The following is a 57405-nucleotide window of genomic DNA, read 5'->3' as shown; positions in this document are numbered from 1 at the left end:
CGCGAGGCCTCTGGCGCAATCTCCGTCTATGAAGCCCGAGACGTGCAGCCTCACGACTTCAACGCAGCCAACCCCTCGGTCACTTACGAGAAAGACGGGCAAACCCACCGTATCGACTGCGATTTCATCGCAGGTTGCGACGGATTTCATGGCGTTTCGCGGCAAGCGGTTCCAAACAACGCGATCGAAACGTTCGAGCGAACCTACCCGTTTGGCTGGCTCGGCATTATCGCCGATGTGCCGCCTGTCGGCAGCGAGTTGATCTACGCCAACCATCCACGCGGTTTTGCGCTGTGCTCCATGCGCTCGACCACGCGCAGCCGCTATTATGTCCAGGTGGCGGCAGACGAGAACGTCGAGAAATGGTCGGACGAACGCTTCTGGGATGAGATCCGCCTCCGCTTGCCCCGACAGACCGCCGAAGCGATGACCACCGGTCCTTCAATCGAAAAATCGATCGCACCGTTGCGCTCCTTCGTCGCCGAGCCGATGCGGTTCGGGCGGCTTTTCCTTGCCGGTGATGCTGCCCATATCGTGCCCCCCACGGGCGCAAAGGGCTTGAATCTCGCTGCGAGCGACGTGCGCTATCTCTTTGATGCGTTTCGGGAATACTATCTTGAAAACGAGTCCAGCGGGCTCGACGCCTATTCGGCAAAAGCCCTGGCACGTGTGTGGAAAGCGGAACGCTTTTCCTGGTGGATGACGAGCACCATGCATCGCTTCCCCGATCAGGGCGCCTTTGGCCAGAAAATACAGCACGCCGAACTCGATTATCTGTTCCAATCGCGGGCGGCACTCACCATGCTGGCCGAGAATTATGTGGGTCTGCCCCTTTAAGGCCCGAGGGAGAAGACAATGTCAAACGACAAGAAGAGCCAACGCTACGAGCAGGGCATGAAAACCCGGCGCGCCATTCTCGGCGACGACTGGGTCGACGGAGCGGAAGCGCGGAAAACCGTCTTCGACGCGCCGTTTCAGGAGCTGATCACGGAGGCCGCGTGGGGTCATGTCTGGTCGCGCTCTCAATGGACACCGCGTGAACGCTCCATGGTGACCATCGCGCTTCTGGCCGCACTCGGTCAGGACGAGGAACTGGCCATGCATGTGCGAGCCACCGCCAATACGGGCGCCAGCGCCGAGGACTTGCGCGAAGCCATGCTGCACGTGGCGATCTATGCCGGCGTTCCGGCTGCCAATCACGCGATAAAGATCGTCAAGCAAACCCTCGCCGACATGGAAGGGAGCAAGGTATGAGGAACGTTCGGCCTGAAACCGGAGGCTTCTTTCAGCGTGACCGCACCTGGCAACCGCCCGCATTCACGCCCGGCTACAAAACCTCCGTCATGCGCTCTCCACAGCGCGCGCCGGTATCGTTTCCGCACACGCTCTCCGAGACGACGGGGCCCGTTTTCGGGCATCATATCCTCGGCGAACGCGACAACGATTTGACTTTGAACTTTGCAAAACCCGGCGAAAGCGCCATCGGCCCGCGCATCATCGTCTATGGTCGCGTCTTGGACGAACGCGGTGCCGGCGTTTCCAACGTGCTGCTGGAATTCTGGCAGGCCAATGCCGGTGGTCGCTACCGCCACAAAAAGGATGGCTACCTGGCGCCACTCGATCCCAATTTCGGCGGCTGCGGACGCACGATCACCGACGCCAACGGCAACTATTTCTTTCGTACCATCATGCCCGGCGCCTATCCTTGGCCCAACGGCATCAATGACTGGCGTCCGGCCCACATTCACTTTTCCCTATTCGGCCACGGCTTCGTCCAGCGTCTCATCACCCAGATGTATTTCGACGGCGATCCGATGATCTGGCAGTGCCCTATCGTCGCCACCATCCCCGAGCGCCGCGCCATCGAAGGCCTTATCGCCGCACTCGACATGCAGGCCACCGTGCCGATGGACGCACGCGCCTATAAATTCGACATCGTGCTGCGCGGCCGTCATTCGACGCTGTTCGAAAACCGCATGGAGGGAAACTGATGGTTCAGGAACTCAGACGGTTGAAGGAAAGCGCCTCGCAAACCGCAGGCCCCTATGTGCATATCGGTCTGACACCAAATTTCGGCGGTATCGAGGGCGTTTATCCGCACGATCTCGGCGCACAGCCGGTGAACGAAAAGACCAAGGGCGAACGCATCACGGTGAAGATGCGCATCGTCGATGGAGCCGGCACTCCATTGAAAGACGCACTCGTGGAAAGCTGGCAGGCGGATGCGGAGGGTCTCTACAATTCGCCCTCCGAAACGCGTGGCACGGCCGACCCGAATTTTCAGGGGTGGGGCCGGTACCCCTCGGAGATGGACACGGGCGAGATCGTTTTCGAGACGATCAAGCCCGGACGCGTGCCTTTCCCCGACGGGCGCATGATGGCGCCACATATCAGCCTCTGGATCGTCGCCCGCGGCATCAATCTGGGGTTGGCGACACGCATGTATTTCAGCGACGAGGAGACAGCCAATGCGGAAGATCCGGTTCTCACCCGCCTCGAACATCAGAACCGCGTCTCCACCCTGATCGCCCGCCGCGACGGCGGGGCCTATGTCTTCGACATTCACCTGCAAGGCGATAAGGAAACGGTGTTTTTCGACATCTGATCGGGCATAGTCGGTCCGTTGGACGCCAATCCGGGACGCAACCCACATGACCATTTCCGTCTTCGACCATCCCATTCTGTCGGGCCTTCTCGGCGACGAGGCGCTGGCGCAACACTTTTCGGCGCGCGCGGAAATCGACGCAATGATGCGCTTCGAGGCAGAACTTGCGATGGCGGAAGCGCAGGAAGGCGTGATCCCGCATAATGCGGCGAAGGAAATCGCCGCATTGGCCAACGCCTTCGGCCCCGAGATCGCCGGCTTGAAGGCCGGAGCGGCCCGGGACGGCGTGGCGGTCCCTGCGCTCGTTGCACAAATGCGCGCTGCCCTTCCCCAAATCGCGCGACCACACCTACACTTCGGCGCGACGAGCCAGGATGTGATCGACACGGGTTTTGCGCTGCGGGTGCGTGACGCTGTGTCAATTTTGTCCCAACGACTGGCCGAACTCGTCAAAACACTGAAATCGCTGGAAACACGGGAAGGGCAAATCGAGGTCATGGCGCACACGCGCATGCAGGCCGCCGTTCCCGTGCCGGCCGCCCGCAAGATCCGCTCATGGCACGAACCTCTCTCGCGCGGTGCAAAAAGGCTCGAAGTGGCGCTGGACGGCATCGCGGTGCTGCATTTCGCAGGTGCCGCCGGTACGCTCGACAAGCTTGGCGACAAGGGCGATGCCGTGGCCGAACGACTTGCCGCAAGTCTCAATCTCGCACTGCCCGGTCACCCGCGTCACAGCGAACGCGACGGGATCGCTGCATTCGCCGCTGCCCTCTCGCAAATCACAGGAAGCCTCGGCAAGATGGGCCAGGATATCGCACTCGGGGCGCAGAGCGAGCTCGGCGAGATCGAACTGGCGACGGGTGGCGGCTCTTCTGCCATGCCACACAAGAAGAACCCGGTCGCCGCCGAAGCACTGGTGACGTTCGCGCGTTTCAACGCGACGCTTGTAGGGGGCATGCATCAGGCGCTGGTGCACGAAAACGAGCGCTCCGGAGCGGCGTGGACGCTGGAATGGATGCTCCTTCCGCAAATGATCGTGGCAACGGGCGCGGCAACGCTTAAAAGCGCAGAGCTTATCGACGGGCTGACGTTCAGGCCTCTGAAAACATAGCACAGCGCGAGCGCTCGTCCCTCACCCTTACCCTCTCCCCGGCAGGAGGATGAGGGGCCGGCTCCATGCCGTCAAAGCGCCTCGCCTCGGAAGCTACATGGCGTTCATCGTCAGGAGTTCGTAGGCGGCAACCTGCTCGCCTTCCTGATTATAGACGCCGACATCCCAGCGCACTTCGCCATACTCGTCCTTGCGGCGCGTCTTCTGCTTCACCGTGAGGCGCACTTTCAGCGTGTCGCCGGGGGAAACCGGCTTCATGAAGCGCAGATTGTCGAGGCCGTAATTGGCAAGCACCGGGCCGGGGGCCGGCTCGACGAACATGCCCGCCGCAAAGGACAGGATGAGATAGCCGTGCGCGACGCGGCCGGGGAAGAACGGATTGGCGGCAGCCGCCTCCTCGTCCATATGCGCGTAGAAGGTGTCGCCGGTGAATTCGGCGAAATGTTCGATGTCCGCCAGCGTCACCGCGCGCGGACCGGCCCAGAGCGTGCGGCCGGGCTCCAGTTCGCCAAAGGTCAGGCGGAAGGGATGCGGCTCTTTCTCTTCGGTCGACGCGCCCGCCACATAGCGGTTTGTGATGCCGGCGATCAGGTCGGGGCTCGCCTGGATCGCGGTGCGCTGCATGTAATGCATCACGCCACGCACACCGCCAAGCTCCTCGCCGCCGCCCGCGCGACCCGGACCGCCATGCACCATGTGCGGCAACGGCGAACCGTGGCCGGTCGCCTCCTTGCCGGTGTCGCGGTTGGCGAAGTAAAGCCGGCCATGGAATGCGCCCGCCTCCAGAACCGCCTGCCGGGCGACCGCCGGATCCTGCGTGAAGACCGAGGCGACGAGCGAGCCGTCGCCGCGATTGGCGAGTTTCAGCGCATGGCCGAGATCCCGGTACGGCATGATGGTGGAAACCGGGCCGAACGCCTCGACGGAATGCAGCTTCCGGGCGCCATCGGGATCGTCGCAGGAAAACAGCATGGGCGGCACGAAGGCGCCCGCGTCGGCATCGGCATCGGTGACCGAGAAGGCATCCGGATCGCCGAACACGCGACGGGCCTCGGTGGCGAGAATGCCGGCCTTCTCAAGCACATCGTCGCGCTGGGCGAGGCTTGCGAGCGCGCCCATCCGCACGCCTTCGCTGCGGGGATTGCCGACGACGGTCTTCTCAAGCCGCGCGACCAGCGCTTCGGTGACCGCATTGCGGTGCGCGTCGGGCACGAAAATGCGGCGCACGGCGGTGCATTTCTGGCCGGCCTTGGCCGTCATCTCGCGATGCACTTCCTTGATGAAGGCATCGAATTCAGGCGTTCCGGGCGCTGCATCCGGCCCAAGCACCGAGGCGTTGAGCGAATCCTGCTCGGCCACGAAGCGCACGGAATTGCCGATGATCTTCGGGTTGGCGCGCAACATGGAGGCTGTGGAAGCGGAGCCGGTGAAGGACACCACGTCCTGACCGGTCAGACGGTCGAGCAGATCTCCGGTGGAGCCGGCGATGAACTGCACCGCGCCTTCCGGGAACAGGCCGGATTCCACGATCATGCGGAAACAGGCTTCGGCGAGCCACGCGGTCGAGGACGCTGGCTTGACGATGGCCGGAACACCGGCAATCAGCGTCGGCGCCAGTTTTTCAAGCATGCCCCAGACGGGAAAGTTGAAGGCGTTGATGTGGACGGCCACGCCCTGAAGCGGCGTCGCCACATGCTGGCCGACGAAGTTCCCGGAACGGGAAAGCTGCTCCAGCGCGCCATCCACATAGACCTGATCGTCGGGCAGCTCGCGCCTCGCCTTGGACGAATAAACGAACAGCGTGCCGATGCCGCCATCGATGTCGATCATCGAGTCAGGCTTGGTCGCGCCGGTCTCGTAGGAAAGCTCGTAGAGCGCGTCGCGGCGGTCGTTCAGATATTGCGCCAGCGCCTTGATGGCGAAGGCACGGTCGTAGAACGTCATCGCGCGTAGCGCCGGCCCGCCCACCTGGCAAGCATGGTCTGCCATACGGGCGAAGTCCAGCTTCTGCGAACCGAGTTCGGCGACGACATCACCGGTGACCGCACTCCGCAGAGGTTTGAGATCGCCGGAAGGCGCAACCCACGCCCCTGCCGCATAGCTTTCAAGCCGCATCACGCTCATGGAACACTCCTTTACTGGTCAGCGCACCCGCGCCGGCAGCCGGGAAAAGCCGCGAAAGCGCACGCGTCCGGTACGCTCCGGCTCTCCGGTCAGCCGATAGTCGGGGAAACGTTTGAGAAAATGCGAAATGCCGATGCGTCCCTCCATTCGCGCAAGCGAAAAGCCCGCGCAAAGATGGGGACCGCCCGCAAAGGCCAGATGCTTGTTGGGCTTGCGCCCGAGATCGAGCCTGTCCGGATCCGCGAACTGGCGCGGATCGCGGTTGGCGGCACCGATGCACAGATGGATCGGCGTGCCCGGATCCACGGTTTCTCCGTAAAACTCCACCGGCTCCACCGCCATGCGGTTGCCAAGCTGGTTGGGGCTCTGGAAGCGCAGGAATTCGTCCACGGCCGTCCCGATCAGGTCCGGATCGGCCTCGAGCCGCGCCTTCTCCTGCGGCCATTGTGCAAGCTCATAGAGCGCGTTGCCGATCAGGTTTGTCGTGGTCTCGTGCCCGGCGTTGAGGATGAAAATGCAGTTCTGCAAAAGCTCGACCTCGGAGAGCTCTTCCCCCTCATTGCCGTTGATGAGTCGGGTCAAAACGTCGGTCGCCGGGTCGCCGGGATTGCGGCGCCGATCGTCGGCGATCGCCTTGAGATAGGCCTTGAAATCGGTGACGGAGGTATTGCCCCATTGCTGTTGTTCGTCGGTGAGGACCGGCTCCAGCGCACCGAGAATGGCGAGCGACCAGTCGCGCAGCGGCTCGCGTTCCTCGTGAGGGATGTCGAACAGGTTACCGATGACTTCGACGGGGATCGCGGCGGCGAAATCCTCGATCAGATCGACCTCACCCTTTTCTTCCATGCGGTCGAGCAGGCCATCGACCAACGTGATCAGGCCCGGCTCGAGTGCTGCCAGCGCGCGCGGCGTGAGCGCGCCCATCATGATCTTGCGCACCCGCGTGTGGAGTGGCGGATCGTTGAAGACAAGGCTGGTCGTGTGATGCTCATAGAGCGGTGTGTCGCCGAATTTCGGCAGGAACTCGGCCTTCTTGTCCGACGAGAAGGTTTTGGTGTCGCGGTAAATGCGATCGAGATCCTCATAGCGCGACAGCATGACGGAGCCGTCGGCAAAACGCTTGAGGGGCGCGTGCTCCAGTAGCGCGTGATAGGTCGGAAACGGATCGTCCACGAAGCCTGACGGCAGCGCCGTCAATTCGAAACGCTCCGCCAGTTTCTCGCCATTCGCCGCAGCGTTGTCTGCCGTTTTGGTCATGCTCTCCTCCCGGAAGCGGTCGCACCGCCTCCTCACAACAGTATTATTGACCGACCGGTCGGTTTATGCAAGTCTGCTTTCGTGGACGGTCTCGGGAGGAGCCTAAATGTCACAAATGCAACTGTCTCCACAGGAGATCGCCGAGCGCAGCGCAGAAGCCATGTGGGCGCGCGACGACGCCTCTAAATGGCTAGGATGCAGCCTCGATGCCGTGGCACCCGGCGGCGCCACGCTGTCCATGACGGTGGAGAAGCATCACACCAACGGGCACGACATCTGCCATGGGGGCTACATCTTCACGCTGGCGGATTCCGCTTTCGCCTTTGCCTGCAACTCCTATAACCAAATCGCTGTCGCACAGCACAATTCCATCACCTTCATCGCGCCCGGCGCACTTGGTGACCGACTGACGGCGGTCGCGCGCGAGGTGGCGCGGTTCGGGCGCTCGGGCATCTATGACGTGCGGGTTGAAAACCAGGAGGGCAAGCGCATCGCGGAATTCCGAGGCAATTCCCGCGTGATCAGCGGAACGCATTTCGAGGTGGAGGCCTGAGAGCTTCGGGAGAGAGACATGAAAGACCTGACCCCAAGAAAAGAAGAACTGGATCCCATTGAAATCGCTTCACGCGATGAAATCCAGGCCCTGCAGCTGGTGCGCCTCAAATGGTCGCTGAACCATGCCTATGAGAACGTGCCGCACTACAGGAAGAGTTTTGACGCCGCTGGCGTCCATCCCGACGATCTGAAACAGCTCTCCGATCTCTCGAAATTCCCCTTCACCGTGAAGACGGATCTCCGCGACAATTATCCCTTCGGCATGTTTGCCGTGCCGCGCGAGAAAGTGGTGCGCATTCACGCCTCGTCCGGCACCACCGGCAAGCCGACCGTGGTGGGCTATACCGCAAAGGACATCGACACCTGGGCCGAAGTGATGGCGCGCTCCATCCGCGCATCCGGCACACGCCCCGGTGATGTCGTGCATGTGGCCTATGGTTACGGGCTCTTCACTGGCGGGCTTGGCGCGCATTACGGTGCGGAACGGTTGGGCGCAACGGTTGTGCCGGCCTCCGGCGGGATGACAGCGCGCCAGGTCACGCTGATCGAGGATTTTCAGGCGCAAGCCATCATGGTCACCCCCTCCTACATGCTGTCGATCCTGGATGAATACCGGGCGCAGGGTCTCGACCCGCGGAAAAGCCCGCTTCAGGTGGGCATATTCGGCGCAGAGCCCTGGACCAACGCCATGCGCGCCGAAATCGAAGACGCATTCGACATGCATGCGGTCGATATATATGGCCTGTCGGAGGTGATGGGGCCGGGCGTGGCGAACGAATGCGTGGAGACCAAGGACGGGCTGCACATATGGGAAGACCATTTTTATCCGGAGATCATAGACCCGGAGACGGGCGACGTTCTACCGGACGGTGAACTGGGCGAACTCGTTTTCACCTCACTGACCAAGGAAGCCTTCCCCATCGTGCGCTACCGCACCCGCGACCTGACGCGCCTCCTTCCCGGCACGGCACGGTCCATGCGCCGTATGGAAAAGATCACCGGCCGCTCGGACGACATGATGATCCTGCGCGGAGTGAACGTCTTCCCGACCCAGATCGAGGAACAGATCCTCACGGTGAAGGGCCTTGCGCCGCATTTCCAAATCGAACTCACGCAGGAAGGCCGCATGGATGCCATGACGATCCACGTGGAAATGGCTTCGCTTGAAGCCGGCGACGACGTGCGGCTTGCCGCCTGCCATCAACTCGGCGAGCGCATCAAGGATGTGGTCGGCGTGACGGTACGTGTCCACGCGGCCGATCCCGGCAGCGTGGCCCGTAGCCAGGGCAAGGCGGTGCGCATCGTCGACAAACGGGCCAAACAGTGAGCGGTCCGGACATGCATGCGTACCCGCCCTATGAGAGCTGCTGATGGCCCGCACCCGCGCCAAGGACTACGACGATAAGCGCGACGCCATATTGCATGGCGCGGCGCGCATTTTTGCGCGCGACGGCTACGACCGCGCCTCGATGAACCAGCTTGCGACCGAATTGGGTGTCTCTAAGGCTCTCCTCTATCACTACTATGCCTCCAAGGAAGCGCTGCTTTTCGACATTATCGAAACGCATCTTCAGGACCTGGTGGAGGCGGTGGAAGAGGCGGACTGCCGGGAGGCTGCACCCCGGGATCGCCTCGAAGGGCTGGTCACCGCCCTGCTTGAAGCCTACCGCGATGCCGACAACGAACACCGCGTCCAGCTTTCCGGTCTGCAACTCCTGCCTGATGCGCAACAGGAAGAGTTGAAAGCGCTGGAGCGGCGTCTGGTGGCGACCTTCGCCGAGGCTGTAAGGCAGGTGAATCCGAGCGCGTTCGACAACAGGCCCCTTCTGAAACCGGTCACAATGAGCCTGTTCGGCATGCTTAACTGGTTCTACATGTGGTTTCGGGAGGATCGCGGTATCTCACGGCACGACTATGCAAAACTCGCGACCCATCTGCTTGTGAGCGGTGTGAAGGAGATCTCCTGACAATCTTGCCCGTTCTGCGATCCCGTGGCATTTGGGAAAGATGGATGCGCCAACAGAACCTGTCGAAACGACCCTTTCCGAGCTGATCGACCGTCTGCACCGACGCGGCCGACTCAGGGTCTGGTCGCTGGTCATCACCCTTTTCGGCGACGCCATCGTGCCCCGTGGCGGCGAGGCACCGCTTGCGAGCCTTCAGGACGTGATGGCACGGCTCGGCATCGAGGCCGGCGCGCTGCGCACTGCCATGTCGCGGCTTGCCAGCGACGGCTGGGTGGTGCGTGAGCGGCGCGGACGAAACTCGTTCTTCTCCCTCGACAAGCACGGCCAGCATGCCTTCGATCTCGCGACGCGACGTATCTATGCGGCCGGTGCGCCTGGCTGGGATGGTTCCTGGACAGTCGCCATCGCACCGCCCGGCGGCCATCGCGCTCATGACGAAGCTTTGAAGGACAGCGGGTTCCTCAAGATCGCTGAAGGCGTGTATCTCCTGCCTCGCACCCTTGAGCCGAATTACGACGCCACGCTTGCCGATACGCTCATAATCCACGGCTCCAGTGCCGAACATCCGCAGATGTTGCGAAGCCTGTGGCCCTCGGACGAGATCGCCAACGCCTATGCGGGGCTGATCGCCGATTATGCGCCGCTGGCCGCACAGCTTGCCAGCACGCCCCTGCCCACCCCCATCGACGCCATGGCGGCGCGCACGCTGCTCATCCATGACTGGCGACGCATCGTGCTGCGCGACCCCGGCCTGCCAATCGCACTTCTTCCTCAGGACTGGCCCGGCGAGCATGCGCGCAAGCTGGTGGGCGGTATCTATGCCAGTCTGAGCGGGCCGAGCGAAGCATGGCTCGACGGGACGGGGTTGCCACCACTCATCGACGCAGACGCCTTCAAGCACCGTTTCGGTGCCTGATCAACCCTCAGGCGATAGCGCCAGAATGACAAGTCCGAGAATGGTCACCACCGCCCCGGCCATGACGGAAAAGCTCGCCCATCCATGGCCGAGCAGGCCTTCGAACACGATGATCAGCGTCGGCGTTAGATAATTGTACGCAAGCACCTTGGAGGCCGGTAGCCGCAGGGCCGCGAACTGAAGCAGGAAGAAGGTGCCGGCGGTCGTGAAGATCGCCAGATAAAAGATCGCGATCCAGGTGACCGAAGGAAGGGAAAGCCAGTCCGTCGCGGCGATCTCGCCCACACCGTAAACGCCGATGAGCAGACCGGTCGCCAAAAGCGTCCAGAAAGTGAAGGCAATAACCGGCTCGCCGCGATTGTAGAGCCGCACAAGCGAGGCGTAGGCCGCGTGTCCCACGACACCGGCAAAAAAGATCAGCTCGCCTTCGCCCATATCGAAGCGGCGCATCGCCTCGAGATCGCCATCGAAAATAACCCACACGGAGCCGAGCCCGGCCAGAACGAGACTTGGAACCACAAGCCCGCGCGGCACCTGCCGGAGGAAGAGAAAACCGAAAAATGCGCTCAACAGAGGCATCAACGTGAAGACCGCGCCGGTGGAAACCGGGCTTGTCATGCCAAGCGCCACAAACATGGTGACAAAGTAGAACGCCATCAGGCCGCCCAGCACCAGAAAGCGCCATGGCGCCTTGGGCAAGGGAAGCTGCTGGCGAAGCACGAAACGCACCACCAAACCCATGAAGAGAATGCCGATCAGGAAACGGGCGGCATTAAGCGCGACAGGCCCGATATGCGGCGCCGCGAGCGAACCCAGAGAGAAGGATCCGGCCACCAGTATGGCAAAGCCGAGCATGGCGAGGTGCCCGAGCTTTTTTTGTGCTCCCGTGGCGCTTTTTCGGTGCGCATCGCGCCGCGCCATCTTCGTATCCACGGTTTCCGTCAATGCGCCCTCCCGCTCTTGTCTCCCTGCCTAAAGGAACGGCCGGGAAATCGGAACCGATTTCCCGGCTGTTCGGCAAAAAGTCGGATCGTGGATCAGCTATTGGCAATGATCAGGAGAAATCCGCCGGCGAGTGCGACGTTGGAAACGACACCATTGATGCGTGCGACCCGATCAGGTCCGTCATGATCCCAGAAATTGTGAAAGATCAAGGTTGCAATGACGAGAAAGACGATCAACCCAGCCGCCGCATAGGCAGGGTAGATGCCCGCGATCAGCAACGTGCCCGCCACGCACTGGAGCGCGATCCCGGCAAAAAGCGCGGCCCGCGCCAGAGGCACGCCGCGGCCCGCAAGAACACCTGTCAGAAACGGAATGTTGCCGAGGTTGCGCAGTCCGGCGAACACGAACGCACCCCCCAGGAGCAAGCTTCCCAAAAACGGCAAAAACAGGATATCGGAATTGAACATGGGGTTTTCTTTCACGCTTGCCCCGCCCCTTTCGGGCGGGGTGGTTGTGCTTGTAAGGATCAGGCGGCGGCGATTTCCTGGTCGCCGACGATTGGATGAACCGAGCGGAACGGGATCACCACCCGGTTCCAGACATTGATCAGACCGATAAGCACCGACAGCTTTACCAGTTCCTCCTCGGAGAAATGCTCCAACATATGCGCATAGAGGGCATCCTCGACGGGGCCATCGGAGATCTTCGTCAGGCGTTCAGTCCAGGTGAAAGCCGCACGCTCACGGTCCGTATAAAGCGGCGATTCCCGCCAAGCCGACACCAGATGCACGCGCTGTTCGCTCTCGCCATCCCGCCGGGCTTCGCGGGTGTGCATATCGACGCAGTAACCGCACCCATTGATCTGCGAGGCGCGCAGATTCACCAGATGGGTGAGCCCGCGATCCAGGCCGGATTCGTCCACCGCCTTCTTGAGGTTCAGCACGGCACCGAGCAGCTTCGGGTCGGTTTTCATGTAGTTCAGACGTTCCTTCACGGTCATTTCCTTTCATTGCGGGAGGATAAGTTCAGCCTTGCGGACGCTGGTTGCGGTCCACAAAGGCACAACCGAACGCGATCGATCGGGGGTCGGCGGTCGCTTCGTAATTGGAGATCACATCCGAGAGCCGCGTTTTGCGCAGTTCGGCGCGATAGGCCTGTTCGGCGCGCAGCATGGCAATGTTGATGCCACATGGCTGCGCGTAGGCCTGCGGTTCCAGCGCACCCGGTCCGCGCTGGCGAATTTCAGCGCAGCGAAACGCCGGCTTCGGCCCCTCGATGGCGAGCACCACGTCAAGCAAGGTGACCGCCTCGGCAGAACGCGCGAGACGATAACCGCCATGCGGTCCGGAAACGGATTCCAGAATGCCCGCCGCCGCCAGCGTCTTCAGATGCTTCAGCAGATAGCTGGGCGAGAGGCCGTGATACTCGGCAAGCGCGCTGGCAGGCATGGTCCGCCCCTCTTCCAACTGTGCAAGCAGTGTAGCGCAATGGATCGCCGCTTCGACGCCTTCACTGAGTTTCATTTCGCTCTCCTAATCATGGATATTTAATATCCTGGATATTTTATAACTACAATAGGAGTGAGAATGGCTTCTGACTCATCCTGACAGGACCATGGCAGGAAGTCGGCCGGTTAAGATAATCGAGTTTTCGCATTGGATCCCTGAGGATCCGGGCCTCATCGCGACCGAGCCGGCCACCAACGGTTTCGGCCTCACCTCAAACGGACGACATGCGCTCGCACGTCCTTGCCCCTTCTGTTGATGAACAAAGCCTGTCCCCAACCGTCCCGGGAACATGCGCAGCGTTCCAGCAAATCTATATTCACCAACCGTTCCACCGGTCGCAAAAGCTTGTACTGCTCGAACAGCATCGCCCTTTCCAGCTCGAACGGATGCAGCCCCGCCTCACCCGCTTTCCCCAGTCCCCAAAGCGCTTCGTACCAGGCTATCAGCGGCAGACCGCCCGCCTTCCGCAATTTCGATGTCTTCGACGAGATCGCCGGCTCCGGTGTATCCGATGGTTTACGCGGTAGGCAGATATGGGGCCAGTGCCTCGCCCGACGTCCAGCGGGTGTGCAAATCCGTCATGCGACGACTATCCCGAGCGCCTGAAACGATTGCTGAAGAAGAATGACGGGGTGATCCTCACCCGACAGACGGTCTCAGGGTGGGCGAGATCGGGAACGGCGGCACTGCGCCGCCGCTCTCTACATCTATTCGGCTGCCACCTTGGACGGGTTGTTCGGGTGCGTCGTCCAGTTGGCATAGACCGGCTCGACCTTTTCGCCCGTGCGCTTGTCGAGCGCTCCGGCAGCCAGCGGCACCATGTCTATGCAGCCTTCGACCGGACAGACATTGACGCAAAGATTGCAGCCGACGCATTCTTCCTCGATCACTTCGAAATGGCGCTTGCCGTCGACCATGGCGGTGATCGCCTGATGCGAGGTGTCCTCGCAGGCAATATGGCAACGCCCGCACTTAATGCACTGATCCTGATCGATGCGAGCCTTTGTGACATAGTTGAGGTTCAGATACTGCCAATCGGTCACATTGGGCGTCGCCCGGCCTACCACCTCGTCCAACGACGCAAGCCCTTTGGCGTCCATCCAGTTTTCCAGCCCCTCGACCATTTCCTCGACGATCTTGAAACCGTAGGTCATGGCGGCAGTGCATACCTGTACGGTGCCAGCGCCCAGCGCCAAAAACTCGGCCGCGTCGCGCCAGGTGGTGACGCCGCCGATGCCGGAGATCGGCAGGCCGGCAAGCGCCGGATCGCGGGCGATTTCGGCAACCATGTTGAGCGCGATCGGCTTCACCGCCGGACCGCAATAGCCGCCATGCGACCCCTTGCCGTCGATGGTCGGCTCGGGCGCGAAACTGTCGAGATCGACCGCCGTAATCGAATTGATCGTGTTGATGAGCGAGACCGCATCCGTACCGCCGGCATGCGCCGCGCGCGCGGGCTTGCGCACATCGGTGATGTTCGGTGTCAGCTTGGTGATGACCGGCATGCGCGTGGTCTGCTTGCACCAACGCACAACCATCTCGACATACTCGGGCACCTGGCCGACGGCCGACCCCATACCGCGCTCGCTCATGCCATGCGGGCAGCCGAAATTGAGCTCGATACCATCGGCTTCGGTCTCCTCGACCAACGGCAGGATCGCCTTCCATGCCGCCTCCTCGCAGGGCACCATGAGCGAGACGATGAGCGCCCGGTCCGGCCAGTTCTTCTTGACCTGCTTGATCTCCCGCAGATTCAGATAGAGATCGCGGTCGGTGATCAATTCGATGTTGTTCAAGCCCAGAAGCCGGCGGTCCGCGCCCCAGATCGCGCCATAACGCGGCCCGTTGACATTGACGACGGGCGGTCCCTCTTCGCCGAGTGTTTTCCACACGACGCCGCCCCAGCCCGCCTTGAAGGCGCGCTCGACATTGTAAGCCTTGTCCGTGGGCGGTGCGGATGCAAGCCAGAAGGGATTGGGAGACTTGATACCAACGAAATTGCTGCGAATGTCTGCCATGGTTTTCCGCTCCTCAGCCGGCCAATGCGCGATGAATGCTCTCGGCCGCGTCGCGCCCCTGCGCGACCGCCGAGACGGTGAGATCGTCACCGCCGGCGATGCAGTCGCCTCCGGCCCAGACCTTCGGCATGGAGGTGCGTCCTTCCGCATCCACCTTGATGCGGCGTCCCTCCAGCGCAACCGACGCGGTGCTGCCATTGAGCACGCCCGCCTCGAACGACTGACCGATCGCCTTGAAGACCTGATCGGCGCGCAGGGTCAACGTCTCACCCGTGCCTGAAAGCCTGCCGTCCTTCAGCGCCGTGTATTCAAGCTCGATCCCGCTCACCGTGCCGTTTTCGGCGACGATGCGCACAGGCTGTAACCAGTGCCGGATGATGACACCCTTCGAGGCCGCCAGATCCTGCTCGAACTCCGACGCGTTCATGTGTTCCTGGCCGCGCCGGTAGCAGATCGTGACCTCTTCCGCGCCCAGAAGCCGTGCCTGAACTGCGGCATCGATGGCGGTCATGCCACCGCCAATGACGACGACGCGCCGACCGACCGGCAGGGTCGCGAGATCCTTTGCCTGACGCAGATGGGCAATGTAATCGACGGCACTCTCGACGCCCTCGGCTTCCTCGCCACGCGCACCGAGCGCATTGACGCCGGCAAGCCCCATGCCGAGAAAGACGGCGTCATGGTCGCGGGTCAGGTCACCGAGCGAGAAATCCCGCCCCAGCGCCTTTCCTTGCTCGAGCACGATACCGCCGATGGCCGTCACATAGTCCACTTCGGCCTGGGCGAAGCCGTCCGGGGTCTTGTAGGCGGCGATGCCGAATTCGTTCAGTCCGCCAGGCTTGGGCCGCGCCTCGAAAACGGTCACATCGTGGCCGTGCACGGCCAGACGGTGCGCGCAGGCCAGTCCCGCAGGCCCGGCCCCGACAATGGCGATACGTTTGCCGGTGGGAGCCGCACGCTCATAGAATTGCGCGTCGGCCTGCATGGCCGCGTCGGTGGCATAACGCTGAAGCCTGCCGATCTGAACCGGCTTGCCCTCCGCCTCCTCGCGTACGCAGGCCTCTTCGCAAAGCGTCTCCGTGGGGCAGACACGGGCGCACATGCCACCCAGGATGTTCTGATCGAAGATCGTCTTGGCCGAGCCCAACGGATTGTCCGTCGCGATCTGCCGGATGAACATGGGGATGTCTATCGATGTCGGGCACGCCGTTGTGCACGGCGCGTCGTAGCAGAAGTAACAGCGATCCGCTTCAACGGCCGCTTCATGGCGATCGAGCGGCGGATGCAGGTCGGCGAAGTTCTTTTCGTAATCCTTATCGGAAAGGCGGCCGGCGGCGATGCCGTCCGCGTAGAGACCATCAGCCATTCCGTATTCCCCTTATATTATTGGGAACAGGCTAACGCAGTTTCATTTTTTTATCAATCGGTCAAATTTCCAAACTGCGCACATCTCATTGAATTAAAAGATGATTTTAAAACTCATATTTACGAGTAACCGGCATTCAAACGACAACGCCGACCAGACAGCCGGCGCTCGCGACGTTGGAGAAGGGAAACCGCTGTCAGTAGACCTCGATAGAACCGATCGCATCGTCGAAATAGCCGCGCAATCTGCGAAGATCGCGCGTGATCGTTTCGCACCGGCCGCCGAAATTGCGTCGACCGCAAATGCGCGCCTCCGCACCCCCCTCCACCTTTATCGAGGAGATGCGATCGTACCACTGGCGCGGCAACCGCGCTGCACCGTCGCCGGCATCGAAGCAGAGCCGTGCGCCGCGGAACTCGCTGTGTTCATAGAAACAGGCGCGGCGGATGCGTTCGAAATCGTCCTCATCGCCGGCGCGCCGGCGATGAACTCGGTAGGAAGCCACCGCGCTGCGACCACGCAGGAGGCGCACATCGCGCGTCAACAGGTCACAGCGGCCGCGATGGTTTCGCCGCGAGCAGATTTCGAGCGAAGTGCGTTTGCCGACCCGAATGGATGCCACCCGGCCATCCCAGCGGTCGGCAATCGCCCGTGCATCGTCGCCAATGCCCGCACAGAAGGGACGGCCCCGATAGTCCGGCCGATCGTAGAAACAGACATTGCGCGGCGTAGGCCGGCGGACCCCTTCGAAACGGTCGTCGTCGAACCCTTCATCCTCGCTGCGGCCTTCATCCAGCTCACGCAACACGAAGTCGAACAGTTCGATCCCCAGCGCCGCACCGATATCGGAGACCGGGCGGTCCTGAAATCGCCGGCGCGTGTCGCGCAGATGGCGCGCCGATACCCAGCCCGACCGCGCCGCATATCCCACCTCGCACCATTCATAGCGGTCCGTGCAGCGCAGGATCCCCACCCGCGCACCGCGCGGTATCGTGAGGACGGCGCGGTAATCCGTGCCCGGTCCCTGATGCATGTCGAGATTGGTCGTCACAACGGCCTGGACGCGTTGCTGCGCCCTTGCCGGTGGCGAAATGCCAACGCCAAGGGAAGCGACAAGCGCCAGAACGAGGAAACGAAGAACCCGGGACGGCATGCGAATCTCCTTTCACAGACCTTTCAGTCAGCGCAAAGTGATTCAAAAACAGCACGATATCCAGACATCGATCGCCCTGAACGCCTCCGCGAAGATCGTGTCGCTGCGGCGGGCCGGCTCAGCGCGGTTTCTTGCCGAACACGCGGACGTATTCTTCGAAGCCACCCCTGGCGAGCGCCTTGGCCTGTTTCACCCAGTCGTCACGTTCGATGCGTCCCTTGAAACGCAGATGCGCGTCCACCCACTGGCGCTCCGCTTTCTTCCAGGCGGCGATCTGCGCATATGTGTAGATGCCGAGATCGTTGAGACGCTCTTCAAGCTTGGGGCCGACTCCCGAAATCAGCTTAAGGTCGTCGGGTTTCCCGGGTTTACGCATGCCTGCAGGCTGGATGCCAGCCGATTTTCTCGCGGTTGCCGGTTTCACGCGCGTGGACGCGGCCTGGCGTCCCGCTCCGGCTTCTCCCAGGACACGCTTGGGCGACGAGCTGCCAGGCACCGCTGAGCGTCCAGCCGCCGCTGCCCTTACGGACTTGCGGCGACCGGCAACGGGACGGATATCGCCCTTGGCGCGTTCCTTCCGGCTCGCTGCCTTCGCCTTGCCTTTCTTCCGAGCAGGCTCGTCATTTTTTTTGGCCGGCTCGTCGAAACTGATCACCGGCTCCATCGTTTCGAGCGCCGCGTCATCCAGCCAACACAGGCTGAAATGACCGTCGCCCAGATCTTTCAAAGGCGGAACTTCGCGTTCGCACTTGCCGCCCGGCACCTGGTCCTTGTAGCGACAACGCGTCTGGAACGGGCAGCCGGATGGCGGATTCATCGCCGAGGGAATATCCCCTTCCAGAACAATGTGCTTCTTGCGTACCGACGTGTCGGCAATCGGGATCGCCGAAAGAAGCGCCTCTGTATAGGGATGATAAGGCGGCGCGAAAATCTGGTCGGTCGTGCCCTGTTCGACAATATGCCCGAGATACATGACCACCACGCGGTCGGCCAGGTAGCGCACGACGGATAGATCGTGGCTGATGAACAGCATGGTGGTCTTGTTCTTGCGCTGGATGTCCATCAGCAGCTCGGTCACCGCCGCCTGCACGGAGACATCGAGCGCGGAAACGGGCTCGTCGGCCACCACGACCTTGGCGTTGCCTGCAAAAGCGCGGGCCACGCCGATGCGCTGTTTCTGACCGCCGGAAAGCTGACGCGGCATACGCTCCGCGAAGGCGCGCGGCAATTTCACCAGATCGAGAAGTTCCAGCATGCGCTGCTTGCGGTCGGCCAGCGTGCGTCCGATGTTGAACTTCTCCAGCGTGCGAACGATCTGCGAACCGACGGAATGGCTCGGATTGAGCGTGTCGAACGGGTTCTGGAACACCATCTGAACGCCAGCAACCGTCCCCGTGTCGCGTTCTTCCACCGGCGTCGCCTGGATCGGCTCGTTTCCCAGCACCACTTCACCGTCCGTCGCCGTCTCCAATCCCAGTAGAACTTTGGCGAGCGTCGACTTGCCACAACCGGATTCGCCGACGATGGCGACCGTTTCGGATTCGCGCGCCTCGAAGCTGATCTGCTCGTTGGCCTTCACTGTCTTGGTATCGCCGCCGCCGAAAATGCTGTTCGCGGCAACGTGGTAGTATTTTTTGAGATTGTCGATCTTCAGCATCGGCGCGCCGGGCTCGATCGGTTCCTTCTCGTCGAGCGCGCCTTCCGGCAGGGCGTTCCAGTCAATCTCGTCGAAGCGCAGGCAGCGCGAATGGTGCCGCTTATGGCCCTTGATCGGCAGCATCGGCACCTCGCCTGAATCGCACAATCCCGCTTTGAAATGCTGACAACGCGGGCCGAAATTGCAGCCCTTCGGCCGTTCGTGCGGCAACGGCAACTGACCGGGAATGGCGATCAGCGGGCGAGCGTTCTTGTCGGCGCCGGGCAGCGGTATGGAGCGGAAAAGTCCTTGTGTATAGGGATGGCGCATGCGGTCGAATACATCCTCGACCCTGCCAGTCTCCACCGCCTCGCCGGAATACATCACGGTAACCCGGTCGCAGGTTTCCAGGATCAGCCCGAGATTGTGCGACACGAAGATCATCGACGTGCCGTACTCCTTGCCCAGTCCCTTGACCAGTTCGACGATGCCGGCCTCGACCGTCACATCCAGGGCGGTCGTCGGTTCGTCGAGCAGCAACAATGCCGGTTTGGACAGAAGCGCCATGGCGATCACGATGCGCTGCTGCTGGCCTCCGGACAGCTGATGCGGGAAAGAACGCATCATCCGCTCAGGGTCCGGTAGACGCACCGCGCGCACCATCTCCAGTGCCCGATTCCAGGCCTCTTCCTTGGATACCTTGTCGTGGATCAGCGGCACTTCCATGAGTTGCCTGCCGACCTTCATGGCCGGGTTCAAGCTCGCCATCGGCTCCTGATAAATCATCGCGATTTCGTTGCCGCGAACCTGACGCAGTTCTTCCTCGCTCATGTCGGCCATGTCGCGGCCCTTGAACCGGATACGCCCCCCAACGATCTGCCCGACATTGGAAAGGTCCCGCATGATCCCCAAAGAGACCGTCGATTTGCCGCAACCGGATTCACCGACAATGCCCATAGCCTCGCCGGGCATGACCTCGCAGGAAAAGTCCATTACAGCCGGGATCTCGCCGGCGCGCGTGAAGAACGAGATGGACAAGTTCTCGATTTCGAGGATCGGCTTGCCCGCCTTCCCGGCTCGCGTGATGCTGATGGCTTCGTTCATGGCGTCGCTCTCAGTGTTTATCCTCAATCCTTCAGCGATTGCTCACGCAATGCGTCGGCAAGCAGATTCAGCCCCAGCACAAAGGACATGAGCGCAAAGACCGGTGGCAGCGCCGGATGCACATAAGCGCGCAGAAGGCGGCTTGATTCCTTGATACCCGTACCCCAGTCGGGGCTTTCCGGCGCCAGACCAAGGCCGAAATAGCCGAGCGTGCCAAGCAGGATCGTCGTGTAGCCGATGCGCAGACACACATCGACGATGAGCGGCCCGCGCGCGTTGGGCAGAACTTCCCAAAGCATGATGTACCAAGGGCTTTCGCCGCGTGTTTGGGCGGCCGCCACATAGTCCCGCGTCTTGATGTCCATCACCAGTCCGCGCACTATGCGGAAAACGCCGGGTGAAGAGGCGAACACCACCGCCACGAAGATGTTGAGCTGGTTCGAACTGATCGAGATGATGCCGAGCGGATCGGCATTGAACACCAGCCCGACATAAACCCAGCCCCCGATCAGAAGCGTCAGCGCCAGTTGTATCGCCAGCAATTGCGGACGGCTGCGGTAGCGCGTCCAGAACAGCGTCACGAAAAACACGATCGGGAAGATGAAGAAAGTGCCCGCCATCCATTGCGGAATCGGCGTCTCACGAATGCCCGGCGTGACCAAAAGATAAAACAGCAGGATGACCGGGAAGGCCAGAACCAGATTGGCGAGGAACGACAGGAAGCTGTCTATGCGGCCGCCGTAATAGCCGGCAGGCAGGCCGAGCGTGGTTCCGACCATCAGCGCGAACAGTGTGGCAGCAGGAGCGATGATGAGCACAATCTGACTGCCAAAGACCATGCGCGAAAAGACGTCGCGCGCAAGCCGATCGCCACCGAAAAGGAATGCCTGTCCCGTCTCCGGTTCCAGGGCGCCTGGCACGACATTTTTCATGATGGGGAACTGCGCCAGCGGATCGAAGGGGGCGACCGTGCCCGCGAAGATGGCCGTAAACAGCCAAAAACAACAGATCATCACACCGGCGACTCCGACGCCGGTATCGAACAGGTGTCCGTAGAGCCCCAGTTGCTTGCGGAAGCGCAAACTGAAGAAGAGAATGATCACGAGCGCCACCCAGACCGGCCAGAAGCGCGCAAGAACACCGAGGATGATGCCGAAGGTTCCGATATAATCCACTTGCATCGCGTGTCCTCCCTACTGCACGCGAATGCGCGGATTGAGATAGGCATAGCCGACGTCGGAAATAAGCTGCGTCGACAGCACAACGAAGACCGACACAAGCGAACAACCGAGCAAAAGGTCGATATCGTTGTTGCTCGCCGCCTCCACGAGCGTGAAACCGAACCCCTGATAGCGGAACATCACTTCCACGATGACAACGCCCGTCAGAAGCCATGGAAACTGCAGCATGATGACCGTAAACGGCGCAATCAGCGCGTTGCGCAGGGCATGCTTGATAACCACGGCCTTAAAGCCGAGCCCCTTCAGGCGGGCGGTGCGGATATATTGCTGCGTCATCACCTCGACCATCGAGGCCCGCGTCATGCGCGCAATATAACCGATGCCGTATATGGCCATGGTCATGACCGGCAAAGTGAAATTGTAGAAGGAAATGCCCTGCCTGGTGGCCGTGGCGGCCGAGCCGTTGAGCCAGCCGAGCCACGAAGCGAAAATGACCGCGAAGATCACGCCCGAGACATATTCGGGCGTCGCCGTGGTGGCGATCGAGGCAACGGACAGGGTGCGGTCGGTCCGGCTGCCCTCGCGCATCCCCGCCAGGACGCCGATCAGAAGCGCCACGGGCACCATCACCACCATCACCCAGAACATGAGAATGCCGGTGGCCCCGAGCGCGGGAAAAAGCTTTTCGGAAACCGGCACCTTGAACTTGGTGGAGCACCCGAAATCGCCCTGCAGAATGCCGCCGTAATAGGGTTCGGCGGGTTCGTCGCAATAGGAAAAACGCGGGCTGGCAACACCGGTCTCGGGGTCGATATTCGGCTGCTTCTGCACCACGCCGAGCCACTGGCCGTAACGCACGAAGAAATTCTGCCGGTAGCCGTTCTTCTGAAGCCAGCTTTCCAACTCCTCAGCCGACGACCGCATGTCGAGCTGACTGATGGCAAGCTTCTTCAGATTCGGTTCCAGATTGACCAGAAAGAAAACGACAAGGGTGAGGCACAACATGGTCAATGCCATGACACCCAGACGTCTCACGATAAAGCCAAACACGGTTTCCCCTCCCCCGTATGCGGAGGTTGTTATTGATCTCCAGTGCAAAAGGGGCCCGTTCGGGCCCCTTCCTGCTTAACCGGTCTCACCCTTCGTCGAGCCAGACCTTTTCCAGATCGATCTCGAAGGTCTGGTGCATGCCGTGGTTCTTCACGGTCTCCACCGAGTGATTGTAGAGCTTGCGCCAGTAGGGCTGGATGATGATTCCCGAATTCTGGATGATCTCCTCGATCTTCTTCATCACCTCGCGGCGGCTGTCGGGATCGGGAATGGCCAGCGCCTCTTCGATCAGCTTGTCGAGCTCCGGATTGGAATAGGCCGACTCGTTCCACGCTTCACCGGTGCGGTAGGCAAGCGCCACCACCTGTATGCCAAGCGGGCGCATGTTCCAGTTGGTCATGGAGAAAGGATATTTCGTCCAGTCGTTCCAAAAGGTAGAGCCTGGCAGAACGGTGCGTTTGACCTTGAATCCGGCCTCGCGAAGCTGGGCGGCGATCGCATCGCCGGTGTTCTTGTGCCAGTCCTCATCCACCGTGATGAGCTCGTGCTCGTAGTCCATCTGGCCGGCCTCTTCCATGAGCGCCTTGGCCTCTTCCACATTGCGCTCGCGCTTGGGAAGCTCGGCATACTCGGGATGGATCGGGCAGACATGGTGGTTCTCGGCAACGTCGCCGGCATTGTCGTAGCCCAGCGCCAGAACCGTGGGGTTGTCGACTGCGCGCTGCAGCGCCTGACGCACCTTCTCGTCGTCATAGGGCTTGTTGTTGACATTGCTGCGCGCCACCAGGGTCGTCGCCGTGGTGACTTCGGATTTCACCAGCCCGATCGCGTCGAGAATATCGACGAAATCCGCCGTGGTCTCGTAGTTTGTATGAATTTCGCCGGACTCGAAAGCGCTGACAGTGGCCGAGGGATCCGTGCCGTAATCGATGAATTCAATGCCGTCGAGATAGGCCTCGCCGCCCCACCACTGGCCGTCTTCGCGCTTCTTCAGCTCGACGCGGTTGCCGACCTCATAGGACACCAGTTCGAAAGGACCGGTGCCGATCGGATTTGCAACGAAGTCACGGCCCGTTTCGTCGAAGGTCGGGTGCACGATCAGGCCCGGATAGTCGGCCATGCCCGGAATGATCGAAATATCGGGAGCCGACAGGTTGAGCTTGACCGTCATGTCGTCGACCTTCTCGACGGCACCTTCGCGAACCTTCTTGGTTTCCGGGTCGATGAGAGCGGACATGCGCGCCGGCATGGAGTTGCCTTCCACCGTCTGGTCGCACCAGCGGTTGATGTTGTAGATCACATCGTCCGCGGTGAAGGCGTCGCCATTGTTCCAGGTCACGTCCGGCCGCACGTGAAGAATGTATTCCGTGGCGTCCTCATTCACCTCCCAGCTTTCCAGAAGCTTGCCCTCGAAGGTGAAGTCGCGGGTGTATTTCACCAGCGGTTCAAGTGTCTGGCGCATGGCGTTTGCAATTTCCGACCAGTCGGCCGTGCGCGGATCCTTGGGATCCTTGATGAACATGGCAACGCGCAGCGTGCCGCCCGTCTTCGGCTCCTGTGCGACAGCGTGCGTGGGCGCGGCCATCCCCAACATGCCATAGGCGGCCGCGGTAGAGGCGCCGAGCGCACTTGCAAGCGCGAGAAACTCACGCCGGTCCATTCTGCCGGCACGTGCCTCGTCCGCCATTTCGGCGACGCGGGCCGGCACCTTCTCGCCATTGCTCTTGAAAAACGTCATCGACGCACTCCCATTTTTTGCCGTTCTCGGTTTACGATCAGCATTTCCCATCCCGTCCCCGATGTCAAAAAATCCCAGGGTTCGGAGACCGAATTCTGCAATTTTCTCGACAATTCCAATGACGGATTTGCGACAGGATTGCCGCAAAAGCGATATGAAAAGCCGATTCTTCTACAATAGCAAAGCACCCTGCTGACAATGCTTGACTTAGGCCAGTGAAGACGAAGGTCCAGAATGCACCATTCGATTGACGTTGCCTGGGTCGCTTGATAATCGATTTCGGTTCGCTTGAGGTGCTCCGACGGGTGTTCGCCTGCCGGGGAAAAGGGAACACGGAACGGTCTTTCTCGAAAAGGCCGCAGCCGTGGCTGCTCCCGCAACTGTAAGCGCAGAGGCGCCTCCAAAGCCACTGGGTGCAAGCCCCGGGAAGGCGAGGCAGCCGACGAAGCGCGAGCCAGGAAACCTGCCTCGAGCCGTCACCGACCGGATGCGGGACGCTTCCGGGGCTGTGGATCCCGCAGTGGTGACGAAAGTCACCGCTGGCGGGGGAACGAACGATGACGGCAATCGCTCTCCAGCAAACGAAGAATGTTTTTCAAGGGAGGGCGCGCATGCTTTCAACGCGACATCGGACCCGGCTTCTACTCGGCGTATCGGCACTGCTGTCCGGCTTCGGCACCGCAGTGGTGCAGGCGCAGGCGCAAGACTATCCACTCGACACGCTGGTCATCAGCCCCAACCGTATACCGGCGAACGCCTCCAAGGTCGGATCGACGGTGGACATCGTCGAGCGGGAGGAAATCGAGCAGCAATCGCTTCCGCTGGCGCTCGATTATCTCGGCCTTCTGCCCGGTATAAGTCTCTCATCGCCGGGCGGCGCGGGCGCGGAGGGCAGCCTGTCGATCCGTGGTGCCCCCCGCCGCTATGTGAAGACGCTCTATAACGGCATCGACATTTCCGATCCCACCAACACGCAGGTTCAGACTTCTTATCAGTACCTTTTGTCCGGCGGCCTGCAGAGTATTGAAGTGCTCAAGGGGTCGCAAAGCACGCTTTATGGCTCGGACGCCATAGCCGGCGTGATCAGCCTTTCGACACTGAGCGACATCGAACCCGGCATCGCTCATATCGTCCAAGGTGAAGGAGGCTCGAATGGCACGTTCGGCGGCTCCTACGGTTTCCGGGCGGCCAGCGAGCAATCCAAATTGTCCATCAATGCCACCGGATTCCGCACCGACGGCATCTCGGCTGCCGCCTCGGGCACCGAGCGCGACGGCTATGAGAACCTCACCTTCGACGCGAACGCCGAGCACGCGTTTTCCGACGTCTTCTCCGTATTCGGGTCGGCGCTTTACATCGACGCGCAAGCCGATTTCGACAACCAGGGCTTCGGCACCTTTTTGCCGAGCGACAATCCGACAGCCACCAACCATAGCAAGCAACTCGCCGGTCGCGCCGGTTTCAATCTCAACCTGATGGATGGCCGGTTCCGCAACACGGTATCCGTGCAGGCTTTCGACCTGGAACGCGCCATAACCGGCACCGCCTTCGACGGTTCCTATGACGGTCGCCGCTACAAGGCCGATTATCAGGGCACGTTCGACGTCAATGACTGGCTGACGGTTCAGGGCGGTGCGGATTACGAGCGACAGAGCGCCGTCTTTCCCGCCGGCGCGTTCAATCCCGAGATCGATTCCAGTTTCTGGATTGCCGGCGTCTGGGGCGAAGCCATCGCCACGCCGCTTGAAAACCTGACGCTGACTGCCGGTCTCAGACAAGACGAGCACAGTGAATTCGGCGGGCATACCACCTACCGTGCAACCGCCTCCTATCTGTTTGAGCAGACAGGGACGCGTCTGCACGGTTCGGTGGGAACCGGCTTCCGCGCGCCCAGCCTAAACGAGCTCTTCGGCCCCTTCGGCGCCAACCCCGATCTGCGGCCCGAAACGAGCTTCGGCTTCGACATTGGCGTGGAACAACGTTTCTGGAACGGTGCGGTCATCGCCGACCTCACCTATTTCCAGCTCGAGATCGACGATCTGATCGGATACACGTCGCAGTATGAACAGATCCCCGGCACATCGCGCCAGCGCGGCGTCGAGGCCTCGCTTCGCTATGCCGCGACCGAATGGCTCGACCTGACCGGGGCCTACACCTACACGCATTCGGTGGATCAGAACGATGCGCGGCTACCGCGCGTGCCGCGCCATGAGATCGGCCTGATCGCCAGCGTGCGACCGGCTGAGAAATGGACCGTTTCGGCCTCGGCAAAGGCTGCCATCGATACAGTGGATACCGGCGGGTTCAAGCTGGATGATTACCTGCTGGTCAACGCCAAGGTCGCTTACAAGCCGACCGAGGACACCGAACTCTATGTGCGGGCGGAAAACCTGCTCGATCAGGATTATCAGACCGTGCGCGGCTACAACACGCCCGGCTTCGGCGTCTTTGCCGGGTTCCGGGCGAAGTTTGCGCCCTGATGTCCGGGGGCCGGAAACGTTCGCTTCGCCTTTCCGGCCTGATATTTCTGGCTGGCGCGCTTTTTGCCGCGCCGGTGTCGGCCGCGCCCAAGCGGGTCATGTCCCTCAATCTGTGCACCGATCAACTCGCCATGTCGCTTGCACAGCCGGAGCAGCTCGTTTCCGTCTCGTTTCTGGCCCGCGAACCCACCCTTTCCACGCTGCACGAAAAAGCGCAGGCGTATCCGGTCAATCGCGGGCTTGCCGAAGAAGTGTTTCTGGAAAAGCCGGATCTGGTCGTCACCGGCACCTATTCGCTGCACAACACGACTGCGCTGCTGAAGCGGCTCGGCTTTAGGGTCGAAGAGTTTTCCTTCGTGCAGACGCTCGACACCATACCCGATGAGATACGCCGCATGGGCGCGCTTCTCGGCCAGGAAGAAAAGGCCGAAAAGCTGGCCGACGATTTCTCGCAAGAGCTCGATCAGATCGCCTCGCGGCAATGCGGCATCCGCCCCACGATCATCGCCTATGACCAGAACGGCATCGCTTCCGGGAACGGCACGCTCGCCGATTCCGTCATGCAAGCCGCCGGCTTTGACAATCTGGCCGCCGACCTCGGTGTCAACGGCATGGCTCCGTTTCCGCTCGAACAGGTCGTCGCCGCCCGACCCGACGTCATCGTCACCAGCGCCTCGGAGGGTGCCCCCACCCTTGGCGAATATGTGCCGCGCCATCCCGCGATTGCCGCCCTGCCGGATACGCACATCGGCCCATTCGTGCCCGCCGGCGCATGGTCGTGCGGCTCGCCCGCAGTGATCGATGCCGTGCGCGCACTGGCAAGCCTGCGCGCCGAAATCGCGCCCTGCCCGCAGGACGCCACGCAATGAAGCTTTCCGTCTCGCTTACACTTCTCACCCTTGCGCTCTTCGTCCTGTCGCTGCTGGTCGGGCCGGCCGAGCTTGGGATCGGAAACAGCATTGCCGGACTTCTCGCCGGCGGTGGCGAAGCGGCCTCCATCATCATGCGCGAAATTCGCCTGCCGCGCGCCGTTCTCGGTCTCGCAATCGGCGTTTCGCTCGGTCTCTCCGGCGCGGTGCTGCAGGGATTTCTGCGCAACCCGCTCGCCGAACCCGGCGTGATCGGCGTGTCATCCATGGCCGCCCTCGGCGCCGTTGTCATGTTTTACTCCGGACTTGCCGGAAGCTCGCTCTATGCCCTGCCCGCCGGTGCGCTGATCGGCGCATTTTTGGCCGTGCTCATCCTGCTTGCAATCGCGTCGCGGCAAGGCTCCACGCTGACGCTCATCCTTGCCGGCATTGCCCTGTCGAGCCTTGCCGGCGCGCTAACCTCTCTGGTCCTCAACCTCTCTCCCAACCCTTTTGCCGCTTACGAAATCGTCTTTTGGTTGCTCGGCTCCCTAAAGGACCGCTCCATCGAGCATGTGATGCTCGCCCTGCCCCTCATGGTCGCGGGATGGTTGCTTATTGCCGTTTCGGCCCGCGCCATCGATGCGCTGTCGCTCGGCGAGGAAGCCGCCGCCAATCTCGGCATTCATATGGGCCGCGCACGCGTTTTGATCGTCGCCGGCGTCGCACTTTCGGTGGGCGCAGCAACCGCCGTTTCCGGCACCATCGGCTTTATCGGACTGGTGGTGCCGCACCTGGTCCGTCCGCTCACCAACCGCATGCCGAGCAGCCTTTTGCTGCCGGCGGGTCTTGGCGGCGCGGCGCTGCTTCTGGCTGCCGACATCGCCGCGCGCGTGGTTCTTCCGGCCGGCGAATTGAATGTCGGGGTTCTGACGGCATTGATCGGCGCACCCTTCTTCTTGTGGCTTGTCATGCGCGCCCGCCGGGAGATGTTGTGATGAGGCTCCAGGTCGACAATCTCGGCGTAACGCTCGGCGGCAGACGCGTGATCGATGGCATCGGTTTCGATATAGAGGCCGGTCACGTGATCGGCCTGCTCGGCCCGAACGGCGCGGGCAAGTCCACGCTGATGCGCGCGCTCACCGGGCATCTGGCCGCTCACGGCACCATGCGGCTCGGCGAGCACGATCTCGCCTCTGTCGGCCCGGCCGAACGAGCCCGCCTTATCGCCTATCTGCCGCAGCAGCGCATCATCGGCTGGCGTCTCACCGTGCGCGATCTCGTGGCGCTGGGCCGCTTGCCATGGCGTGCCTTCGGTCGCCGCGCCGGCGACGAAGACGAAAGCGCCATCGCCCGCGCAATGGAGATGACCGATGTCACTCCGCTCGCCCACCGGATTGCCACCGAGCTTTCCGGCGGCGAACAGGCGCGTGTGCTGATGGCACGCGCCGTTGCGCAGGCAACCCCTCTCCTCATCGCCGACGAACCGGCCTCCGGCCTCGACCCGGCGCACCAGATCACACTTATGCAATCGCTGAACCGGCTTGCAGCCGAAGGGCGCACAACACTGGTCTCACTGCACGACCTGACGCTCGCCGCCCGCTGGTGTGATCGGGTCTTGCTCTTGAACCAAGGAAAACTTGCAGCGTTCGGCGCGCCGGAAACGGTGCTTTCGGACCGGTATCTGGCGGAGATCTACGGGGTGGCGGCCCATCGCACACGCGACAAGAAGGGCCCAATCATCGCGCCCGTCGATCTCGCCCGATAAAACGAGAAAACCTAATCTTCGACACGTGCCTCCATGGCCGCCTTGGCATTCAGCAACCCATCTCCGAAATCCTCATCCCGGCCCGGCACACCGAGATCCACGGCGGTGGTCCGCAGCAGTTCGGCCAGCGCTTCCGGCGTTGCGTCCTCACCGGCATGCATGAGATTGGCAATCGCACCGGAAACGACGGCGGCCGCAAAAGAGGTGCCCGTCACAACATCGATGCCGCCGGAAATGGGCGCAACCACGTTTACGCCCGGCGCCGATAGATCGATGTAGCGGCCGCGATTGGCCTTGCCCATAAGCTTGTCGCGAACGTCGGTCGCCGTCACGGCGATGACACTCTCATAGGCGGCAGGATAACCGAACGGCGCATTCGGCCCGTTGTTCCCGGCTGCCGCAACAAGCACCACGCCGCGCGCAACCGCATTGCGACAGGCTGCGGAAAAGAGCGGGTTCTCCGGCCCGACAAAGCTCATATTCACGATCTGCGCGCCCTCTTCCACTGCCCAATCGAGGGCGGCAAGAAGGACGTCGGTGCTCGACACACCGCTCTCGAAAGCCCGTGCATGGAGCAGGCGAACGCCCGGCGCGATTCCCCGAAACGGTCCATCGCCAGCGATTAGGCCGGAAATGGACGTGCCATGATCACGGTCGTTCACAGCCATATTCGGGAGCGCATCGAACGTGCCTGCGATGCGTCCCTTGAGAGCGGGATGCTCCTCGTCGAAGCTGGTGTCGATCACCGCGACGCTTACATTCTCTCCACTCACGACACCGGCATCGAGTGCGATGCGTTCGAAGGCGTAATTCACCACGCCCGCCGCCTGCTGTAGTTCGAACAGATGATTTGGCACACGATCGGCCAGCCGACCGTCGCCGGCAAGCTGAGCGAGCACGAACCCCACAGGACGCCCATCGGGGATGCCAAGGCGTGCAACGGTGCGGCCAAGAAGTGTCGAAGCGCGGGCGGAACGCACCTCCAGTCCGAATTGCGCGGCGACCGCGTTGACCACCCCCTCGTCACCAGCCAGGGTGACCAGCACTTCGTCCGGCACGATGGCGCCCGAAATGGCCCGCTGCGGCTCAACCGGCCGCGCAAACGACCCTGCGCTGGCAGATACGGATACCGACGCGGCCGCTCCGTCGCTGTTCGGATTTGCCGGATCCCCGTTTGTCGCAGCGGCATCGGCAGCCGGGGGCGCAGAAGAGCGCGCGGAGGCGTCGCTGCCAATTCCGGGCCCGAATAGCTCGGCCAGCATTTCGGGCAGATAGATCACATGGCGCTCGCCCGCTGCCGCATCCTCACGCACTCCGTTCGCCACGAGCGTCCGCGCCGATCCGTTTGGCGACGCGGTTTGGGCGAACACGGGGCCCTCCAGAAAAACGGCAAGCACGACACCGCTCAATATACGCGTGAAAGCCCTATTCATCACCAGGTTTACGCCCCGTCACAACGGTTTCCACCACACCGGCCCGCTCCAGCCCGGCAACGATCTCATCGTATTGTGCGGCCGTTTCGGCCGGGATAAGCACCCGGTAGAGTCCGTCCGGCAGCGGCCCGGCAGCAATCTCGACTTCGCTTTCGTCCAGCAACGCCGAGACATCGGCCATCGAGGCTTCCGCTGTAAAGGTCACGAAGGCGAAGGGTGCATCATCATCCTCCGCGCCGGCGACGGAGTATTGCTCCGTCTGCGATAGACCGAGCCACACGGTCTGCCCCACCAAAATGGCGAGCGCCAGACCCGCAGCCACCCAGGCAGCCTGAACCGGAAACGCGGGCAGAATGCGGGCAAGCCGCTCCCTAAATGCGGGCTTTGCCATCTTTTCCGGCCCAGCCTCTTCAGCCAACGCTTCTGAAAAGCGCGCCAATGCATCGTCCGTCGGGCGGATCGCCTCATTGTCGGCAAGGGTTGCGGAATACTCGCCTTCGGCTTCGGCCAGCGAGGCCATTGCCTGTGGATCAGAGGCGAGCCATTCCTCCACTTCGCGCAGTTCCGCCCCGGAGAGTGTGCCATTCAGAAAGAACGGCAACAGCGCCTCCAGCCGGTCGCGGCGGTTCGATTGTGGGTTCTCGCTCATGGCCAGCCTCGATCGTATCCTGCCGCCTGCAAGGCTTCTCCAAGCTTCTTGCGTGCGTAAAACATCCTGGTTTTCACGGTGGCGATGGGCACGGAAAGGATCTCGCCAATCTCGGTCACCGACTTGCCATGGTAATAGGCAAGGTCGACCACCGTGCGGTGCTCTTCCGACAAATGGTTGACGAAACCGCGCAGCGCCGTCGCCTTGTCCTCCTTCATCGCCGAGACTTCCGGCGTATCCGCGCTGTCGGCGACGGCCTCGGCCTGCCCCTCTTCCAGAGCCTTCTCTTTGCGTTTGCGCAACGCCGAAAGCGCCTTGAACCGCGCAATGCCGAGAAGCCAGGTGGAAACCTGCGAGCGTGCCTCGAAGCGTGGCGCCTGGCGCCACACCTCCAGAAACACTTCATTCGCGATTTCTTCCGCCATGGTCTCCGATCCCGTCTGGCGCACCACGAAGCGGTAGACGCGCGTGTGATGCCGCATGAACAAGAGCCTCAGCGCAGTCCGTTCGCCGCGCGCCGTTCTGGCCACAAGTTCTGCGTCGGACATCTGGTCCGCAGCACCGCTCATAACCGGCCCTTCGAGACTGTGTCGCGCGACGGGACGTTCCGGTTCATCGCTTTTCCCCCAATCCTTCGAAAGCTAGTCCATTTGCCGACCCGTGGGAACAGGTCTCAGAATACAGATCCCGGGAATGCGCCCGAGGGACGGATTTGCCTTCGTCTACCGGCATTCGGCCGGTTTCCAGTGTGAACCTTTTCACAGCCTCGTCCGACAAACCCTGCAGGGTACGCATGGTGCGCACCCGGAAAGGAGTGTTGTGATGACACGGCATATCGAATGCAAACGGTCGCTGGAGCCGCCACGGCTTATGGCCGGGGCGGTTTTGTTGACCTTGGGTAAGCCGAGGCGTAGGTTCAACGGCGACGGGGTTGAAAAGAACCTCGCTTCGGGGGGATACACCGGAACAACAGGGACCGGGCGCGAAAATGACGCCCATCCGGCAGCCTTCCGAAACGGTTTCGGGAGGCAAGGCATGGGGCAAAACCGGCAGTTCCCGACACGGTGCGGCAGAAACGCACCACGTCACTCTGGCACAATCGCCAGACATTTTCTTGAAAGCACCGCGGCCATAGCGCTCGCCGTGATGGCGGGAATTTCATCGAACGCGCCGGCAAGCGCGCAGGAAAACGCAATCATCCAACCGGGCTTCATGGCCGTGACCGGTTTCCCGGGCACACATATTCCCGGCTTCGAGGAGGGACTGCTCCCCGGCGTCGACCCGGTGGACGAAACCTTCATCGACACCGAGCGCGCTTCGCTGCGCATCTTCGACATGACCTGGCTCGGCGCCCCGCCCAGCGGACAGGTGGTTTTTACGCCGCCGCCCTTCGAAGTGCCGGCCGCCGAAATCGGCCAGGTGTTCGGCCTTGCATACGATGACGGCAAGCGTGAAGAGACAACGGCCATCGTGCCGAACCTTTACGCCGCCGCCACGTCCCTGCACGGCCTCCAGATCGTCACGGAAGACGCCGACGAGGACGGGCGGCCCGAACGGCAGCGCCGCGGCGAAGCCGGCGCGCGCTTCATGGACGGGCAGTTCGGCGAGAAGAATGGCGGCGGTCCCGGTTCGATCTGGAAGATTGACGGCATCACCGGCGCCGTGACCCTGTTTGCCAATATCGACACGAACAGCGGCCCCGGCATCGGCAACATCGCCTTCGACCGGTCGCATCGCCAGTTCTTCGCTTCCGATCTCGACAGCGGCCTCATTCACCGCATCGACATCGACGGCAATCTCATCGACACGTTCGATCATGGCGTGGACGGAAGGGCGGCACGCGGGCTCGATCCCGTGGCCGACGATGGCGCCGTGATGGACATTCAGGGCGCTGCCTTCGACGCGGAAGAGCCGAAAAGCTGGGGCTACACGCAGGAAGAGCGCCGCGTTCATGGCCTCTCCATGCACGGTGGACGCCTCTACTACGCCGTTGGCGAGGAAGCGGAAATCTGGTCCGTGGGCATCGCTCGCGACGGCACGTTCGCCGGCGACCCGCGCTGGGAGCTGACGGTGGAGGCGGAGGAAGACCTCCCCGTCACCGACATTGCTTTCGACACGCGCGGTTTCATGTATCTCGCCCAGCGCGGCGAAGTTGAAAACCGCTACGACTATTCGAGCTTTGCCGACAGCGGAGAGGCATCGGTGCTGCGCTACTGGCGCGAAAGCCCCGACGATCCCGAAACCGAAAGCGTCTGGGTGCCGGCACCGCAGGAATATGCGGTCGGTTTTCCCGAACCATACCGACAGGGAGCCGGCGGCATCGACCTGCAATATGGTTATGACGCCGAAGGCTTCTTCAACCGCAATGCCTGCGCGGCCACGCTGGTGAAAACCGGCGACAGGCTGCGCGACAACCCTGCCCTTGAAGAGCAGCTCATCGAGGGCGGGCCGCTCGCCGTTCATGGTGTGCAGCTTACGAGAAGCACGCTCGTGCGGCCAAAAAACGAACCGCCCTTCGGCTCGTGGTTTGCCGATTACGACGGCTTCTTCGAAGACCCCGAGGTCAAGGGGCATGTCGGCGACGTGGAGGTCTGGCGTCCCTGCGAGGGCCGCGCCGGCTACTACGAGCCTATCCCCTATCCGGGTGACATTCCCGTCCCCGGCTGGCCGCCCGGCTTCCCGCCGCCCAACGATATCCCGCCCTGTATCGAGCTGGAGACGGCGGCGTATTTCTGTACGCCCGCAGGGCTTGAAGCCGATCTCTACATCCATGACCGCGCCGGCATCGGTGGCGATTCGCTTTCCGCGAAATCGCTGACGCCCGGCGTCGGCGTTTCCCCGTCCAAGCAGACGGTCCCCGGTCTGGCCACGCCGTTCACACTCGGCATCAATGGCCACATTCCCGGCGAAACCGTCGATCTCGGCCTGTGCTTCTACAGAAAGTCCGATGCCGAGGCGGGTGGCTACTTCCCCTGTTGCAAGGTGACGTTGCCGCTTGAAACGCCGCTTGAATCCTGTGCGCCGTGAGGGAGGGAGAGATGAACATGTTCACAATTCCCGCCGACCGGCTGACGGTCAACAATGTCATGGAGACGATCATGAAACCCCTTGCAGAAAAAGCGCGCTCGCCGCGCTGGCTGCTGGTGGCGGGCATGGCGCTCTCCACCGCGTTCATACCGCTTTCCGGCATCAATCAGGCCAGAGCACAGGACCGGACGATCGAGGAGCTTGAGGTTCTCGAAACGCCGGGCGACGCCGAAGGCCCACGCATCGAGCTTGAACCGTTGGAGCCGGAAACCGAGCCCGACCTGACGCCTTTCCTCGAAAAGCGCGGAACGCAGCTCAACTGCGATTATGTGGAATATCGCCTGCGCCTCGGCGTGCGCGGCACGCCCGACATGATCGCGCACCCAGGCCTCGACGCATTCCTCACCAATGTAACCTTCGAGTTTACCGATCAGCTTCCCGCCAATCTGGCGATTGTCGACGCCACGTTCAGCGGCGATATCATCGGTGCTGGCGGCGGAGCCGTTCCACCCCATGTGGTCAGCACGACCGGTACCCTGGACGACACGCTCACCCAGTCGGATTTTCACCTGTCCGCCGCCGATCTCGACGGCGACGGCAGCCTGACCGAGCGCGCCATCGATATCACCATCAAGGCAAAGATCGACCAGGCGGCCTTCCCTGCCGCCACCAATGTCGACAATCAGGCCAATGTGGCCGTGATCCGCACCGCAACCGGCGGGCTCGTCGCCACCATTCCGTCCCATGACCCGGCCCTGCCGGACGATGGCGACTGGAAGACCGGCGATCCCACCGCTATCATCATCGATGTAACGGATTGCGATCCGCCACCGCCTCCCCCGCCGCCCGGCGACGGGCCGGAAGAGGCCTGTTTCTCGGTCGAGACCGGTGAAGTGGACTGCCTTCCCGGTGGCGGTGCCTATATCTATCGCATGGATGTCGGCCCGGAGATGGCAGGCAATGTCGTCACCGTGACATCCACCACGCCCGGCATCACCATCGATCCGCCGAGCCAGGCCGTTCCCGCCGGCGGCGGCACGCTCGAATGGGAAATCACCGGCGCACTGCCCGGCGATACGGTGCATCTGATCGTCACCAGCATCGAGACCTATGCGGGTCCCGCTGAAGGCGTCGGCCTGTGTTGCTCGCAGGTGGTCGACATTGAAATCCCCGAAGACCTCGAATGCCCGCCCGACGACGAGGGCGAGCCCGACATCAAGGTCGAGAAGCGCGCCGATGAGGCCGAATGCGAGATCGACGGTTCGTGCGATTTCACCATTCGCGTCTCCAATGCGGGCGATGCGCCTTACACCAGCAAGATCGTGTTGGATGAGGTGACGACGCCCGGAAACGCAGCGGTGGTCTCGGGGCCAAATGCGCCGTGGACCTGCGTGCCGATGATGAGCCCCATGTCGTGCGAACACCCCGAAACCACGCTCAACCCGGGCGAATTCGTGGAGCTGAAGCTCGGCTTCCAGCCGGGACCGGCATGGAGCTGGAGCGCGATCCGCAATTGCGCCGCATATGACTACACGGCCAGCGGCAAGGATCCGTTCGGCGATCCGACCAACGACAAGGCCTGCGCCACCATCGCGATCTGCCTGCCGGGCGATCCGGCCTGCACGCCGCCGGAGAACGACATTCCGGACATCGCCGTGCGCAAGCGGGCCGAACCCACGGTCTGTACGCCAGACGGTCTCTGCACCTATGTCGTGACAATCATCAATGCGGGTGCGGCGCCGATCAACGGTCCTGTCAGCTTCGTGGACACGTTCCCGGCCGGTGATGTCGCCTCGGCATCGTTCAGCCCCTCGCCGCCCTGGTCGTGCGCGCCGCTCGCCGGCAACACGTTCCAGTGCGACCATCCGGGCCTGAATCTCGTGCCAGGCGCATCGACGGACATTCTCGTGACCACAATCGTCGGCGATTATCCGACAAACGAGGTCGAGAACTGTGCGAAAGTGACCGCGCTTGAAGGCGAAACCAATCTCGCCAACAACGAGGCCTGTGCGACGGCGACCATACCGGGCATCCCGGGCGGCCAGCCGCAAATGCGCATCCAGAAGACCTGTGAGCCCACCGTGTCGCTCGCCGAAGGTGTGGCCTGCCGGATCACTGTCAGCAATGCCGGAACGGCAGCACCCGTCGGACCGGTTCGCGTCAACGACGCGGCCGAAATCATCGGCAGCGGTGCGCCGGTCGACATCCAGACTGTCACGCCTGACGGTCCGGAATGGTCCTGCGGCGCGGTGCCTGCGGCCAATCTCACCTGCGAGATCCCCGGCGCCGTCATGACACCCGGAACCGCGCGGCACTTCGATGTGACGGTCAATGTGTCACCCAATGAGCGGTTCGAGAACTGCGCACGCGGTTCCTTCGGCCCGGCTCCGGGGGACGACATCGTCTATCCCATCGGCGAGGCCTGTGCTCAGGGCGGCACCCGGATCACGGTCGAAAAGACCGGCGATGCGGAGTGCCTGCTTGGTCAGCCCTGCACGTTCCAGATCACCATCCGCAATGAAGGTCCGTCATCGATCTCCGGTCCGGTTCGCATCGGCGATGCGCTTCGGGTAGAAGGTTTCGGCGGCGTTCCGGCCCGGATCGTTTCGGTGAACCCGCCCTTCGGCTGTTCGCCCGAACCGACCGAGCTTCCCTTCGCCTGCGAAGCCGACCTCACCCTTGCCAGTGGCGAAAGCCGCACGCATGAGGTCGTTGTCGAGCTGCCGGAAGATGGCGGCCTCGCCAACGCGGTGGGCAATGGTGCATCGGGACGCAACTGCGCTGCGGTGATCGACCGTGGAGCGGATGTGCGCACCGCGCCCTCCCTCTCCGGTGCGCCGGATGGGACCGGAGACGGCCGCGCCTATGACTGCCATGACTTCACGGTTCTGGCGGATGAGGATGAGGACCAGCAATGTTCGCCGGGTCTTGTTCTCAACAATGACGGGCGCTGTGTCTGTCCGGAAGGCACCACCTTCCGCAACGGCCAGTGCGTCGGCACGCAAACCGCTCCGGTTCCGCTGCCCACGCCCCGGCCAACGCCGCCGCGCGAGCCCGATCCGAAGCCGCAGGCAGATCCCCGGCCGCAGTGCCGGCTTCTGCCGGGTCAGATCCGCACGCGCGACGGACGCTGTGTTTGCCCGCGTGGAACACGGCTCCAGAACGGCCGCTGCGTCAAGCCGCAGATCGAGCGCGAGTGCCCGCGCGGCACGACGGGCACGCCGCCCAACTGCCGGCCGATCCGCCAGCAGTGCCGTCTGCTTCCGGGCATGATCCGCACCCAGGACGGACGCTGTGTCTGCCCGCGCGGAACCCGTCTGGTGGCCGGGGCCTGCCGCAAGCCGGAGGTGCAGCGTCAATGCCCGCCGGGAACGACGGGGCGCTATCCCAATTGCGCACCCATCGTACGGCCGCGTTGTCCGCGGGGCACAACGGGCACGTTCCCGAATTGCCGCCCGGTCGTACAGCGCCGCTGCCCGCAGGGCACAACGGGTAGGTATCCGAACTGCCGCCCGATTGTGCAGCGCCGTTGTCCGCCCGGCACGACGGGCAAGTACCCCAACTGTCGGCAGATCCGCGTGGCGCCGCCGACCAACCGGGTGCCCCGACAGCAGCTCGATCGCCCGTTGCGCATCAATCCGCAAATCCTGCGGCCGCGCGACAGGAGCAATCAGCTTCAGTAAAACGGAGCACACCAAGCAAGAGGCCCCGCCGGTAACCGCCGGCGGGGTTTTCACACACCCTGGAAACGACACCCTGTTTCCGCAGGCCGATTTTTCAGAAAGCCCAATGTGCGGCGCAGCCGCCAGTAACAAAAGGGATTAGGACACCATCACATGATGGTTGCTTTCCCAATGGACAATGCCATGACAGGAAATACACAAGGGATGAAAGATCGGGTTCTTGAGACGAATACCGTTCCGGGAGGTGCATTCTGACACTCCCGGAACGGCGTTTCTGGTGGGCCCGGAGGGACTCGAACCCCCAACCAAGCGGTTATGAGCCGCCGGCTCTAACCAATTGAGCTACAGGCCCGGTGGGCGATGGAGTAGTTGCTTTTTCATCGCTGCACAAGTCACCTTGCCGCAATCGATACACAATCGCTCGCTAGTTGCCGTATCCGGACATCGCAAAAGGAGATTTCCATGACCAAATCCATCTTTCCTGCCGCTTTTGCAGCCCCCATGCTTGCCGCTTCGCTTCTCGCCGCAGCGCCGGCTCATGCCGATGACGACCGCGCGCGAATCATCGTGACCGGCGAGGGAGAAGCCGCGATCAGCCCGGATATGGCGATCCTTACAATCGCCGTCGTACGTGAAGCCGAAACCGCGCGCGCCGCACTCGACGCCAACAATGACGCAATGACCTCGGTCATCGACGCCATGAAAGAAGACGGGATCGAATCGCGCGACCTGCAGACCGGCGGCTTGTCGATCAATCCGCGCTACGTCTATCCGAACGACAAGAACGAGGAAGAGTCACCGCGCATCGTCGGTTACGAGGTCGGCAACACGCTGACCGTGCGCATCCGCGATCTCGACAAGGTCGGCGCGGTTCTCGATCGCTCCGTCACGCTGGGCGTCAATCAGGGCGGCGGCCTTAGCTTCACCAATGACGACCCCTCGACCACTGTCTCCGAGGCACGCAAACGTGCCGTCCAGAACGCCATGGACAAGGCCAGAACACTGGCGGAGGCCGCTGGCGTCAAACTCGGCGATATCATCGAGATTTCCGAGCAGGCGCAACAGCGTCCGCCCATGCCCTATGCCGGCAAGGCGGTGCGGATGCAGGCCTCCGCTGAAGCCGTTCCGGTCGAAGCCGGCGAGAACACCTATCAGGTGCAGGTCAATGTGACCTTCGAGCTCGACAAGTAAGCCGAGGCTCACCGCCCAAAAAAGCCGCCGGCATTTACCGGCGGCTTTTTTGTGCTTGTCAGCGGTCGGCTAACGGTTAGCGGATCACCGGGCAGCGCGGCGCGCGCGCGAAAACCATATGCTGACGTCCCCGGTGGGTGCGGCCAACGACGCGGATGACATTGCGGTTGGCCCGCACGACCCGGGCGCGACGAATTCCGAAACGTTCCGCCTTGCGAACGGCCTGACGCGGCGTGCAGGCACGGTGATGACGGCGGGGACGCTCGGCCCGATGGCTACGGCCGCTATTGCCATGAATATAACCGCCCGACGGGCCGCCGATGCCGAAGCCAAAATACAGGCTGTCGGCCTGAGCCGTGGCCGGAGCCGCTGCCAATGTGCCCAATCCGATCAGCGTCGAAAGGGTTGCGATCTTCAGTTTCTGAAACATGGTGCTCTCCTTGTTTGATCAGGACCCTCACGCGCCCCGTCATGGAGATCACAATGTCAAACTGCGTCTGAACGATTTGGGAATGAGCCGTTCATACTGCGTTCAGCGATCCGCAGACAGTGCGGCACGCCATTGCACCGGGTTTCGCTGCTCGCTGATGCGGGTGATTTCATTTCCGTCGACCTCGAAAAACATACCACCTGGCAAGACATAGGATTGACCATTTGCTTCCGGCAGGCCATCCGCGCTTTTGCGATAGGTGCCGCGAACCGTGAACTCGGCGGCAGCCCGCACACCGCCCGAGGCGCTCATCACGGCAATGTCGGCGAAACGCTCATCGAAATGCCGCGCCTCGAGCCCCAAACGCCAGCGCAGCTTTTCGCGACCGATCTCCCGCTCACCGTCGAAGGGGTCGTGCGCCACGTCCTCGCTCACCAGCGCCAGCGCCGCATCGTGGTCATTGGCGTTCAATGCATCCAGATAAGATTGTACCAGGCGGCGCGTCTTTTCCTCGGGCATCGTCATCCTCCTCGTTGATTGCTCGTCCCGGACGAAAAGCCGCATACGCGGACTATGGTTCCTCATCCAGGATAAAAGAGAAATAGTCTTCCGCTTGCGTCAGCTCGTCTTCGCTTGCCTTCACGCGGCCGCGCATGGAAATGCCGGCCTCGTGCACGGTGTTGGGATCGCCGGAAACGAGCGGATGCCACCAGGCCAAGTCCTTTCCTTCCGCCATGAGCCGATAACCGCAAGTGCTCGGCAGCCAGGGGATGTCCCCCACATTCTCCGGCGTCAGGCGAACGCAATCGGGCACGCGCGTGAGCCGGTTCTCATAATCGTTGCACCGGCAGGTCCCGCCATCGAACAGACGACAGCCAACGCTCGTCCAATAGATCTCGCCGGTCTCCTCATCCTCGAGCTTGGCGAGGCAGCATTTGCCGCAGCCATCGCACAGTGCCTCCCACTCCCGATCGCTCAGTTCGGCCAGCGTCTTGGTTTTCCAGAATTCGGTCGTCGTCATGATCGAGGTTTGGACCGCCATCCACCCCGCGTCAAGCGCCCCGTCAACCGCAATTCCGTCACCCTCTCGCCACCCCGGCGCCATGGTTCCACACGCTCCGGTATCAATCGAACGGAATTGGGAACCGAACGCCATCGAGGGGGTTAAGGCGGCGATGGGACGCCCTCATACAGGAGAGATTTTATGACAACGCGAAAGCGGATCATGACCACAACCGCCCTCGGCCTGCTTATCGCCGCGGCGCCGCTCGCGGTTCAGCCTGGATTTGCTTCGGATCGGTCCGCCGGCACGGTGCTCGCTCAGGCCCAAAAGCCTGAGGGCATGACGGAAGAAGCCTGGCGCGCGCTCCTGAAGAAACGTGGCGGCGAGGGACAGGAACAGGACAGGAAAACCGAGGAACCGGAAAACGCCCCGGCGAACGACAATGGCGGCGGCGAAGTGCGTGAGCTCGACCAGAAAGCGCCGACCGAAACCCCTGCTCCGGCAGAAGACGAGGCTGCCCCTCAGGTCGAACCTGAGGTGACGCCGGAGGTTGAGGTCGAACCGCAGACTGCCGAACCGGAATCCGAGCAAGCGCCCGTCGAAGAGCCGCCGTCACAGGAAAACGCGCAACCTCCGGCAACGGAACAAACCGCTCCTCCCGCAGAGGAACCGGCCGAAGCCGAGGGTGAAACGGCGCCGGAAGACGCGCCCGTGGAACTGGAAGCGGAAGAAGACGAACAACCTGCCGGATCTGGCGAGCAGCAAGCGCCCGAACTGCAGGAAGATGAGGCCGACGAAGTAACTCCGCCGGCAGAAAACGCTCCCACGGAGGAAACACCGCCGGTGGAGGCCGAAGAAGGCGCACCGAACACCGAAGGGCAGACCGAAGTGGGCGGAGATGAGCCGGAGCAAGCGCCCGAAACCTCTGAGCCGGCCGTCGACGAGCCCGTCATAGAGGAAGGCCAGACGGAAGAGGAGGCGACGACCGGTTCGGACTCCGCGCAGCCGGAAACCGAGGTCCTTCCCGAAAACGCCGCGCCCGTTCTGGACAGCCAGAAGGAACCTGAAGCCGAGGGCGAGGCACAGCCTCGATCCGACGCGGAGGCGAATGGCGATCGCGATGCCGAAACGCCGTCAGACCCGCAGACTGCGGCGCCTGCGGATGAAGCAGGACAATCCGCCCCTCCCCCTGAAAGCGACGCCGAGGCCCAGGCCGGAACCATCGATGCGGAGACTCTGCGCAGCGAAATCCGCACTCTGATGGAAGAACGGGGTGAGCGCATCGAAATGGGCGCGACACGCGAGGAACGCCGCGAACGCCGGCGCGAGCTGCGCCAGCGCCGCGAGGACGCTGAGGTGGTGCGCGAATTCAACGACAACCGCACGATCATCCAGATCAACAATCAGGTTTTCGTCGAAAGCCAGGACAGCGACCGTCTCATCCGCGACGACGACGAGGTCTACTACGAGGAACTGCCGCGCGGCCGGGTCCGCGAGGTTGTTACGCGTCCCAACGGCGTTCGTCTGGTGACCGTTCGCAACCGTTACGGTGATGTGATCCGCCGGGTGCGGGTCGCGCCTGACGGCCGCGAGCAGGTGCTTGTGTTCGTGCCCGAGGAGCGGTTGGAAACGGTCGATCGCTGGCGCGATCCGGCTCGCGACCTGCCGCCGCTGCGGTTGACCATCCCGGTCAGCGATTACATTCTCGAGGCCGAGCGGGTGGAAGATCCCGACCGCTATTACGCCTTTCTCGAGAAGCCGCCGGTTGAGCCGGTGCAGCGCATGTATTCGCTTGAAGAGGTGAAGCGCTCGGCACGCGTTCGCGACATGGTACGCCGCGTCGATCTGGACACGATCGAATTCGCCTTCGGTTCCGCGGATATCGACGAGAGCGAGATCGATGAGCTCGAGGCGATCGCCACTGCAATCGAACGCATGCTCGACGAAAATCCGGGCGAAACCTTCCTGATCGAAGGCCATACGGATGCGGTGGGTTCGGATCTTGCCAATCTGGCGCTCTCGGATCGTCGAGCCGAATCCGTTGCACGCGCCCTGACGGACGTCTTCGGCATACCGCCGGAAAACCTGGTCACGCAGGGGTATGGCGAGCGCTACCTCAAAATCGATACCGGAGAGCGCGAACGTGAAAACCGCCGCGTGGCCTTGCGACGGATTACCCCGCTTGTCGCGCCGGTGGCCAGCGCTAACTAAGCTGTAGCAGCTTTCCGCCCCGCGCCCGGTCACCGGGCCGGCGAAAGGAGCCCGGCCGGACGTTCCCTCCTCCGGCCGGGTTTTGCTTTGGCATTATGCGTGGGAAGCTGAGTGTTTCCAGCCAAAGGAAAATTGCTTTAGAGAGCGAGCGATATGTTCAAAGGAGTTCTTTCGTGCCCCCTAAACGCTTGAGCGGTGTGATCGCCGCCGTTCCCACCCCCGTGACAGATATTGGCGACCCGGACACGGCCCGTTTTCTGCGCCATGCAGAATGGGCGCTCGACAATGGGTGCGACGCGCTGAACGTGCTTGGCACCACGGGAGAGGCCAATTCGTTCTCGCAGGGCCAGCGGATTGCGCTTATGGAAGCGGCCGCCGGCTCCCTCGATCGCACCCGGCTGATGGTCGGCACTGGCACGCCCGACCTTAAGACGACCGTTGCACTTACCATGCAGGCGCACACGCTGGGCTTTGCCGCAGCGCTTGTCTTGCCGCCCTATTACTACAAAGGCGTGAGCGACGATGGGCTGTTCGCCTGGTTCGAACGCCTCGCACATGCGACGAACGACGCATCCATCCCCCTCTATCTCTACAATTTTCCGCAGATGACGGGGCTGACCTTTTCGCCCGCGCTGGCCCGCCGGCTAAAAGAGACGTTCCCCGACCGCTTTGCCGGCGCGAAGGACAGTTCCGGCGACCTCGAATACGCATCGGAACTTGCAAAGATCGAAGATTTCGACGTTTTTCCGAGCAATGAGGCGGCACTCTCGAAGGCCGAAGCGGAAGGCTATGCCGGCTGCATATCGGCTACAGCGAGCGTTACAGCACCGCTTGTCGCGAAACTTCGGTCGGAGCCTGCCAATGATCATGCACTCGAAGCCGCCTCGAGTGCCCGCACCGCGATTTCGGCTCATCCGCTCATTCCCGCCGTCAAATATCTGACGGCCAGATTGCATGACGACCGGAGTTTCGAGGCATCGCTGCCACCGCATATGCCGCTGACCGATGCGCAGAAAGCGGCGCTCGGCGAGATCCCGCTTTAAATGCAAACGGCGGTTCGAATAGCCGAACCGCCGCGTCTCATTCCAGTCGGTCTCACGATTATCCCGGGCCGCAGAATTCGCGGTCAGCCGGCTTTTTCTCCGAGTTCGGAAATGCCGCCATTGGCGGCCGACCATTCGAGCGGCTTGTTGAGGAACTTCTCCACCTCGTCGAGTGTCTTATCGTCGAACAGTTTTTCCGCGCGCGCCACCTGCAGTACATCCCACCAGGTTGTGAGATAATGCAGCCGCATTCCGGCGTCTTCGAGGCGCTTCGGTGTGTCTGGAAAGATGCCGTAGTAAAACACGGCGAACGTATCGGTCACCTCCGCGCCGGCCTTGCGAACGGCTTCGGCGAATTTCAGCTTGCTGCCTCCGTCGGTCGTCAGATCTTCCACCAGGAGCAGACGCGCACCCTCGTTCAGATCGCCCTCGATCTGCGCATCACGGCCAAAGCCCTTGGGCTTCTTGCGCACGTAAAGCATGGGCAGGCCAAGCTTATCGGAAAGCCAGGCCGCGAAGGGTATGCCGGCCGTTTCGCCACCAGCCACGGCATCGAACTTTTCGAAGCCGGCATCCCGCAGCACGACGGAGGCGGCAAAGTCCATGATCGCAGAGCGAATGCGCGGATAGGAAATCAGTTTCCGGCAATCGATATAAACCGGGCTCTTGAGCCCCGATGTGAACGTGTAGGGCTCGTCGGCGCGGAAATGCACCGCCTTTATCTCGATCAGCATCTTGGCCACGGTCTCGGCAATCAGGGCGCGGTCGGGAAATGTGTTGGCGAACATGGCTGGCTCTCGGTTTGTGACGCGGCTTTCAGCTATCAGGATTGAACGCCGGTAGGAAGTTTCCCCGACAATATTCCGGTGGATGGTTCGGCGCCATCGGATCCAGAATTTTCTCGACGCATTGTGTCGGAATGCGGCAAGCTTCGCCGTCTTCCAATCGAGAAAGGAACCGGAATGCTTTACGCAATTCTCTGCTACCACAATGAAGACGTGGTCATGTCCTGGTCCAAGGAAGAGGACGACGCGGTGCTCGCGAAGCGTCGGCGGGTCCAGAAGGAGCTCGTAGACACGGGGCGTATGGGGCCCGCAATCCGGCTCATGCCCACTTCCGCCGCAACGACAATCCGCTCCTCGGGCAACGAGCAGCTCGTTCTCGACGGTCCTTTCGCCGAGACCAAGGAACAGCTCCTCGGGTTCTATGTCGTCGATTGCGACAATCTCGACGAGGTTGTCGATTTCGCCAAACGTATGAAGGAAGGCGAGAACGTGACCTTCGAAATCCGCCCTATACAAATCATTGAAAAGGGCAATCTGTCCGGAAAGGAAACCGCCGCATCATGACCGAGCTGGCCTGGATCGAGAACGCGCTCACCGGCGCGCGTCCGCAAGCGATGGGTGCGCTCCTGCGTTATTTCCGCGACCTCGATCGGGCTGAGGAGGCCTTTCAGGAAGCCTGTCTGCGGGCTCTGAAAAACTGGCCGGTCAAGGGGCCACCGCGCGACCCCACGGCCTGGCTGATCTTCGTCGGCCGCAACGCCGCGCTCGACAATGTGAGGCGTGACAGCCGCAACACCGCGTTGCCGGCGGAAGAAAGCATCTCGGACCTCGAAGACGTCGAGACCGACATGGCGGAACGGCTGGACGACGCACATTATCGCGACGATATTCTTCGGCTGATGTTCGTGTGTTGCCATCCCGACCTGCCGGCAACCCAGCAAGTGGCATTGGCGCTGCGCATCGTCTCCGGCCTCAGTGTGCGTGAGATCGCCAGTGCCTTTCTGGTCGGCGAAAAGGCTATGGAACAACGCATCACACGGGCAAAGCGCCGGGTGGCGGAAGCCGATGTGCCCTTTGCCGCGCCCGATGCCGTCGAACGATCGAAACGGCTAGGCGCGGTTGCAGCGATGGTTTATCTCGTCTTCAACGAAGGTTATTCGGCAACCAGCGGTGCCGAGGTGGTGCGCGCCTCGCTCTGTGACGAGGCGATCCGCCTTGTTCGTCTGCTGCTCAGGCTCTTTCCCTCCGAACCGGAGATCATGGGCCTTCTCGCTCTCATGCTTCTTCAACACGCCCGCAGCCCGGCACGCACCGATGCGGACGGCAACGCCGTTTTGCTTGAGGAACAGGACCGCGCGCTTTGGAACCGGACCGGCATCGATGAGGGCCTCGCCCTGGTGGAGAAGGCCCTGCGCCATGGCCAGCCCGGCCCCTATCAGGTTCAGGCGGCAATTGCAGCGCTTCATGCCCGCGCCCGCACATCGGAGGAAACCGACTGGGAAGAGATCGACCTTCTCTACCAGATGCTCGAAAGCCAGACGCCCTCTCCCGTCATCACGCTGAACCGCTCTGTCGCTGTCTCCAAAATCAGAGGGCCGGAGGCCGCATTGCAATTGATCGCACCGTTGGCGGAGTGCTTGTCCGGTTATTTCTATTTCCATGGCGTGCGCGGCGCCTATTTGAGCCAGATCGGACGTGCGGAGGAAGCACGCGAAGCCTTCGGCCGCGCCATTGCGCTTGCCCGCACACCAGCGGAGGCCGCCCATATCCGCCAGCATCTCGACAAACTTTCCGCAAACGCCAAAGCCGTCTGATTATTTTTGTCGGTAAGATGTCCGGGCCCACGTCCTCTGAGCGTCGGCGCCGATAGGCGCCTTTTCAAGAAGGAGTGACCCAATGCGATATGTTTGTTTTGTTCACGTCAGCGAAGCCGTTCTCGACGCGCTCCCGGTGGCGGAGATGCAGAAACTGGTACGCGATTCCTCGGCCTACGACGAAGAATTGACGGCATCCGGCAACATGGTCGTCGCCCATGCCCTGCATCCAACCGCCGAAGCGCTCTATCTGCGCAGCCGCGGTGGCAAGGTGATCTCGGTCGATGGACCCTATGCCGAAACCAAGGAACAACTCATGGGCTTCATTCTGGTCGAGGCAGAGAGCTTGGAGCGCGCCCGCGAAATCGCCGGCAGGATTCCATGCGCAGCCTATGGCTCGATCGAACTGCGTGCGGTCGCCCCCGATGACGCGTAACCCTGATTCCGAGGCATCCTGACACCAGGTCGTCAGTTGCGATGTGGCAATGTGCCGACGTCGCATCCATGTCTGGCTCAGTTTGACTCTCCACAATCGATCCCCGAACGCCGCGTGGCGCTGCCGCCGGGACGAAAGGATAATGTTATGCTTGCTTCAACCGAAACGCGGCGCGCTGGACGGCGCGAATGGATCGGGCTCGCCGTGCTCGCTCTGCCATGCATGCTTTACTCGATGGACATGACCGTGCTGAATCTGGCGGTACCCCATCTGAGCGCCGATCTGAAACCGAGCGGTGCGGAGCTGCTCTGGATTGTCGACATATACGGCTTTTTGCTGGCCGGCGCCCTCATCACTATGGGAACGCTCGGCGACCGTATCGGACGGCGAAAACTTCTGCTGATCGGCGCAACCGCCTTCGGGCTTGCCTCGATACTCGCGGCCTTTTCCACAACGCCCGCCATGCTGATCGCGTCGCGCGCGCTGCTCGGCCTTGCCGCCGCCACGCTTGCGCCGTCGACACTCTCGCTCCTGCGCAACATGTTTCATGACCCCGCACAGCGCACTTTTGCCATCGGTGTCTGGATCGCCAGTTTCTCCGCCGGCGCCGCCATCGGTCCCTTGGTGGGCGGGGTGCTGCTGGCCTATTTCTGGTGGGGCTCCGTCTTCCTCATCGCCGTTCCGATCATGCTGCTTTTGTTGCTGATCGGACCGGCGCTGCTGCCGGAATTTCGCGATCCCGATGCAGGCAGGCTCGATCTGATGAGTGCTGCTCTGTCGCTCGCCGCGATCCTCGCAATCATCTACGGCATCAAGCACATTGCCGAGATCGGCCTTTCCGGTGAAGCGGCCGTGGCAATCGGTGCCGGCATGGCGATCGGCATCTTGTTCATGCTGCGCCAGCGCAGGCTCGCCGATCCACTGATCGACATAAGCCTGTTCGCCAAGCCTGCCTTCAGTGCCTCGCTTCTCGTGAACCTGATGGCCTTTTTCATCGCTTTCGGTTCGTTCCTGTTCATCGCCCAGTTCCTGCAATTGGTGCTTGGCCTCTCACCGCTCGCCGCTGGCTTGTGGTCATTGCCGTCCGGCATCGCCTTCATTGCCGGATCGATGATCACCCCGTTGCTCGCACAAAGCATTCGCCCGCCGTTCCTGATGGCAGCTGGTTTGATACTGGCCGCAATCGGCTTCGGCCTCGTTGCGTGGGCCGCCCAAACCACCGACCTTGTTGCAATGATCATTGCCTTCACCGTGTTTTCGATCGGGCTTGCGCCGGTCTTTACGCTGACCACCGATCTCGTCGTCGGCACGGTGACACCGGAGCGCGCCGGCGCGGCATCGGCAATCGCCGAAACCTGCACGGAATTGGGAGGCGCGCTTGGCATCGCCGTTCTGGGCAGCGTTGTGACGGCCATCTACAGAACAGGCATGGCCGCAACCCCTCAATCCGGTCCCGCCTACGAGGCCGTGCGCGACACACTGGGCGGCGCTTTGACCGTCGCTCAGGACCTGCCGACCGAAAGCGCAACCATGCTCGTCGAGAACGCCAGGTTGGCATTTTCCAACGGTTTGGTCGTCGCCTCCGTCGTTTGCGCCGTGATCTCCCTGGTCGCAGCCTTCGTCGCTGCGGTCATGTTGCGCAGAGTCGGGCTGCAGGAACCGGAGGACGGCACATTGGCGCCGGCAGAGTAGCCTTCCCCGCAATGCGCGGATCGCACTTAAAATGACCGACCCTGTCGGAGATGCACCGCCAGATTCGTCTTCATGACAAGACCCGACACCGGGCCTTGTCATGAAGGAGCAGGAATATGACCGAAACGCATGCTGATACCGACCAACAGGAAATGCCCAAGGTTCTTGGAGGCGTCGTCCCCTATCTCACTGTGGAGGGTGCCTCGAAAGCCGCTGAATTCTACAAACAGGCCTTCGCTGCCGAAGAGGTTTTCCGACAACCGGAAGACGAGAACGGCCGCACCATGCATATCCACCTCTATATCCATGGCGGCTCGATCATGCTGTGCGATGCCTATCCGGAGTACGGTCAGCCCTTGCGCGAACATGCAGGATACACACTGACCCTCGCCGTTGAGGATGTCGACGGTTGGTGGGCGCGCGCCATCGGTTCCGGCGTGGAAGTGACGGTGCCTTTGGAACGCATGTTCTGGGGCGACCGCTACGGCGAAGTGTGCGATCCGTTCGGCGTGCGCTGGGCCATCGTTGGCAAATAACCACAAAAGGAGGTGCGGATCGACAATCCTGAGTTTCAGGAACCGCCTGTCATCGCAAGGCATCCCGATAAGGATGCCCCACATTCTCAGCGCGGAACGCCCTGTCTCTTCGGATCCGTCGAATACCTGCATCCTTTGATGTGCCCATATCGCTTCGCGGCGGCTGGCCCCACCCCAGGTGCTCCCCAAGCCCAGGGGCCATTTTTCGCCGCTGCGGACGGCCGGGGACCGAAACCGTCCCCGGCCGTTTTTCCTCAATCGCTTTACAGGGCCGCTTGCGACCCACTAGGCTGTGTGGGCAAGGGATGAAAGGCAACGCCACATCCCCGTTCGCCGACGCTCGGCGCTATGCCGCGTCAACATATTCTCACACAAAAAAGATTGAGAGACAGACATGAGCCAGGTCAAAAGCGGCGATGTCGTGCGCATTCATTACACGGGCAAACTGGCCGACGGCACGCAGTTTGATTCCTCGGCCGGACGCGAGCCGCTCGAGTTCAAGGTCGGCAGCGGCCAGATTATTCCCGGCCTAGACCGGCAGATTCAGGGCATGAAGCAGGGCGACAGCGGCACATTGAACATTCCCGCAGCGGAAGCCTATGGCGCGCGCGACGAAAACCAGGTTCAGGCTGTGCCGCGCACGGCGCTGCCGCCGGATCTCGAAGTCAAGGTTGGATCCAATCTTCAGGCAACCACCCAGGACGGAAATCAAATTTCCCTGACGGTGGTCGGCGTGGGCGATGATGAAATCACCGTCGATGCCAACCATCCCCTGGCCGGACATGACCTGATCTTCGATATCGAAGTCGTCGAAGTGGTCGACGGTTGATCGCGACGAACCGGACGCCGCGGGGCGATCACGCCGCGGCGTCCGGTTTATCTGCAAGGTTATTGCGGAACCGCATCCTGCGAATACTGATCGGCAAACTCCGCGGATGGCGGGATCGGCTTGATAACGTCGATAAGCACACCGTTCGGATCGGCGGTAATGAAATGCCGCTGGCCGAAGGCTTCGTCTCGCAGTTCCAGCAATATCGGAAGCCCCGCTCCTTTCAGCCGATCATATTCGGCATCCGGATCCTCGACCTCGAAGTTGAGGATCAGGCCGGAAACTTGACCGCGCCCGGCCTCGGGAACTGTTTCGTGCGTTCCGTCGAGGATGGCGAGATTGACGCTCGGGTCTTCCTTGGACTGAAGATGAACATACCAATCCGCCTCGAAAGCGGGCTGAAAACCGAAATGATTGCAGTAGAACGCCGCCGTCTCGGCAACTTTACCGGTCATGATCACGGGGTAGTAGCTGGTGACTTTCATCGGGATCTCTCCTTTTAAGACGCTCCCAGGAAACACGGATATCCGGCTTCCAATCTGTGCTGCATAAAACGAAGGTCGGTCGGACCTGCTTCTATTCCGGACAAGACAAACCGGCCCGGCACATTCATCGCAATCGGCTGTTTTTACACTCGCTGCCAGCGAAGCGGTTGCAATCACCGTCTAACGCTCTAAAACATACAGACTGCATGTATCATCAATTAACATACAGGCTGCATGTATGCAACATAATTCGACACGGCGTTCAAACCGCGAACGCAGCGAAGAAACCCGCGAAAAACTGATCGAAGCGGCCAGACGGCTGTTCGTGGAAAAATCCTATGCCGAAACGGGAACCCCGGAGATCGTCCGCGCAGCCGGGGTGACGCGCGGAGCGCTTTATCATCACTTTGCAGACAAGCAGGCGCTTATGACCGCTGTGATCGAGCGCGAAGCGACGATCGTGGCCCATAGCATCGAGCGCCACACCCTCGACACGACCTCCCCGACGGCAGCGCTGATTGAGGGAGGACAGGTTTACCTCAAGGCGATGTCGGAACCCGGGCGAACGCGTCTGCTCCTGCTCGACGGACCCGCTGTTCTTGGGCGCGCAAGAATGGATGAGATTGAGAGCCGCCACGGCAATCGCACCCTGCGCGAAGGACTCGATGCCGCCATGCAGGTTGGTGCGATCCGCCCCCTGCCTCTCGACGCGTTGACAGGCTTGCTTGCCGCAGCCTTCGACCGCGCGGCACTGTCAATCGAAGCCGGTGGCGACAGCAAGGCGCACGGGCAAGCTCTGGCCGCGCTGATCGAAGGCCTTGCGGCACGCGCTTGAGCGCGGGATTTTCAGTCCCTGTGCGCCGTTCCCGGGCTCACCGGCTTCTCCTTGGGTTGCGCCGGATCGGCGATTTCCACTTTGAGGCCAGCAACCAGTTCGCGTGCCGCCGAGAAAAATTCCCGGTAGAGAATAGAAGCAAAGATCAGGAGGCTGACGATAATGGCCGCCCATGTGGAAACGAACCAGGCGATCATGCCGATGGAGAAGTAATAGGCCCGAATACCCTGGTTGAAATTCCGCGCCGCAATCGTATTGAGGGCGGCCATGATGTAGATTTCCTCCGGGTCGCTTTCCTCGGCCTCGTCGGCCGCTCCAAGCATGATGCAGAAATGGTTGAACTGTCGCAGCGATAGGGTGAAGGCCAGAAACGCCATGACGAACATGACGAGGAAAAACACGAGGTGCCGCTCGACGGCGGCCTTCGAAAGGTCGAGCGCGGGCTGCATGACCGACACGGCCTCCACCACCGCATTGATCTGGCCGAACACCGCGATCACCGCCAGGATGATCAGCACGGTGGTCGAGGCAAAAAAGGACACTGCCCCCATCAGATTGCCCGACAGAATCGCATCCATCGGGGTCTCACGGCGAACCGCGTTGCGCACCCAGCGGTGACGCTGTGCGCCCATGATGATCGAAAGCGAAGGCCGGCGTTTTTCCAGCCAACTGGCAAAGACCGTGTAGAAGCCCCAGCAAAAGATAGGAAAAAGAGATGCGGCGAGGGTCAATATGAAAGCCTTTCAGCCCGGTGAGCCATTCAGCGCCAGTTTGATCGAACCTTCGCCCACGGTCCAGTCGGCTCCAAGAAGGCAGAGCATATTGAAACGAGATGCGACCGCGACCCAATTGTCCGGTCAGTCAAAAATCCGCTCACCCTGTTCGTCGATAACCTGACGCCCCTTGCGGATCGCCTGCTCGGCGGCAAGGTCTGCACTTGGAAAGCGGTCGGCGCGCACCAGGCGATGTTCCTTGAGCGCCCCATCCACTTCTTTCGTGATCACGGCGGATGTCTGAAACTGCCCGCCCTCGGAGAAGGGAGTCGGCTGGATCGTGAAGCCCTTATGCTCCACCGCGTCTCCCACGGGCTTACCCTCGCCGGCTTCGGATGTGCCCGTTCCGCCCCCGAACAGACGCTTCAAGAATGACATGCGCTTACTCCCGTTGTTACCGCAACACTACGTTGTTTTACCCTTACACGCATCCCCGCGAAACCGGACGCGCGCCAAACCCTCAGGCGAGGTGCAGAACCACTTCCCGCCGATGCGGATGAATGCGATGTTCGAAGAGATAGAGCCCCTGCCACGTGCCCAACGCCATCTGACCGCTCATCACCGGAATACCGATGGACGTCTGCGTGAGCGCAGCCTTGATATGAGCCGGCATATCGTCCGGCCCTTCCAGGCGATGCACGAGCCAAGACATGGATGGATCGTCGGAAGGCGGAACCAGCCGCTCGAAGAAGGTTTGCAAATCCCGTTTCACATCCGGATCGGCATTTTCCTGAATGGTCAGCGAACAGGATGTGTGACGCACGAAAACGGTCAGAAGTCCCGCATCGGCCCCAGCCTCGCGCACGAAACGCGTCGCCTCTCCGGTGAACTCATAAAGTCCGGGCCCGTCAGTGGGGACGGACAGGATCGTCTGTTTCATCGTTCTGGTGGAGCATCCAGACGAACGCGCTGTCAAGCAGGCAGCCCCAGTTCAGCCAGGTAAAGTGACGACGATCGGCCCCCGGTCCGTTGCCACGACCGTATGCTCATACTGCACCACCGGAGCGCAGGGCTCGGCTAGCAATGTCCATGCATCGTCCTCTCCATGCATGGCCCAAAGCCCTCCACGGGACAGGAACGGTTCAACCGTCATGACTAGCCCCCTGTTGATCCGGCGCCTGTCGCTGCGCGTCGGCCAGGTGGCGATCTCCTCGGGATATTCGTGCAGCGAGCGTCCCACCCCGTGGCTGGCCAGGTTCTGGATCAGCGTGTAGCCACGGCGTTCGGCAAAGCGGCCGATAGCCTTTCCGATCCCGGCCAATGGCCCGTTGCTGCGCACCTGCGCGATGCCGATCTCCATCGCCCGCTTGCCATCCCGGCACAATTGTTCGAGCTCCGGGCTAACCGCGCCCAATCGGAACGTGGCACCGGTATCGGCATAGAAACCGTTCTTCGATGCCGAAACGTCGATGTTGACCAGATCGCCTTTGGCAAGCACCCTTGAGCCGGGAATGCCGTGAGCAATCTCCTCGTTCACGCTGATGCAGGTTGCCCCGGGAAAATCATAGGTCGTCTGCGGCGCAGAAAGCGCGCCTTCACGCTCCAGCAACGCTGCGCCGATCTGATCCAGTTCTCCGGTGGCCATGCCCGGCTCCATGGCTTTCGCCATGGCATGCATGGTGTTGGCGACAATACGCCCAATCTCCCGCAAACCGTTCATTTCATCATGATGTGTAATCGTCATCGACTGCCTTGCCCTGCAGGGTTTTGAAAGACGCCCTTGTGCACAAAAAGCCGGGCGCTCAGACCCGGCTTTCAGTTTTTCATTTCCTCTCACACGCAAATCCTTGACGATGCGAGAGGGCAAGCCACTCCAGAGTTCCTAGCTATCGAGGAACGAACGCAGCTTTCTCGAACGGCTCGGATGCTTGAGCTTGCGAAGGGCCTTCGCCTCAATCTGTCGGATGCGCTCACGCGTCACCGAGAACTGTTGGCCCACCTCTTCCAGCGTATGGTCGGTGTTCATGCCGATGCCGAAGCGCATGCGCAGAACACGTTCCTCACGTGGCGTCAGCGATGCGAGAACGCGCGTCGTCGTCTCGCGTAAGTTCGCCTGAATAGCCGCGTCGATCGGCAAAACCGCACCCTTGTCCTCAATGAAATCACCGAGATGCGAATCTTCCTCGTCGCCCACGGGCGTTTCGAGCGAAATCGGCTCCTTGGCGATCTTGAGCACCTTGCGCACCTTCTCGAGCGGCATGGCCAGCTTTTCAGCCAGCTCTTCCGGGGTCGGCTCACGGCCGATCTCGTGCAGCATCTGGCGCGAGGTGCGGACGATCTTGTTGATCGTCTCGATCATGTGGACCGGGATACGGATCGTGCGCGCCTGGTCGGCAATCGAACGGGTGATTGCCTGCCGGATCCACCACGTCGCATAGGTGGAGAACTTGTAGCCACGCCGATACTCGAACTTGTCGACAGCCTTCATCAGGCCGATATTGCCTTCTTGAATCAAATCCAGGAACTGAAGGCCGCGGTTCGTGTATTTCTTGGCGATGGAGATCACGAGGCGCAGATTGGCCTCGACCATCTCTTTCTTGGCAATGGCCGCTTCGCGTTCGCCCTTCTGCACCTGGTTTACAATGCGGCGGAACTCGCCGATCGAGATCGCCGTTTCCTGCGCCAGGTTCTGAATCTCCGCCCGCAGATCCTCGATTGCCCTGGTTTCGCTGTTGCTGAATTCCTTCCAGCCCTTGCCCGAAAGAACCGCAACACGCTCGGTCCAATTCGTGTCGAGTTCGGAGCCCTGATACTCCTTGAGGAAGGATTCGCGCTTCACGCCATAACTCTCGGCGAGGCGCAGCAGACGGCCTTCGTTCTGCACCAGACGCTTGTTGATGTCGTAGAGCTGCTCGACCAGGGTCTCGATGCGCGCATTGTTGAGCGAGAGAGACTTCACCGAAGTGATAAGTTCGCCCTTCAACTGCTTGTAGCGGCGCTCCTGGCTCGACGACAGGCTGTCCGCATCGGCCAGGCTCGACTCCACCTTCTGATCCTGCAGCTTGCGAAGCTTCTTATAAGTGTCGGCGATGAAGTCCAGCGTCTCCATGACACCGGGCTTGAGTTCAGCCTCCATCGCGGCAAGCGACAGATTGGCTTCATCCTCTTCGTCGTCCTCTTCCTCGGGCTGTCCTTCGCCACCCACATCGGTAACGTCGTCGCTCCGGGTGCGCTTGGGTTTTTCCTCAGCCGCCGGCTTACTCTCCTCCTCGGAGGGACGTTGCACGACTGGCGCCTGTTTGGCTTCCGGCCCGGCATAGGTCGCCTCGAGATCGATGATCTCACGCAGCAGGATCTTGCCTTCATTCAACTCGTCGCGCCAGATGATGAGCGCCTGGAATGTCAGCGGGCTTTCGCAGAGCCCCGCGATCATCGTTTCGCGGCCGGCCTCAATGCGCTTCGCGATTGCGATTTCGCCCTCACGCGAAAGAAGCTCCACCGAGCCCATTTCGCGCAAATACATGCGCACGGGATCGTCGGTTCGATCCGTCGGCTCTTTTTTTGTCGTGGTGGCAACGGCAGTCCCCGACTGTGTGGTCAGCTCGCCGCTTTCCTCGTTGTCGTTGGAATCGTTGTCTTCCGCAACTTCATCTTCCTCGACCACATTGATGCCCATATCCGAGAGCATCGCCATTGTGTCTTCGATCTGTTCGGAACTGACTTCGCCAGAAGGCAGGACGGCGTTGAGCTCATCCATCGTCACATAGCCGCGCTTCTTGGCGGCCTTGATCATCTTCTTGACTGCGTCGTCGGAAAGGTCGAGCAAAGGGCCGTCGGAGCCCTCACGTTCGGTTTCGACCTCTTCCTTCTCTTTTGTCGCCATGCTTTGCCTTCTCCAACCGAGCGGGGGTCCATGCCACCCCGTCGCCGCCGCTGCAACGGCTGTCCGTCGCGGCATTTCGCAACCTGATTCGTGATCTAGCGTCGGCTGCGTTAATACCGGATTAACCCTGATACTTAGGTGGACTCCCTGTCACGTCCAATTTCGGTATCTTGCTCTTACGTGCCGCCCGTTCGTCCGTGACAGCACAGCTCTTTTTCGAATCGATCCTGATTCCCGCATTCTGACACGACGTCAAGCCGAAGCGCCGCGATTCGTGCCAAAAAACCGAATCAAACAGCGATTCCGATACTTTTTCGCGTTTTGGCGGATCAAAGACCCGCCGCGATGCGCGCTCGTCATCAAGACCGATTCGCACGCCCCGATAGAATGCCGAAGCCTTCAATGAGCGCTTCGGTTGCCTGCAGATTGCTCAGCTCCGCCTGGATCTCAACCAGATGCCGGGCATCGTCCTCATTCCAGTCGTTGGCCAGCGCCAGTTCAGCCGCTTTCAGTTCCTTATGTAGAGAGCCTGCGCGCCGGTGCAAGTGGAGCGTCTGCGCGAAGGCTTCCCGCGCGTCATCCAGTGCCGCACTTTCAAGAGCCGACCAAAGATAAGCTGACTTCACACGAGCTTCCGCCTGTTGCCAGATTCCAAGCAGCCCGTCCGCATCGATTGTCTTTAACAGGATCTCGCGATCGTGCGTCGGATTGTGGGCGACCGCATCGAGGATCGCCATGCGCAGCCGGCCAAGCTCTGCGCTCGCCAGCGACATCTGGTCGAGCGCGTCGAAATATTCGTCGAGCAAGGAGGGATGATTGACCAGCGACACCAGAAGCGTGGCCTCGCGCAACGGCATGGCCGGCGCCGAGCTGCGCACCAGCGCGGAACGTGCGAGACTTTCCGAAACCGCGAGCCGTCCGGCTGCGCCACCCGGGCGGCCGCCAAACCCGCGGCCCCGACCGCCTCCATTGTTCCCGCCATCTCGAAAGCTACGCTGACCGCCGCGCTGCCCCTGATTGGTGCCGAAGAAGGCGCGGGCACGCTCACGCATGTCCTGGCTGTAGTGCCGCTTCAGGTTTTCATCGCCGATCCGTGACGTCAGCGCCTGCAGGTTGCGCTCCAGTTCCGCGCGGCGCTCGGGCGTGTCGAACACCTTGCCCGAGGTTTCGCGCATCCAAAGCATGTCGGCCAGCGGCCGCGCGCCTGAGAGCACCGCGGCGAAAGCGTCCGGGCCCTCCTCCCGCACCAGGTCGTCCGGATCCTTGCCCTGCGGCAAGAGCGCGAAGCGCAGGCTGCGCCCCGGCTGCACCAGGGGCAGAGCCAGATCGGCGGCGCGCCAGGCGGCCCGCAGACCGGCCTCGTCGCCATCGAAACACAGCACCGGTTCGCCGGTCAT

General features: G+C 61.8%; 51 protein-coding genes, 1 tRNA gene, 1 pseudogene and 1 riboswitch (1 of these 54 only partly in view). Of the genes and pseudogenes, 25 read left to right on the top strand and 28 right to left on the bottom strand.

Annotated elements, in window-relative coordinates:
- The 5 genes in view from pobA to QZ638_RS01635 are tightly spaced (at most 46 nt apart) and all read left to right on the top strand, a layout consistent with a single transcriptional unit that may run on beyond the window.
- Window positions 1–837, top strand: the 3' portion of a protein-coding gene (gene pobA, locus QZ638_RS01655) for a 4-hydroxybenzoate 3-monooxygenase (protein ID WP_295806098.1). Its footprint begins 336 nt before the window's first position; only the last 837 of its 1173 coding nucleotides appear in the window; the start codon falls outside the window, past its left edge; it ends in the stop codon at window positions 835–837.
- An 18-nt stretch (window positions 838–855) separates the two neighbouring features.
- Entirely contained in the window at window positions 856–1254 is a 399-nt protein-coding gene (pcaC, locus tag QZ638_RS01650) for a 4-carboxymuconolactone decarboxylase (RefSeq protein WP_295806096.1), read from the top strand.
- Window positions 1251–1991, top strand: coding sequence for a protocatechuate 3,4-dioxygenase subunit beta (pcaH, locus tag QZ638_RS01645; RefSeq protein ID WP_295806095.1), 741 nt, complete (start codon window positions 1251–1253; stop codon window positions 1989–1991). Before pcaC ends, pcaH begins: the two co-directional genes overlap by 4 nt.
- Window positions 1991–2605 (top strand): protocatechuate 3,4-dioxygenase subunit alpha, encoded by a 615-nt coding sequence (pcaG, locus tag QZ638_RS01640; protein ID WP_295806092.1) that lies wholly within the window; start codon window positions 1991–1993, stop codon window positions 2603–2605. The genes pcaH and pcaG overlap by 1 nt, the downstream gene beginning before the upstream one ends.
- Before the next feature lie 46 nt (window positions 2606–2651).
- Window positions 2652–3716: a 3-carboxy-cis,cis-muconate cycloisomerase gene (locus tag QZ638_RS01635; RefSeq protein ID WP_295806090.1), complete on the top strand. Its 1065-nt coding sequence runs from the start codon at window positions 2652–2654 to the stop codon at window positions 3714–3716.
- 93 nt (window positions 3717–3809) lie between these two features.
- On the opposite strand, the gene paaZ is transcribed toward QZ638_RS01635, so the two are convergent.
- Together paaZ and QZ638_RS01625 are read right to left on the bottom strand one after the other, a co-directional pair.
- Window positions 3810–5840 (bottom strand): phenylacetic acid degradation bifunctional protein PaaZ, encoded by a 2031-nt coding sequence (gene paaZ, locus QZ638_RS01630; protein WP_295806085.1) that lies wholly within the window; start codon window positions 5838–5840, stop codon window positions 3810–3812.
- An 18-nt stretch (window positions 5841–5858) separates the two neighbouring features.
- Complete coding sequence (locus tag QZ638_RS01625; protein ID WP_295806084.1) at window positions 5859–7097, bottom strand: cytochrome P450; 1239 nt, start codon at window positions 7095–7097, stop codon at window positions 5859–5861.
- A gap of 115 nt (window positions 7098–7212) precedes the next feature.
- On the opposite strand from QZ638_RS01625, the gene paaI reads away from it, so the two are divergent.
- The 4 genes from paaI to QZ638_RS01605 are packed head-to-tail and all read left to right on the top strand — an operon-like array spanning window position 7213 to window position 10535.
- Complete coding sequence (paaI, locus tag QZ638_RS01620; RefSeq protein ID WP_295806116.1) at window positions 7213–7650, top strand: hydroxyphenylacetyl-CoA thioesterase PaaI; 438 nt, start codon at window positions 7213–7215, stop codon at window positions 7648–7650.
- Window positions 7651–7668: 18 nt separating this feature from the next.
- Entirely contained in the window at window positions 7669–8979 is a 1311-nt protein-coding gene (paaK, locus tag QZ638_RS01615; RefSeq protein WP_295806083.1) for a phenylacetate--CoA ligase PaaK, read from the top strand.
- Window positions 8980–9022: 43 nt separating this feature from the next.
- Entirely contained in the window at window positions 9023–9619 is a 597-nt protein-coding gene (locus tag QZ638_RS01610; RefSeq protein ID WP_295806082.1) for a TetR/AcrR family transcriptional regulator, read from the top strand.
- Window positions 9620–9659: 40 nt separating this feature from the next.
- Window positions 9660–10535, top strand: coding sequence for a PaaX family transcriptional regulator C-terminal domain-containing protein (locus QZ638_RS01605; protein ID WP_295806080.1), 876 nt, complete (start codon window positions 9660–9662; stop codon window positions 10533–10535).
- On the opposite strand, the gene QZ638_RS01600 is transcribed toward QZ638_RS01605, so the two are convergent.
- The 11 genes from QZ638_RS01600 to QZ638_RS01550 all read right to left on the bottom strand — a co-directional run bounded on the left by QZ638_RS01600 (window position 10536) and on the right by QZ638_RS01550 (window position 24234).
- Window positions 10536–11480, bottom strand: coding sequence for a DMT family transporter (locus tag QZ638_RS01600; RefSeq protein WP_295806079.1), 945 nt, complete (start codon window positions 11478–11480; stop codon window positions 10536–10538).
- 92 nt (window positions 11481–11572) lie between these two features.
- On the bottom strand, window positions 11573–11947 hold the full coding sequence (locus QZ638_RS01595; protein WP_295806076.1) for a DoxX family protein: 375 nt from the start codon (window positions 11945–11947) through the stop codon (window positions 11573–11575).
- Window positions 11948–12006: 59 nt separating this feature from the next.
- Window positions 12007–12474, bottom strand: coding sequence for a carboxymuconolactone decarboxylase family protein (locus QZ638_RS01590; protein WP_295806073.1), 468 nt, complete (start codon window positions 12472–12474; stop codon window positions 12007–12009).
- Between the two features lie 31 nt (window positions 12475–12505).
- Window positions 12506–13003, bottom strand: coding sequence for an Rrf2 family transcriptional regulator (locus QZ638_RS01585; protein WP_295806071.1), 498 nt, complete (start codon window positions 13001–13003; stop codon window positions 12506–12508).
- A 692-nt stretch (window positions 13004–13695) separates the two neighbouring features.
- Entirely contained in the window at window positions 13696–15006 is a 1311-nt protein-coding gene (preA, locus tag QZ638_RS01580; RefSeq protein ID WP_295806069.1) for an NAD-dependent dihydropyrimidine dehydrogenase subunit PreA, read from the bottom strand.
- Window positions 15007–15019: 13 nt separating this feature from the next.
- Window positions 15020–16372, bottom strand: coding sequence for an NAD(P)-dependent oxidoreductase (locus QZ638_RS01575; RefSeq protein ID WP_295806067.1), 1353 nt, complete (start codon window positions 16370–16372; stop codon window positions 15020–15022).
- Window positions 16373–16568: 196 nt separating this feature from the next.
- Entirely contained in the window at window positions 16569–17525 is a 957-nt protein-coding gene (locus QZ638_RS01570) for a peptidase inhibitor family I36 protein (protein ID WP_295806065.1), read from the bottom strand.
- A gap of 118 nt (window positions 17526–17643) precedes the next feature.
- Window positions 17644–20265 carry a dipeptide ABC transporter ATP-binding protein gene (locus QZ638_RS01565; RefSeq protein ID WP_295806063.1) on the bottom strand — a complete coding sequence of 874 codons (2622 nt, stop codon included), beginning with the start codon at window positions 20263–20265 and terminating at the stop codon, window positions 17644–17646.
- A gap of 23 nt (window positions 20266–20288) precedes the next feature.
- Window positions 20289–21446 (bottom strand): ABC transporter permease, encoded by a 1158-nt coding sequence (locus tag QZ638_RS01560; protein ID WP_295806062.1) that lies wholly within the window; start codon window positions 21444–21446, stop codon window positions 20289–20291.
- 12 nt (window positions 21447–21458) lie between these two features.
- Window positions 21459–22496: an ABC transporter permease gene (locus QZ638_RS01555; RefSeq protein WP_295806061.1), complete on the bottom strand. Its 1038-nt coding sequence runs from the start codon at window positions 22494–22496 to the stop codon at window positions 21459–21461.
- Window positions 22497–22581: 85 nt separating this feature from the next.
- Window positions 22582–24234, bottom strand: coding sequence for an ABC transporter substrate-binding protein (locus QZ638_RS01550; RefSeq protein ID WP_295806060.1), 1653 nt, complete (start codon window positions 24232–24234; stop codon window positions 22582–22584).
- Between the two features lie 274 nt (window positions 24235–24508).
- Window positions 24509–24720, top strand: a riboswitch (cobalamin riboswitch).
- A gap of 125 nt (window positions 24721–24845) precedes the next feature.
- On the opposite strand from QZ638_RS01550, the gene QZ638_RS01545 reads away from it, so the two are divergent.
- Genes QZ638_RS01545 through QZ638_RS01530 form a run of 4 tightly spaced genes read left to right on the top strand, consistent with a single transcriptional unit; the run spans window position 24846 to window position 29330 of the window.
- Window positions 24846–26714 carry a TonB-dependent siderophore receptor gene (locus QZ638_RS01545; RefSeq protein ID WP_295806058.1) on the top strand — a complete coding sequence of 623 codons (1869 nt, stop codon included), beginning with the start codon at window positions 24846–24848 and terminating at the stop codon, window positions 26712–26714.
- Window positions 26714–27583: an ABC transporter substrate-binding protein gene (locus QZ638_RS01540; RefSeq protein ID WP_295806056.1), complete on the top strand. Its 870-nt coding sequence runs from the start codon at window positions 26714–26716 to the stop codon at window positions 27581–27583. The genes QZ638_RS01545 and QZ638_RS01540 overlap by 1 nt, the downstream gene beginning before the upstream one ends.
- Entirely contained in the window at window positions 27580–28560 is a 981-nt protein-coding gene (locus QZ638_RS01535; protein WP_295806054.1) for an iron ABC transporter permease, read from the top strand. The genes QZ638_RS01540 and QZ638_RS01535 overlap by 4 nt, the downstream gene beginning before the upstream one ends.
- Window positions 28560–29330 carry an ABC transporter ATP-binding protein gene (locus QZ638_RS01530; protein ID WP_295806053.1) on the top strand — a complete coding sequence of 257 codons (771 nt, stop codon included), beginning with the start codon at window positions 28560–28562 and terminating at the stop codon, window positions 29328–29330. Before QZ638_RS01535 ends, QZ638_RS01530 begins: the two co-directional genes overlap by 1 nt.
- 11 nt (window positions 29331–29341) lie before the next feature.
- On the opposite strand, the gene QZ638_RS01525 is transcribed toward QZ638_RS01530, so the two are convergent.
- Genes QZ638_RS01525 through QZ638_RS01515 form a run of 3 tightly spaced genes read right to left on the bottom strand, consistent with a single transcriptional unit; the run spans window position 29342 to window position 31981 of the window.
- The gene (locus tag QZ638_RS01525; RefSeq protein WP_295806051.1) at window positions 29342–30763 is read right to left on the bottom strand and encodes a S8 family serine peptidase; all 1422 of its coding nucleotides are present in this window, start codon (window positions 30761–30763) and stop codon (window positions 29342–29344) included.
- Entirely contained in the window at window positions 30756–31412 is a 657-nt protein-coding gene (locus QZ638_RS01520; protein WP_295806049.1) for a hypothetical protein, read from the bottom strand. Before QZ638_RS01520 ends, QZ638_RS01525 begins: the two co-directional genes overlap by 8 nt.
- Window positions 31409–31981 (bottom strand): sigma-70 family RNA polymerase sigma factor, encoded by a 573-nt coding sequence (locus tag QZ638_RS01515; protein ID WP_295806047.1) that lies wholly within the window; start codon window positions 31979–31981, stop codon window positions 31409–31411. The genes QZ638_RS01520 and QZ638_RS01515 overlap by 4 nt, the downstream gene beginning before the upstream one ends.
- 577 nt (window positions 31982–32558) lie before the next feature.
- On the opposite strand from QZ638_RS01515, the gene QZ638_RS01510 reads away from it, so the two are divergent.
- Together QZ638_RS01510 and QZ638_RS01505 are read left to right on the top strand one after the other, a co-directional pair.
- Window positions 32559–34439 carry a hypothetical protein gene (locus QZ638_RS01510; RefSeq protein WP_295806115.1) on the top strand — a complete coding sequence of 627 codons (1881 nt, stop codon included), beginning with the start codon at window positions 32559–32561 and terminating at the stop codon, window positions 34437–34439.
- A gap of 11 nt (window positions 34440–34450) precedes the next feature.
- On the top strand, window positions 34451–38122 hold the full coding sequence (locus tag QZ638_RS01505; protein WP_295806045.1) for a hypothetical protein: 3672 nt from the start codon (window positions 34451–34453) through the stop codon (window positions 38120–38122).
- A 275-nt stretch (window positions 38123–38397) separates the two neighbouring features.
- Here QZ638_RS01505 and QZ638_RS01500 read toward each other — a convergent pair.
- A tRNA-Ile gene (locus QZ638_RS01500) sits at window positions 38398–38474 on the bottom strand.
- Window positions 38475–38584: 110 nt separating this feature from the next.
- Between QZ638_RS01500 and QZ638_RS01495 the strand changes: the two genes are divergently transcribed.
- A complete protein-coding gene (locus tag QZ638_RS01495; RefSeq protein ID WP_295806044.1) occupies window positions 38585–39313 on the top strand; it encodes an SIMPL domain-containing protein in 729 nt (242 codons plus the stop codon).
- A gap of 76 nt (window positions 39314–39389) precedes the next feature.
- Here the strand turns inward: QZ638_RS01495 and QZ638_RS01490 are convergent, their stop codons facing one another.
- The 3 genes from QZ638_RS01490 to QZ638_RS01480 form a co-directional block, all read right to left on the bottom strand.
- Window positions 39390–39743 (bottom strand): hypothetical protein, encoded by a 354-nt coding sequence (locus tag QZ638_RS01490; protein WP_295806042.1) that lies wholly within the window; start codon window positions 39741–39743, stop codon window positions 39390–39392.
- A 102-nt stretch (window positions 39744–39845) separates the two neighbouring features.
- Window positions 39846–40262, bottom strand: a complete 417-nt coding sequence (locus tag QZ638_RS01485) for a nuclear transport factor 2 family protein (RefSeq protein WP_295806040.1) — start codon at window positions 40260–40262, stop codon at window positions 39846–39848.
- A 52-nt stretch (window positions 40263–40314) separates the two neighbouring features.
- Window positions 40315–40785 (bottom strand): YcgN family cysteine cluster protein, encoded by a 471-nt coding sequence (locus tag QZ638_RS01480; protein ID WP_295806038.1) that lies wholly within the window; start codon window positions 40783–40785, stop codon window positions 40315–40317.
- Between the two features lie 162 nt (window positions 40786–40947).
- On the opposite strand from QZ638_RS01480, the gene QZ638_RS01475 reads away from it, so the two are divergent.
- Both QZ638_RS01475 and QZ638_RS01470 read left to right on the top strand, forming a co-directional pair.
- Window positions 40948–42957, top strand: a complete 2010-nt coding sequence (locus QZ638_RS01475) for an OmpA family protein (RefSeq protein ID WP_295806037.1) — start codon at window positions 40948–40950, stop codon at window positions 42955–42957.
- A 173-nt stretch (window positions 42958–43130) separates the two neighbouring features.
- Entirely contained in the window at window positions 43131–44000 is an 870-nt protein-coding gene (locus QZ638_RS01470) for a dihydrodipicolinate synthase family protein (RefSeq protein WP_295806035.1), read from the top strand.
- Between the two features lie 83 nt (window positions 44001–44083).
- On the opposite strand, the gene QZ638_RS01465 is transcribed toward QZ638_RS01470, so the two are convergent.
- Window positions 44084–44788 carry an orotate phosphoribosyltransferase gene (locus QZ638_RS01465; protein WP_295806033.1) on the bottom strand — a complete coding sequence of 235 codons (705 nt, stop codon included), beginning with the start codon at window positions 44786–44788 and terminating at the stop codon, window positions 44084–44086.
- Window positions 44789–44962: 174 nt separating this feature from the next.
- On the opposite strand from QZ638_RS01465, the gene QZ638_RS01460 reads away from it, so the two are divergent.
- The 6 genes from QZ638_RS01460 (at window position 44963) to QZ638_RS01435 (ending at window position 50092) form a co-directional block, all read left to right on the top strand.
- Window positions 44963–45349, top strand: coding sequence for a YciI family protein (locus QZ638_RS01460; RefSeq protein ID WP_295806032.1), 387 nt, complete (start codon window positions 44963–44965; stop codon window positions 45347–45349).
- Complete coding sequence (locus QZ638_RS01455; RefSeq protein WP_295806030.1) at window positions 45346–46599, top strand: RNA polymerase sigma factor; 1254 nt, start codon at window positions 45346–45348, stop codon at window positions 46597–46599. The genes QZ638_RS01460 and QZ638_RS01455 overlap by 4 nt, the downstream gene beginning before the upstream one ends.
- Window positions 46600–46681: 82 nt before the next feature.
- Window positions 46682–47035: a YciI family protein gene (locus QZ638_RS01450; protein ID WP_295806027.1), complete on the top strand. Its 354-nt coding sequence runs from the start codon at window positions 46682–46684 to the stop codon at window positions 47033–47035.
- Between the two features lie 147 nt (window positions 47036–47182).
- Window positions 47183–48727, top strand: coding sequence for an MFS transporter (locus QZ638_RS01445; protein WP_295806025.1), 1545 nt, complete (start codon window positions 47183–47185; stop codon window positions 48725–48727).
- 116 nt (window positions 48728–48843) lie between these two features.
- A complete protein-coding gene (locus QZ638_RS01440) occupies window positions 48844–49263 on the top strand; it encodes a VOC family protein (RefSeq protein ID WP_295806024.1) in 420 nt (139 codons plus the stop codon).
- Between the two features lie 394 nt (window positions 49264–49657).
- Entirely contained in the window at window positions 49658–50092 is a 435-nt protein-coding gene (locus tag QZ638_RS01435; protein WP_295806023.1) for a peptidylprolyl isomerase, read from the top strand.
- 59 nt (window positions 50093–50151) lie between these two features.
- Here QZ638_RS01435 and QZ638_RS01430 read toward each other — a convergent pair whose 3' ends face one another.
- A complete protein-coding gene (locus QZ638_RS01430) occupies window positions 50152–50577 on the bottom strand; it encodes a VOC family protein (RefSeq protein WP_295806021.1) in 426 nt (141 codons plus the stop codon).
- A 238-nt stretch (window positions 50578–50815) separates the two neighbouring features.
- Between QZ638_RS01430 and QZ638_RS01425 the strand changes: the two genes are divergently transcribed.
- Window positions 50816–51412: a TetR/AcrR family transcriptional regulator gene (locus tag QZ638_RS01425; protein WP_295806018.1), complete on the top strand. Its 597-nt coding sequence runs from the start codon at window positions 50816–50818 to the stop codon at window positions 51410–51412.
- An 11-nt stretch (window positions 51413–51423) separates the two neighbouring features.
- On the opposite strand, the gene QZ638_RS01420 is transcribed toward QZ638_RS01425, so the two are convergent.
- From QZ638_RS01420 to QZ638_RS01395, 6 genes and pseudogenes are all read right to left on the bottom strand, one after another.
- Complete coding sequence (locus tag QZ638_RS01420; protein WP_295806017.1) at window positions 51424–52143, bottom strand: DUF599 domain-containing protein; 720 nt, start codon at window positions 52141–52143, stop codon at window positions 51424–51426.
- Between the two features lie 126 nt (window positions 52144–52269).
- Window positions 52270–52563 (bottom strand): HlyU family transcriptional regulator, encoded by a 294-nt coding sequence (locus tag QZ638_RS01415; RefSeq protein WP_295806016.1) that lies wholly within the window; start codon window positions 52561–52563, stop codon window positions 52270–52272.
- Between the two features lie 82 nt (window positions 52564–52645).
- Entirely contained in the window at window positions 52646–53065 is a 420-nt protein-coding gene (locus tag QZ638_RS01410; protein WP_295806014.1) for a secondary thiamine-phosphate synthase enzyme YjbQ, read from the bottom strand.
- 51 nt (window positions 53066–53116) lie between these two features.
- A complete protein-coding gene (gene map, locus QZ638_RS01405; protein WP_295806012.1) occupies window positions 53117–53869 on the bottom strand; it encodes a type I methionyl aminopeptidase in 753 nt (250 codons plus the stop codon).
- A 138-nt stretch (window positions 53870–54007) separates the two neighbouring features.
- On the bottom strand, window positions 54008–56008 hold the full coding sequence (gene rpoD / locus QZ638_RS01400; RefSeq protein ID WP_295806010.1) for an RNA polymerase sigma factor RpoD: 2001 nt from the start codon (window positions 56006–56008) through the stop codon (window positions 54008–54010).
- Window positions 56009–56367: 359 nt separating this feature from the next.
- Window positions 56368–57405, bottom strand: a pseudogene (locus tag QZ638_RS01395) (DNA primase); the annotation flags it as partial.

It is taken from the genome of uncultured Nitratireductor sp., from assembly GCF_913053745.1.
Classification (GTDB): domain Bacteria; phylum Pseudomonadota; class Alphaproteobacteria; order Rhizobiales; family Rhizobiaceae; genus Nitratireductor.
The sequence above is the reverse complement of the archived record's forward strand: the minus strand, read 5'-3'. Positions and strand labels throughout refer to the sequence as shown.

Excerpts from the sequence above, each read along its gene's own strand:
- pcaC (WP_295806096.1), top strand. The coding sequence starts at position 856 with ATGTCAAACGACAAGAAGAGCCAACGCTACGAGCAGGGCATGAAAACC.
- pcaH (WP_295806095.1), top strand. The coding sequence starts at position 1,251 with ATGAGGAACGTTCGGCCTGAAACCGGAGGCTTCTTTCAGCGTGACCGC.
- pcaG (WP_295806092.1), top strand. The coding sequence starts at position 1,991 with ATGGTTCAGGAACTCAGACGGTTGAAGGAAAGCGCCTCGCAAACCGCA.
- QZ638_RS01635 (WP_295806090.1), top strand. The coding sequence starts at position 2,652 with ATGACCATTTCCGTCTTCGACCATCCCATTCTGTCGGGCCTTCTCGGC.
- paaZ (WP_295806085.1), bottom strand. The coding sequence starts at position 5,840 with ATGAGCGTGATGCGGCTTGAAAGCTATGCGGCAGGGGCGTGGGTTGCG.
- QZ638_RS01625 (WP_295806084.1), bottom strand. The coding sequence starts at position 7,097 with ATGACCAAAACGGCAGACAACGCTGCGGCGAATGGCGAGAAACTGGCG.
- paaI (WP_295806116.1), top strand. The coding sequence starts at position 7,213 with ATGCAACTGTCTCCACAGGAGATCGCCGAGCGCAGCGCAGAAGCCATG.
- paaK (WP_295806083.1), top strand. The coding sequence starts at position 7,669 with ATGAAAGACCTGACCCCAAGAAAAGAAGAACTGGATCCCATTGAAATC.
- QZ638_RS01610 (WP_295806082.1), top strand. The coding sequence starts at position 9,023 with ATGGCCCGCACCCGCGCCAAGGACTACGACGATAAGCGCGACGCCATA.
- QZ638_RS01605 (WP_295806080.1), top strand. The coding sequence starts at position 9,660 with ATGGATGCGCCAACAGAACCTGTCGAAACGACCCTTTCCGAGCTGATC.
- QZ638_RS01595 (WP_295806076.1), bottom strand. The coding sequence starts at position 11,947 with ATGTTCAATTCCGATATCCTGTTTTTGCCGTTTTTGGGAAGCTTGCTC.
- QZ638_RS01585 (WP_295806071.1), bottom strand. The coding sequence starts at position 13,003 with ATGAAACTCAGTGAAGGCGTCGAAGCGGCGATCCATTGCGCTACACTG.
- preA (WP_295806069.1), bottom strand. The coding sequence starts at position 15,006 with ATGGCAGACATTCGCAGCAATTTCGTTGGTATCAAGTCTCCCAATCCC.
- QZ638_RS01575 (WP_295806067.1), bottom strand. The coding sequence starts at position 16,372 with ATGGCTGATGGTCTCTACGCGGACGGCATCGCCGCCGGCCGCCTTTCC.
- QZ638_RS01570 (WP_295806065.1), bottom strand. The coding sequence starts at position 17,525 with ATGCCGTCCCGGGTTCTTCGTTTCCTCGTTCTGGCGCTTGTCGCTTCC.
- QZ638_RS01565 (WP_295806063.1), bottom strand. The coding sequence starts at position 20,265 with ATGAACGAAGCCATCAGCATCACGCGAGCCGGGAAGGCGGGCAAGCCG.
- QZ638_RS01560 (WP_295806062.1), bottom strand. The coding sequence starts at position 21,446 with ATGCAAGTGGATTATATCGGAACCTTCGGCATCATCCTCGGTGTTCTT.
- QZ638_RS01550 (WP_295806060.1), bottom strand. The coding sequence starts at position 24,234 with ATGACGTTTTTCAAGAGCAATGGCGAGAAGGTGCCGGCCCGCGTCGCC.
- QZ638_RS01545 (WP_295806058.1), top strand. The coding sequence starts at position 24,846 with ATGCTTTCAACGCGACATCGGACCCGGCTTCTACTCGGCGTATCGGCA.
- QZ638_RS01540 (WP_295806056.1), top strand. The coding sequence starts at position 26,714 with ATGTCCGGGGGCCGGAAACGTTCGCTTCGCCTTTCCGGCCTGATATTT.
- QZ638_RS01535 (WP_295806054.1), top strand. The coding sequence starts at position 27,580 with ATGAAGCTTTCCGTCTCGCTTACACTTCTCACCCTTGCGCTCTTCGTC.
- QZ638_RS01530 (WP_295806053.1), top strand. The coding sequence starts at position 28,560 with ATGAGGCTCCAGGTCGACAATCTCGGCGTAACGCTCGGCGGCAGACGC.
- QZ638_RS01525 (WP_295806051.1), bottom strand. The coding sequence starts at position 30,763 with ATGAATAGGGCTTTCACGCGTATATTGAGCGGTGTCGTGCTTGCCGTT.
- QZ638_RS01520 (WP_295806049.1), bottom strand. The coding sequence starts at position 31,412 with ATGAGCGAGAACCCACAATCGAACCGCCGCGACCGGCTGGAGGCGCTG.
- QZ638_RS01515 (WP_295806047.1), bottom strand. The coding sequence starts at position 31,981 with ATGAGCGGTGCTGCGGACCAGATGTCCGACGCAGAACTTGTGGCCAGA.
- QZ638_RS01510 (WP_295806115.1), top strand. The coding sequence starts at position 32,559 with ATGGCGGGAATTTCATCGAACGCGCCGGCAAGCGCGCAGGAAAACGCA.
- QZ638_RS01505 (WP_295806045.1), top strand. The coding sequence starts at position 34,451 with ATGAACATGTTCACAATTCCCGCCGACCGGCTGACGGTCAACAATGTC.
- QZ638_RS01495 (WP_295806044.1), top strand. The coding sequence starts at position 38,585 with ATGACCAAATCCATCTTTCCTGCCGCTTTTGCAGCCCCCATGCTTGCC.
- QZ638_RS01490 (WP_295806042.1), bottom strand. The coding sequence starts at position 39,743 with ATGTTTCAGAAACTGAAGATCGCAACCCTTTCGACGCTGATCGGATTG.
- QZ638_RS01485 (WP_295806040.1), bottom strand. The coding sequence starts at position 40,262 with ATGCCCGAGGAAAAGACGCGCCGCCTGGTACAATCTTATCTGGATGCA.
- QZ638_RS01480 (WP_295806038.1), bottom strand. The coding sequence starts at position 40,785 with ATGGCGGTCCAAACCTCGATCATGACGACGACCGAATTCTGGAAAACC.
- QZ638_RS01475 (WP_295806037.1), top strand. The coding sequence starts at position 40,948 with ATGACAACGCGAAAGCGGATCATGACCACAACCGCCCTCGGCCTGCTT.
- QZ638_RS01465 (WP_295806033.1), bottom strand. The coding sequence starts at position 44,788 with ATGTTCGCCAACACATTTCCCGACCGCGCCCTGATTGCCGAGACCGTG.
- QZ638_RS01460 (WP_295806032.1), top strand. The coding sequence starts at position 44,963 with ATGCTTTACGCAATTCTCTGCTACCACAATGAAGACGTGGTCATGTCC.
- QZ638_RS01455 (WP_295806030.1), top strand. The coding sequence starts at position 45,346 with ATGACCGAGCTGGCCTGGATCGAGAACGCGCTCACCGGCGCGCGTCCG.
- QZ638_RS01450 (WP_295806027.1), top strand. The coding sequence starts at position 46,682 with ATGCGATATGTTTGTTTTGTTCACGTCAGCGAAGCCGTTCTCGACGCG.
- QZ638_RS01445 (WP_295806025.1), top strand. The coding sequence starts at position 47,183 with ATGCTTGCTTCAACCGAAACGCGGCGCGCTGGACGGCGCGAATGGATC.
- QZ638_RS01440 (WP_295806024.1), top strand. The coding sequence starts at position 48,844 with ATGACCGAAACGCATGCTGATACCGACCAACAGGAAATGCCCAAGGTT.
- QZ638_RS01435 (WP_295806023.1), top strand. The coding sequence starts at position 49,658 with ATGAGCCAGGTCAAAAGCGGCGATGTCGTGCGCATTCATTACACGGGC.
- QZ638_RS01430 (WP_295806021.1), bottom strand. The coding sequence starts at position 50,577 with ATGAAAGTCACCAGCTACTACCCCGTGATCATGACCGGTAAAGTTGCC.
- QZ638_RS01425 (WP_295806018.1), top strand. The coding sequence starts at position 50,816 with ATGCAACATAATTCGACACGGCGTTCAAACCGCGAACGCAGCGAAGAA.
- QZ638_RS01415 (WP_295806016.1), bottom strand. The coding sequence starts at position 52,563 with ATGTCATTCTTGAAGCGTCTGTTCGGGGGCGGAACGGGCACATCCGAA.
- QZ638_RS01410 (WP_295806014.1), bottom strand. The coding sequence starts at position 53,065 with ATGAAACAGACGATCCTGTCCGTCCCCACTGACGGGCCCGGACTTTAT.
- map (WP_295806012.1), bottom strand. The coding sequence starts at position 53,869 with ATGACGATTACACATCATGATGAAATGAACGGTTTGCGGGAGATTGGG.
- rpoD (WP_295806010.1), bottom strand. The coding sequence starts at position 56,008 with ATGGCGACAAAAGAGAAGGAAGAGGTCGAAACCGAACGTGAGGGCTCC.